Source organism: Salmonella sp. SAL04196 (assembly GCF_046550835.1).
In the GTDB taxonomy this organism is placed as follows: Bacteria; Pseudomonadota; Gammaproteobacteria; order Enterobacterales; family Enterobacteriaceae; genus Salmonella; species Salmonella enterica.
The window spans coordinates 381,078-438,278 of record NZ_JBGDXE010000002.1 but is presented as its reverse complement, the minus strand read 5'-3'; the positions used below and the strand labels follow the sequence as shown (position 1 = coordinate 438,278).

Below are 57,201 nucleotides of genomic sequence, written 5' to 3'. Positions count from 1 at the left end.
TAAACGAGGTGTTTTCATCTCATTAGCGACCGACTAAAAACTTCCAGATAGTTGTAAAACCCATTCAAGGCAGTAGAGAACTTTTCACCGTCAGATAAAAAATCCGGATGCACTAAGGCTTTAAGCGTTAGCTCCCCATTCTGCTCCCCCAGTAGTAATTGCCCGCCGCGGGCAAAATGGCATCCTTCCATTATGGTCATTAAGATTTCATAAGCCCGCTGTTGTAATACCACCATGCTGTCAGCACCCAATTGCGCCCAGATCCATACATCATCGTCCTTGACGCTGATACAGATACTTGGCAATGCAAATAAATCCAGAACAATTGTTGAATGGCTATCTATTCCTCCAATTAATGAAGGATCGCAACCACTTACTTCCAGTGCGGAACGAACTAATTCAGCGATATCCAAATGTTGCATAGATCTTTTCCTTAATTAAGCCCTTATATTGTTTTTATAACATTCACTGACTTGCTATCTGCTATCTCACCGAAAGATAAAACCTCCAGATCCGGAAAACGACCTTCAATCATTTTCTTAATAAATCGACGGACATCGACAGACGTAAGGAGGACAAGATCTTTATGTGCAATCAATAAATCATCCAACTTAAGTGTAATGAGATCCATCAAATTAGCGGAGGCTTCCGGGTCAAGGCTGAGGAAGGTACTGCCAGAGGTCTGACGGATCCCTTTGCGAATAACATCCTCAACTTCAGCAGATACCATTACTGCTCGTAATTCGCCGCCATTGGCGAATTTATGGCAAATATAACGCGCCATTGCCCCACGAATATGCTCCACAAGGTTAATGACATCTTTTTCTCTTGGCGCCCACAATGCGAGCGCTTCCATAATTAATTTCATATTACGCACGGAAACACGTTCGCTTAACAAACGCTGCAAAACTTCAGATATACGTTGTACCGTGGCATGTCTGAGCACTTCTTTAAGTAAATCAGGAAATTTCGCTTCCAGTTGGTCCAGCATATGTTTTGTTTCCTGAATACCGAAATATTCATTGACGTTGCGCGCCAGCGTCACCGCCAGACAGTGGTAAAGCTCATCAAGCGCGTTCCGCAACACATAGCCAAGCTCCCGCAGTTTCTCCCCCTCTTCATGCGTTACCCAGAAATACTGACTGCTACCTTGCTGATGGATTGTTGGATTAATGCCAAAGGAAACAACTTCATCGGAATAATTTACCACTCGCATCAAATCAAAATAGACCGTAAATTGTTCAACACGGATCTCATTAATCAACAATACGATGCTGTTATCGTCCAGACCCTCGCCATCGCGTAACAATACTTCCGGCAGGCGCACGCCATAATCAATAAAGAACTGACTACGTAGACGCTCCGCAAGTTGAGCTTTTTCCAGATCTTCACGCCGGCTCTTCGGCACAAGTAATATCAACGGTACGGTTTCTGTAGAGACTTTATCGAGATCGCCAATCAGTCCCAACGACGACCCTTCTTTTTCCTCAATACTGAGCGGCTGCTCGCCTTTGCTGGTTTTAGGTTTGGCGGCGCTACGTTTTGCTTCACGGAATTTAAAATAGAAGAGTACGCTTAAAACCACCGATAAAATAACAAATACCGGCAGCGGGAATCCCGGCAGAGTTCCCATTGAAATGGTCAAAATAGCCGTAACAACCAATACAAATGGGTTGTTCAACAGCTGCGTCATGATATTCCGCCCCATATTATCGCTATCGCCATTTACGCGAGTCACGATAAAACCGGCACTAATCGCAATCAACAATGCGGGGATCTGGGCGACAAGACCATCACCAATGGTCAGCATGGTATAAGTAGACAGGGCGGAGGACAAATCCATACCATGGCGGGTCATCCCCACCGAAATACCGCCAATAAAGTTCACAAAGATAATAATGATGCCGGCAATAGCGTCACCTTTGATAAACTTCATCGCACCGTCAAAGGAACCGTAAAGCTGGCTTTCCCTTTCCAGTACACTTCGCCGTTCGCGCGCGGCATCCGCATCAATAATACCGGCCTTCAAATCGGCATCAATACTCATCTGTTTACCGGGCATACCATCCAGAGAAAATCGGGCCGCGACTTCCGCGACGCGTTCTGAACCTTTGGTAATAACGATAAACTGGACCACGGTGACAATAGAGAAGACAACAAAACCCACCGCCAGGCTATCGCCAATAACGAATTGCCCGAACGTGGCGATAATTTCACCAGCATCGGCTTCAATCAAGATAAGACGGCTGGTACTGATCGATAATGCCAGACGAAAGAGCGTGGTAATTAACAGTACCGCAGGAAACGTTGAAAAACTGAGGATTCTGTCAATGTAGAACGACCCCATAAACACCAATATCGCCAGTACGATATTCAGTGCGATCAGGAAATCAACCAGATAGGTAGGTAATGGAATGACGAACATAGAAATGATCATCACCATTAGTACCAGAATCAGTAATTCAGGTCGTAAACGAGCACTGTTAAGTAGAGAAAGCAGCACTATAGGTATCCTGTTAATATTAAATTAAGACAGCTTTTCAATAGTACGACGCTGTTCTGCCATTTCATGCTTGTAGGCAATATCGGTCATACTACGTAACGCCATTAACAATTCTTCCTGCCAATATTCTTCATAAAAGAGTGAAGAGGGTATGGCTTTACATACTTGATAAAATATCTGCAAAAAGGATGCATGTTCTTTATGACTAAGCAATAACGCATTCAAACCTATAATATCGGCTAACAGCGAATCCACTTCATGTGGCTGTTGCAATAGTGAAAGCATCAGTAGTAGCCACGACGACTCCTCCGCATTAAACGCTTTGGTAAACGAATACGACAACAATGTACTCACAAACAGTAGGTCAGCGGAGCGCAACATTTTAAGTTGCGTCAGGCGTCGTAAAAGCTGGCCAAACTCCAGACGCGAACAGCTGGCGTCATTCGCGTCAATATCGGTTAATAGCGAACCCTCGATAAAATCCAGTACCACCAGTCGACGTTGATAGCCATAACTGGCTATCCAGTCAGAGTAAATCTCCACTTCATGTGATTCACTCTGGATAAATTGCCGATAGCTGGCGCGCAATAAGCCTGGTTTTAACGATAATGTTTTCCCAAAAAGCCGGGCCTTCAACGCACAATTAATCCCTGCCTTGAGGGTCTTCGGATCGGTTTGCTCTTCAACGTGCTTAAGTAACGACTCCAGCTTTTTCCGCACGATCTCTTCCAGATCTTTACGACGAAGCAATTCGCGTAACACAAGGACTAAATCACTGGGGTCAGGAAATAAGCTACGCGCCTGACGTAAAAAATCTTCTAACGCGCCGCCATGTACGCTAATTAGCTTTAATATTTGCTTCGCCTTCGGTAAAGCCTCATCCTCCAGCACGCGTTCAAAACTATTAGATAAATTACTGGATTTTTTTTCATAATCGCGACGGTTACGAAATTGCGCCAGCGCCGCTGACATTTCGTCCGTCGACTGGACAAATTTTTGTACTTCCGCCCCTGGAGACGAATCCTCTGCGGCCTGTTGTATTTCCGCCTGTTGCGCATCAGTATGCTGGGTCGCATCCTGATGAGATGTCTGCCGGGACAATATTCTGGAAAATGAAATACCGGAGGTTGAGCCAGGAATCATTTAATTGCCTCCTGACCTCTATCCAGATAAACACGAACCCATTTCTGTAACTTATCGTCCCCACTCCAGGCACCGCTTTGCTTCAGAATATTGTTTACCGATTCGCTGGCATCCGGCGTTAACGGGTCGACAATTTCTTTTGGTTCAATCATGAACACACGAACAACATTACTTTTATTCTTACTGGAATAACGGAACAGGCTACCAATAAGCGGTAATTTGCCTAAAAACGGAATACTTTGGACAGTATCGGTATTTGCATCCCGTGTATAACCACCGACCAGCAAACTTTTTCCGTGCGGAACTCTCGCAATAGTGCTAATTAACGTTCGCCCGACTTCGGGTAACGCATCTACGGAGGTGGTAGTATCAGATTGCGGCGTCTTATCGTTGCCATCTTCAATGTCCAGCGACATTTCTATCTGACCATCTGCGGAAAAACGGGGCAGCACTCGGATCATTGTTCCGTATGTTACATGCTCAAGCGCCACATTACGTTCCCCAATCAGCTTGGTGTAAAACGTTCTGTTGTTATCAAAAATAGCGGGAACATTTTCCTGAGTCAGTAATACCGGGCGCGAAACCACCGTCGCCTGTTTCTTCTCTTCTAACGCATTTACCGCGGCGATGAATCGACTGCCATCGAGGGTACTTATTGAAGACTGGTTTAATGACACGCCAAGTTTGTCCCCAATAGTTATGCTGCCGCTCCATGAAGTGCCCAAACGCTCCAGATCGCTTTTATTAAGATCGACAATCCACAGGGATAATTCTACGTGACGTTTGGCGACATCCAGCGCTTTAACCAGCATTTCGATAAAATGCACCTGCTCAGCCGTTCCCTTTACTAACAAACTGTTGGTATCCGGATAGGCCACGATTTTAATATTGCCCGCCGCGGCATTTTGCTTTAAAGCTTCCTGCAGACTCATGCCACCGGCATAATTTGCTGCTTTACCTTTTTCTCCATTCGCTGAAAACGCTGGCATCGCCGGGGGTTCGCTACTGACAATATTACCTAAGGGTTGCTCTTCTCCCTGCAATAACCTTTCAATGGCCGTGGCAATACCGGGGATAACCATTTTCTGATCGCGCAGATTGTAGGTACGATCGCCCACGAAGGTATTGTTCAGACGCATCACCCCTATTTTCTGGCGTCCCAGCTCAATACCATCGTTTTGCTTGTCCATCATGGTGGCAGCGTTGACCACCATATCAACATAGACGGGTGGCCCTGAAACATAGAATGTTCCTTTACGGTTATCGCCACGTAGCGGGTAATTTTTGTTATATAAACCTGAGCGTTTTAGAAAATTGTTGAACTCATTGAGTGAGACGTTGCGTAAAGAAACCACGGCATTGCGCATTTCACTGGCGTCATAAATATAGATAGCCTGCCCATCGAAATACCAAATCAGCCCCAGTTGTAGGGAAAGCTTCTCCAGTAATGCGTTAGGATCGTGAAACTCAAAGTTGCCCGTAATTTTTTTTCGTGCCGCCATTTTGCTAACAATGACAGGCTCCTTTAGCTGTAGCGCCATGGCATCGAAAAATGTCCGCAGGCTATCGTCTTTCGCAACAAACCCACTTCCCGTTACAGGTATTTTTTCACTAGAATAACCAGGTGCAACCAGAACAAGCGCGGCACATGCCAGCACTCTGGCCAAAAGAATATGTGTCTTCATTTGTCTGCCAATTGAATAATATTTGATAATTTCCGCGGCGAAACGCCGATCAGCTCTTTGATCTCACTAGAAAAATGTGAAGGCGATGAGTAACCATGATTAACGGCTAATTGGGTGATGTTCTCGTGGCCTTCTACACTATTCAGCAGCGATTGCGCCATACGCCAGTTTCGTAATTCACTCTTCGCTTTTCCGCCCAACGCTCTGCTGCACAAACGACGAAAATGGGTATAAGAAACGCCATAGTCTTCTCCCAGCATTCTCATCGTGTTGCCGCTGGTTGACTGAGCGAGTAAATAGCCAACCAACCAGTAACTCTCGCTTTTTCGTAACAGCGCCAGTACCTTATTGAAGGCCGGAGAAGGCGTAATAATTTGCTGCAAAAACCAGTACTCGCAGCGTTTACGATCTTGCCAAATAGCGCGAAACTCAGGACTCAGCAAAACCCATTTATCGGATTCAGCATATGTCGTGTCCACTAATCCTGCGCCATCGATAAATGCCAGTAATTTGCTGAGTACTTCAATTTTTAACGGTCGAAAAACCACGTCTCCTGATACTGGTGCGACAACAGCCTGCTCGCAAAAAAGCAGCGCGCCTTCCTGAATCAGGCAGTTTTCATTGTGTCGGCTTTCAGAAAATGACATATGCAGCTTTTGCGCGGAACACGTCTGTATAAACCATGCTTCCGGGCTGCGGATTTTCCGCTTCTCTCCTTCTTTAAGTACTTCCTGCGTATTTAGCATAGTTGTCAGCACCAGTTAAAAATCATTTTAATATGTAAACAATACCGGGAGCGAGTGGCAAAATCCTGATGCAATCATTATGAAACTGATGCCACCCGCTAATTAAATTAGCCCACTTGCACAGCGCTTGATAATTTAAAATAGAAAATCAGCTCATAGTGTATAAATTCTGGCTTATTATTCTGTAGCAGCAAAAAATCAAATATTGTCATCGGGATGAAGAATTAATTATTTATATCAGAAGTTTTTTTTGCTAGCATTCCTGAAACGCATTCGCCCCCTTATCACTATTGTCAGATAACGTTCTGACGGTTGTGTAAAAACATTGTGCCTCATTCTTCTGTAGTTGGAGTTAATATGAAAAAATTTTATAGCTGTCTTCCTGTCTTTTTACTGATTGGCTGTGCCCAGGTGCCCCTCCCTTCCTCCGTGAGCAAACCTGTACCGCAACCTGGCGCTCAGAAAGAGCAACTGGCCAACGCAAATAGTATTGATGAGTGTCAGTCTCTTCCGTATGTGCCGTCAGACCTTGCGAAGAATAAATCATTATCAAACCAGAACGCTGATAATTCCGCATCAAAAAATAGCGCAATCAGCTCAAGCATTTTTTGCGAAAAATATAAACAAACCAAAGAACAGGCGCTCACCTTCTTCCAGGAACATCCACAATACATGCGTTCGAAAGAAGATGAAGAGCAACTCATGACCGAATTTAAAAAAGTTTTGCTTGAACCCGGAAGTAAGAATTTAAGCATATATCAGACGTTACTTGCTGCCCATGAAAGACTGCAAGCCTTATAAGGCTATATCACCGTTGGCTGAACTCATCATGATATAATTAAGACCATATTTTGCATTGCCACTTAATATCAATATAATTATTATAGCTATGGTCACTTTTACGGTTGGCCATTTGTCTCTTACGTTGCATTTATCAATCTGCTTTTTGATACAGCAGCACCTCGCTGCTGTTTTTTTTATTTGCAATAAAGAACTGCCTCCCAGACTCGGGAAAATAGCCGAAACTTATACTGACAAACTATCGTCTCGTATATCGCGGTAAACTGACATCCCCTCTTGCCTCACATGTTGGCATTCTTGCGATACTCCATCCACTTTTCGCGGATAACGTTCTTTTTACCTGTGACAGCGTATTGACTACCAGGCTAGTATAGCGGCAGAAACGTCCCGATGTCTGGAATGAATGGCAAACAGTCTATAAGGTGATTGAATGGATACGACAGAAGAACTAAACGGAACCTACTTCTACCACGGACAATCGAACCTGTCAGCAGGTGAACTATTTGATGTAATTTTCCTTGAGCAATTTTGTGATGAACTTGGGATTGGCATTGAGTCAGGTGCTGCTATCCTCGCCGGGCAACCGTGGTTAAAAACCAGAACGAAACCGGGAGAGGCAATCAAAGGGACAAGTGTTATCTCCAGGTATGGGAGAATGCTTTTACGAAATGCACAAACTCCTTTCGGTATTAGAGTTCCTACACCCGTTGGTATAAGAATGCGAAAAACAAATAATCTTGCCGCAGTCATAGCACGATATGTTCCATGGTTAGGTTGGGTTGGTCTTGTGAATTCAATTTACCAGGTATCAAGGAGAACTCAGGCAAAATACAACCTAATAGCACGCCCTAAAGATCGTATACAATGGACATCCTTTTGATGGACACAATTCAGCAAGAGGTGTTAACACTCTTCCGTGAAGAGATTCCCGGATATTTAGACAGCAATTGGAAAGAAATCCCTTTAGAACTTGATTCTGATTTATTTGAAGTTCCAGGCGATGACCTGCATGAAGCTTTGGATAAATTTGAAAAAAAATTTAATGTAGATTTATCACAAGTTAAATGGTCGTGTTATTTTCCTTGGGAGAATACTCCACTGCTTACACGATGGTTTAAATTAAAACGGGAAGATGTAGAACGAACTCGTAAGCCTTTAACAATCAGAATGTTTTCTGAATCAGCGAAAGCTGGGAAATGGCTTTATGATTAATGAAAAATATGTCGAATTAATCAGGAGTTAATTACTATGAATTTTGTTATTTGGCGCAGTATCATTAAACGATCAACCCCTTTCCTTGTTGCTGTCGTTTAAAACGCTTTATGCTACTTTATCTGCATCTGGTAGGTTATGACAACATGAGGCTTGGTTGAATAATTCAGAATCGGCCAACGATAAGGATACAGGACTCCCACCGGAGCACTCGTTATACGAGCCTGACGCTGGTCGGCATTGCCAACAACGTCATCCAGTTCAGCGCCTTGAGCATCGCCATCGCTTCACCTACCTGCGCGTCATAGTTCCGCAGACTCAGATAGCCGCCCAGCAAGGTTTTAATACGAAACATCGCTGTTTCCACTACTGAACGACGGTGATAGCCCACTTTCTTTTCCAGACCTCATTGCTGCCGCTCCGATGTTGATTCGCCACCGCGTGGTTACGCTCATGGTACTACTTGTCCGGCCAGTATCGCGCACCGCTTCGTGGCGGGATTAGCGGCCTGATTTTTTTCCTCAATAACACATCATGGCAATAGCGCGTGTCATAAGCGCCGTCAGCCGAGGCTTCCCTGATTTTACAGTGAGTCTGGCTAATCAGCCCCGGCAGTGCCTGCGTATCCGTCGTGCCGCTGAGCGAGAAAGTATGCCTTTGCAATTAATCAGTAAAGTGTCGCGCGAGAAATCGTGCATCTTTCAAGCACATCGTCTACTTTAATTAACCGATTCATAAAATATATATTATCTGTTGATTTCTAGCTTGTAGGTTATTTTAATAACTGTGTATTTTAAAGAATAAAAATTAATATCACCCTACTTCTTTGTTATAATACCAGCCTCCAAAGTTGTGCTATAGGAACATCATGGAATTAATTCGTTATGCTGACATCAACAGCGATCTCTATCGCCACATTTGGGTCGTTGGTGATATTCATGGACGTTACTCCTTATTGTTAACCAGACTGGCTCAATTAAATTTCTCTCCTGATACCGATCTCTTGATCTCCACTGGAGATAACATTGATCGAGGAAAAGAAAACCTTGAAACACTGAGACTGTTAAATACCTCATGGTTTATTTCTGTAGTGGGTAATCATGAAGCTATGGCACTTGACGCTTTTGAAACACAGGATGGCAATTTCTGGTATGTAAACGGTGGTTACTGGTACGACTCGGTCACCGAAAAAGACAGGCAAGAAGCCACTGAGCTATTACTAACTTTTAAGCAGCGTCCTCACATCATAGAGGTTGAAACGTCCTCAAAGAAGTACGTGATTGCCCATGCCGATTATCCAGATGACAGCTACGATTATGGGAAGCAAGTTGATATTGATAGCGTTCTATGGTCACGCGATCGTCTGCTTGGTTCGTTACAGGGGAATATCCATCCAATACGCGGTGCGGATACTTTCATCTTCGGCCATATGATTGTTGACTACACAACAACATTCGCCAATCAAATCTACATTGACACCGGTTCTTTCTGTTCAGGCAATCTGTCTTTTTTTAAAATAAAGTAATCTGGAAATAGAATTATATAATATTAACCCTCCCTGCATTATGGGCAATGATATAGCCTTCAATAAGTACCATTGCCCATTCGTAATAGCGTCTAAATTTCGCGTTTTTCTGCCCATTTCATCATTAAGATCGCAGATCAAAAAACGAAGCCGTAATCCAACGCAGATAGTTACTCGATCGCCTGAGAAGAGTAAAGATCGCACAGCTCAAGATACCTATCGGAAGAAAGCGCAATAACCGTGGTGGTGAAATGGATCGGCTTACCTTCATGCAACACAATCTTGATAGCTGTGGCCGCCGGGATGAAGTTAATGCTCTGTGAATGCCAGGTGTTTTTCGTCCATAAAGCAACCAGCTTTTGATGTTGAATCGAACATATCAAAATCAGGCAATTACACAATTTTAATTACAGTCTCATTTTGAGTTCGGAAGCATCCGCTCCCCTCTTAATTTTGTTGGGATTTCTCTTTGTTGCGAGCATGGTCTGAACTAATTGCCTGGCTACTTGCCTTGTTTCGTCAATACTTGGAAAATCGAACACATTTCCAACTTTTACTTTCAAGACAGAACTTGGCTTCCTACCCTCACTGACATTACGATCTGACGAGGCTACTCTTCGCTGGATTACGTAGGTTTTTTTCGTCAAACTGGCTTTTACCCCGAAACCAGCAGGAGCTTCTCTGTGGTCATCGAAAACAATGTAGAGTTTTTGAGCTGGGTTAGCTTCGAAAACGATTTTTCCAGAGCGACTGAGCGCAGACTTAACATTGATACTTAACTTGTTGATAATGAAAGGCTGGCTGAGAGTTGTTTTCAAAGTATCCCCCCTGTTGTAGTCCAGGAATGATGAGAATGTAACCTGTCACATTTTAGGCTACAGGTGAGCTACAAATTTATGGGTTTATGTGAGTTTATAAGGGTTTTCCCCGGGGCCACATGAGCACTTGAAAGAATAAAAAAACGAGTAAAATCAATATGAATGAGTCATTTGATAAGGACTTCTCCAACCACACACCAATGATGCAGCAGTATCTCAAGCTGAAAGCCCAGCATCCGGAGATCCTGCTCTTTTATCGTATGGGAGACTTTTACGAGCTGTTTTATGACGACGCAAAGCGTGCGTCGAAGTTGCTCGATATTTCGCTGACCAAACGCGGCGCATCGGCTGGCGAACCTATCCCTATGGCGGGTATCCCGCACCACGCCGTAGAAAACTACCTCGCGAAACTGGTCAATCAGGGCGAATCCGTCGCTATTTGCGAACAGATTGGCGATCCGGCCACCAGCAAAGGTCCCGTTGAACGTAAGGTCGTGCGTATCGTTACGCCTGGCACCATCAGCGATGAAGCCCTGTTACAGGAGCGTCAGGATAACCTGCTGGCGGCTATCTGGCAGGATGGTAAAGGCTACGGTTACGCCACGCTGGATATCAGCTCCGGGCGCTTTCGTCTGAGCGAACCCGCCGACCGTGAAACGATGGCCGCAGAGTTGCAGCGCACCAATCCCGCCGAACTGTTGTATGCCGAAGATTTTGCTGAAATGGCGTTAATAGAGGGACGCCGGGGTTTGCGCCGTCGCCCGCTGTGGGAGTTTGAGATTGATACCGCCCGCCAGCAGCTAAATCTGCAATTCGGTACGCGGGATCTGGTCGGTTTCGGCGTCGAAAATGCCTCGCGTGGATTATGTGCGGCAGGCTGCCTGTTACAGTACGTAAAAGATACCCAGCGCACCTCCCTGCCGCATATTCGTTCCATTACGATGGAACGCCAGCAGGACAGCATCATTATGGATGCCGCCACCCGCCGCAATCTGGAAATTACCCAGAACCTGGCCGGCGGCGTCGAAAATACCCTCGCCGCGGTGCTTGACTGTACCGTGACGCCAATGGGTAGCCGAATGCTTAAACGCTGGCTGCATATGCCGGTACGAAATACCGACATATTGCGTGAACGCCAGCAGACCATCGGCGCCTTGCAGGACACCGTCAGCGAACTGCAACCGGTGCTGCGTCAGGTCGGCGATCTGGAGCGTATCCTTGCGCGTCTGGCGCTGCGCACCGCGCGTCCGCGCGATCTCGCCCGAATGCGTCACGCCTTCCAGCAGCTGCCGGAGTTGCACGCTCAGCTTGAAACCGTTGACAGCGCGCCGGTACAGGCGTTGCGTAAAAAAATGGGCGATTTTGCCGAGCTGCGCGACCTCCTGGAACGCGCCATTATTGACGCGCCGCCGGTACTGGTCCGCGACGGCGGCGTTATTGCGCCCGGCTACCATGAAGAGCTGGACGAATGGCGCGCGCTGGCGGACGGCGCCACCGATTATCTCGATCGTCTGGAAATTCGCGAGCGCGAGCGTACCGGGCTGGATACGCTGAAAGTCGGCTATAACGCGGTACATGGTTATTACATTCAGATTAGCCGTGGTCAAAGCCATCTGGCGCCCATCAATTATGTGCGTCGCCAGACGCTGAAAAATGCCGAACGCTACATTATTCCTGAGCTAAAAGAGTACGAAGATAAAGTTCTGACCTCGAAAGGCAAAGCGCTGGCGCTGGAAAAACAGCTATATGACGAATTGTTTGATCTGCTGTTGCCGCATCTGGCCGATTTACAGCAGAGCGCCAACGCGCTGGCGGAGCTGGATGTGCTGGTTAACCTGGCCGAACGCGCCTGGACGCTGAATTACACCTGCCCGACATTTACCGATAAACCCGGTATCCGTATTACCGAAGGTCGCCACCCGGTGGTTGAACAGGTACTGAATGAGCCGTTTATCGCTAACCCGCTCAACCTGTCGCCGCAGCGCCGGATGTTGATCATTACCGGCCCCAATATGGGCGGTAAAAGTACCTATATGCGGCAAACAGCATTGATCGCCCTGCTGGCCTATATCGGCAGTTACGTTCCGGCGCAAAACGTGGAAATCGGCCCCATCGACCGTATTTTTACCCGCGTCGGCGCAGCGGACGACCTGGCTTCCGGGCGTTCGACCTTTATGGTGGAGATGACCGAAACCGCGAACATTCTGCATAATGCCACGGAAAACAGTCTGGTATTGATGGATGAAATCGGGCGCGGTACCTCCACGTATGACGGGCTGTCGTTGGCCTGGGCCTGCGCGGAGAATCTCGCGAATAAGATTAAAGCGTTAACTCTGTTCGCTACCCACTACTTCGAGCTGACCCAATTACCGGAGAAAATGGAAGGCGTGGCGAACGTCCACCTGGATGCGCTGGAACACGGCGATACTATCGCGTTTATGCACAGCGTGCAGGACGGCGCGGCAAGTAAGAGCTATGGCCTGGCGGTCGCGGCGCTTGCGGGCGTCCCTAAAGAAGTCATCAAACGCGCGCGCCAAAAACTCCGCGAGCTGGAAAGCATCTCGCCCAATGCGGCGGCAACGCAGGTGGACGGCACGCAAATGTCGTTGCTTGCGGCCCCGGAGGAGACATCGCCTGCCGTTGAAGCGCTGGAGAATCTCGATCCGGACTCCCTGACGCCACGCCAGGCGCTGGAGTGGATCTATCGGCTGAAAAGTCTGGTGTAAACGTGTCGGGCCCGATAGCGGCGCGTTATCGGGCCCACGCGCCGGAACAGGCTTTTCAGGCTGTGACTGTCGTTTCGTGTAAATGACGCCAGACTATCCGTCCTCTTTCCCTTTTTAAAATAACCGTCGACCAGCGTACCGTCTCGGCCTGGCCCGGCAGTTGCTGGCGCTCACGATAACGCAGCGCGGCACCTTCCGGCCACTCCGCCACAAAGTCAATGTGCTCAACCACGATAACCAGCCCCGGGCGACACGCGCGCTGCGCCTGGAAAAAAGCGCCCAGCGCCGGATAATCCAGACAAATACCTCCTGGCGTTATCATCGTAAAATCAACAGCAAAACGCGCTATCAACGCCTCCAGGCTACCCACCCCCTTACTAAGCCAGTTCTCAATCGCCGCATGGGCATGAATAATTTCTTCTTTATATGGATTCATGATCTTTCCTTTTTCAGGCACAGAAGCGCCTGTCTATTGTTTAGACAGACAGCGTAAATAAGAGGCAGCAGGGTGATACCGGCGGCGGCAATAAAGGTCCAGCGATAAGCAACCTCAAGCGACATAACGCGCTGGAGCGCGTTTAACAGCAGCGTCAACAGCGTCGCGCCAAGGAAAAAGCTGAGCTGACGATTAAGATTCCATAGCGCGCTGGCGTCAGGCATGTCCCGGCGAGCAATAGTCAGGAAAGCGCCACTCTGCGCGGTACTGCTGCACAAACTGCCGCCAGCGCCCATTAAGGCGAATATCATCATCAGTACACGGTGCGATGTCGCAGGCGTAACGTTAGTTAAAAGCAGTATCCCTGCGGCCTGAAGAAGACAGCCGACGATAATCAGCGGACGCGGCCCAAGCCGATTGAAGTAACGTCCGTTAAACATAATGGCGACAAATGAAGCGATCGACCAGGGGAGCATCAGCGACCCCGCCGCCGTAGGCGATAGCTGCGCGACGTTCTGTAGATAAAACATCCCGACCACGCTGATACCAATGAACATACCCGGCACACACAGATAGACGATCATGGCAAAACGCAGCAGCCTGTCCGTCAACAACGGCAGATGGAGCAATCTTGCTGACGCCATTGTCGTCGAAGCGACATTCAGCCAACAATAAGCGAGCAATAAAGTGAGAACGGCCACCGGCAGCGTGGCAAAGAATATCCAGCGCCAGCCGCACGTTTCCACCAGCAGCCCGCCAATCGCAGGCGAACATGCCGGCGCCAGTAGCGCCACCATCATGACAACCGATGACACGCCAGCGCGTTCATGCGGTTTAAACTGTTGCCAGGTTAACGCCTGACCAACCGGGATCAATAAGCCACCGCTCACCCCCTGCACAATACGCCAGAAAACAAGGCTGTGTAAGGAATCGGCAAAACCTGCGGCAGCGGCGGCAACGCTAAACAGAATGAGCGAAAATATGATCAGCCGTCGTGCGCCGAGATAACGCGAAAGAAACGCGCTAAACGGAACGATCAGCGTTAATCCTGCGATATAACCATTACTCACCCATGCCAGCGCCGATATGGACGTATGCAGATCCACGGACATCGCAGGAAAAGCCACGCTGGCAATAAACAGATTAATCAGATCAAGAAAGAAGCCGAGCAGGTAAACCACTGCCACTTTACTGCGATACGTCATTATGCATCCTCCGTCAGAGGCGCTAATGTAGCCGTCCGGTGAAAGCCAGATAAGTCCGCGCTTCAACGATATACTGTCAAAATAATTTTGACAGTAAAGGAGCTCGCCATGCTCAATTTGCAGCGTATGTCGCTGTTTATCGCCGTGGTAGATAGCGGCAGCTTCACGGCCGCCGCCGCCGCATCGGGCCAAACAAAAGCGGTAGTGAGTTTTAATATTCGGCAGCTTGAAAAAGAGCTTGGCGTAACGTTACTGCTACGTTCCACCCGACGATTGACGCTCACAGACGCCGGCGTCCTCTTTTACCAAAAAGGCGTGAATTTACTCAATGCCGCGAAAAATTTGCAGGATGAAGTGCGTGCCAGCCATAGTGGGCTGGGCGGCGAGTTACGTATTACCACTACGCCCGAGTTTGGCGAACAGGTGGTCATTCCGGTACTGGCGCAGTTTAGTCAGCGCCATCCCGATCTCCGTATTCGGCATATGTCCTCATCACATCATGCCGATTTAATTGCCGAGCGCTTTGATGTGGCGATTCGGCTTGGCTCGCTGGCGGACTCCCGCTATCGCGCCGCGCTGATATCCCGCTTTACCATTCTGCCGGTCGCCGCGCCGCAGTGGCTCGCCCGCCACCCCGTGTCGTCGCTGGAGTCGTTGGCCCAGGCGGAATGGATTATTCATGAGCGATTACCTACGCCGCTACGGTGGACAGTAACGAATAATCATGGCCAACACTCACGCCTGGAGATAAGCAAAGCCGGCAAAATTTCTGTCGACAGCGCGCGCTCGCTGATGGCCTTCGCTCTCGCGGGAAGCGGCGTCGCATTACTGCCGCAATGGTTAGTCAACACCGCACTGGAGGATGGAACGTTAATTCACCTGTTACCCGACTATCATTTTCCCCGTCAGGGCATTTATGCCGTTTACCCCGACGCCCGCCATGTATCGACAAAAGTACGCGCATTTATTGATTTTTTACGTTCGCAATGGGATTGCGGGGAGCACGCCCCATCATCGTAGCCAGTCCGGGAGCATTGCGCTCCCGGACGGATAATACCGTCTTAATCCTTAACTACCAGCTTGTCTTTGATCCCCTGCGCCTGCCAACGCACCCACAGCATAATTGCCGCCAGAACGACGATCGGCAGTAACGGATCGAGCCAACTGCCGCCGGAACCAAACAGCAGGTTAATCAGCGCCACGCCGGTGCCGCCAATCGCCCAGGCAATGGTCGTCGGTACAGACCAAACCACCATCTGCTGTTTGACATCAGAGACGCCCATCATGCGGTTAACCACCCAGAACAGGCTATCGTTGAAGTAGCCGAAGAACAGCGACCCCATCGTTGCGGCCTGAGCGGCAAGCAACATATTGATGCCGGGGATCTGCGCCAGGATCGGCGCGGAAATCGAGGCGGCAGTGATCATCGCCACCGTCCCCGATCCCTGAATCAGGCGTACCAACGTCGCCACGATAAACGGGATCAGGATCGGCGAGATCGGCAGGTTGGCAACCTGCTCCGCCAGCTGTTGCCCCGCGCCGCTGTCGCGCAGGATCGCGCCCAACGCGCCGCCAGCGCCCGTGACCAGTAAGATAATCCCGGCGCTTTGCAAGCCCTCTTCCAGACGCTCTGCGGTGGTATGTTTATCCATACGCGGCACCAGCGTATACACCGCCAGCAGAACGCTGATGGCCAACGCGATCACTGGACTTCCCACAAAGTTGATTGCCTGTACCACCGGATGCGTCGCCAGGCCGGACCATCCTTCTATGGTGGCGAGGGTGGAACAGATAGCCTTCAGGAAGATCAGCACGATCGGCACCACAATAGGCAGCAGAGAGAGCGTCAGGCTCGGCAGATCCTTTTGCTCTTTCTCTTTATTGTACTGCTCCAGCGCGGCATTGACTTCATCGGCGTTCAGCGTGCGCGGCACGAAATCAGGGTAGCGTTTATCCAGCCACTGCGCATAGAACACAATGCCGATCACACAGGGCACCGCCAGCGCCATCCCGGTCAATAACATTGCGCCGATGTCGACGTTAAAAATCCCGGCTACCCCCAGCGGGCCTGGCGTGGGAGGTACCGTATGGTGAGTGACCACCAGCCCGCCCGCCAGCGCGACGCCCAGCGTCAGTAGCGAACGTTTACCGCTTTTCGCCAGCGCTTTCGCCACCGGATAAAGAATGACAAAAGCGGAATCGACGAAAATGGGAATGCTGACAATATAACCCGTGATCGCCAGCGCCCACTCTTCACGGCGTTTCCCCAGCCATTTGATAAAGCTCCAGGCGATACGCTCCGCCGCGCCGGAAACCTCCAGCAAGCGCCCCATCATTACGCCGAGACCAATCACCAGGCCAATGCTGCCCAGCGTCGTACCGAATCCGCTGGTGATGACAGAGAGCGTTTTATCAATGCCCATTCCCCCCAACAGACCGGCGATACAGGCCGCCGCCAGCATCGCGATCAGCGCATGAACACGGGTGCGTAACACCAGCCATACCAGAACGAAAACGGCAACGATCAGGCCGATAATTGGGGTCGGTAAACTTGTCATGACCTCCCCTCCATATCATCTTGTCGAAAGCGTTCGATAATGTCATCGAAGCGTTTATCGGCGACAAAACCTAACGCCAGCGCACGCTGGTTATCGATACGTCCCGGCCAGGAGGCGACAATTTTCTCGACGCCTTCGTCGCGCTGATGCGTAACCCGATCGCGCGCCGCCTGACCGCCCGCCTGACGCAACGTTTCCAGCATCTCGCCCACGGTTACGCTGATCCCCGGTAAGTTGATGCTGCTCGCCTCGCCAGGCGCGGGTAACGTTGCGGCCAGCGACAGGTTATGGATCACCGTCGCCGGGCTGGAAATCCACAGCCGCAAACTTTCCGACACCGGGCAGATGGTCGTCTCGCCCTGCAACGGTTCACGAATAATCGCACTGACAAAAGAAGAAGCGGCGCGGTTTGGTTTACCCGGGCGAACACAGATCGTCGGCAAACGCAGCGCCAGCCCATCCACATAGCCTTTGCGGGTATAATCGTTGACCAACAGTTCACAGGCGGCCTTCTGCGCGCCATAAGACGAGCGCGGCGTGAGCGCGGTGGTATCGGTGACGCATTCCGGCAGCTTACCGCCATAAACGGCAAGCGAGCTGGAGAAGACAAAACGAATTTTCTGCGGTTGCCGACGACACGCCTCAAGTAACTGGCGGGTAAGATCCAGGTTAACTTTCCATCCCAGATCGAAATCGTCTTCCGCATGGCTGCTGACAATCGCAGCGAGATGATAAACAACAGAGGTATTAGCGGTAATCACATTCTCCAGCACGCCCGGCTGGGTTAAGTCAGCCTCCAGACAGCGTAAACGAGGGGAATCTGATAACCGTGCAGGCATTTTTAAATCAACAAGAAGCAGTTCGTTAAACGCCAGCGATGAGTTTAATAAGGCGCTTGCGAGTTTCTGGCCTAAAAAGCCGCCCCCGCCGGTAATGATAATCTGCATCCGGATGTCCTCTTTATTGTTGTGTAGGGTAGTTCAGGGTTAGCGCCAGGCGTTAAACCAGCCAAGCCCGTCCTGAGTGGTATTCCGTGGTTGGTATTCGCAGCCTATCCAGCCGCGATAACCTACGTCCTCGAACAGCCGGAACAGCCACGGGTAGTTGATCTCGCCATCATCCGGTTCATGTCTGTCCGGTAGCGAGGCGATTTGTACATGGGCATAGCGGCCCGCGTACTCGCGAATCAGGTGACTCAAATTGCCATCCACTTTTTGCGCATGGAAAGTGTCGAGCTGGATGAACACATTCGGGCGGTCAACCTCTTCTGCGATGCCCAGCGCCTGATATTGGCTGGAAAAGAGGTAGCCGGGTTTAACGCCAGGACTCAGCGCTTCGATCAAAATACGTTTATCGTGGGCGGCAAACCGGTCGGCGGCATAACGCAAATTATCGATAAACGTGGCGCGATAACGTGCGCTATCAGCGCCATCCGGCACTACGCCCGCCATGATGTGAACCTGCTCGCATTCCAGCGCCAGAGCGTATTCCAGAGCCAGATCGATATCGGCGCGCGCGTCGTGTTCGCGCCCCGGTAGCGCGGCACGTCCCCACTCGCCCGCCGCGGTATCGCCCGCCGAAGTATTAAACAGCGCCAGCGTCAGATCATGACGCGATAGCTGGGCTTTAATCTCGCTGGCGGCAAAGCCGTAGGGGAACAGAAACTCAACAGCCTGAAAACCGGCTTCGGCAGCAGCGGCAAAACGCTCGATAAACGGCACTTCGGTAAACATCATCGACAAATTGGCGGCAAAACGCGGCATCGGGTTATCTCCTTAACTGCGCAATTTCTTCGGTGGTTAAATAACGAATCGGGCGTTCGCCAAGGATAAAAATCAGCTTTGCCGTCTCTTCCAGCTCCTCGGTATTATTAGCGGCTTCCTGCAAATTCTCCCCGCACACGACCGGCCCATGATTAGCCAGTAAAAAGGCCTGATGCCGGGCCGCCAGCGCTGCCAAATCGCGGGCAATTCGGTCATCCCCCGGGCGATAGTAGGGAACCAGCGGAATGTCTCCCATCCGCATCACCACATAGGGGGTAAACGGGCGAATCACATTTTGCGGGTCCAGCCCTTCGAGACAGGAAAGCGCCGTTGACCAGGTGCTGTGCAGATGTACCACGGCCTTGCAGCAAGGGTTATTGCGATACAATGCCAGATGAAAACGCACCTCTTTAGACGGTTTATCGCCGCTGAGCCATTCGCCCTGCGGGTCCACTTTGGATAGCCGCTGCGGGTCGAGATTACCCAGACACGAACCGGTGGGCGTCGCCAGAATATTGCCGTCCGGCAGTAACAGCGAGAGGTTGCCTGCCGAGCCGGTGGCATAGCCGCGCTGGAAAAACGAGGCGGCTATCCTGACCATCTCTTCTCGCAAAGCGTGCTCTTCTTTTGCCAGTATCGTCATACCTGAAACTCCCTTTGAGCGCGGATGAAAAAGGATTCATCGCCAAAATTACCTGACTTTAGCGCCAGCGAGACTGGCGCATGGAGCGCGTTGACCCACGGCACGCCGGGTGAAATGCACGGTCCGATGTGAAAACCGGTAATACCGAGGCTTTGCGTCACCACGCCCGAGGTTTCGCCGCCCGCCACGATAAACCGGGTGATACCGCCTTCCGCTAAGCGAGCGGCCAGCAGGGAAAAGAGCGCCTCTACCGCATGGCTGGCTTCAGTAGCGCCATATTGCTGCTGGATGGCGGCCAGCGCCTGCGTGGAGGCGGTGGCGCTAATCATTGGTGCCAGTTCGCTGTCCTGACTGAGCACCCACTGCGCCAGCGCTTCAGCGTAGGCCTCGCGCGTCTCGGATGACAGGCAGCGCGCCACATCAACGTCGCGTGTGGGAGCATGTTGTCGATAGAAGGCCACCTGCTGATTCGTCATTTGCGAACAGGAACCGGAAAGCACCACCGCGCGACCGCTCAGCGGATAGCCTGCGGAACGGGCCTGAGAAACGCCGTGCTTCGCCCACTGACGCGCCAGCCCCATTGCCAGCCCGGAACCGCCAGTCACCAGCGGGGCATCACGCAAAACCTCGCCCTGAATTTCCAGGTGCCGCTCATTGAGCGCGTCAAGTACCGCGTAGCGATATCCTTCCTGCTGTAAACGCGACAGCGCCGCACGGGTCGCGGCAACGCCTTCATCAAGCGTCTGAGCCGGAATAACGCCGCAGCGCCCTTGCGCCTGCGCTTCCATCAGACGCGGCAGGTAGCTGTCGGTCATCGGATTGATAGGGTGGTGGCGCATACCGGACTCCGCCAGCAAGTGGTTCATGACAAACAGATAGCCCTGATAAACCGTGCGTCCGTTAACCGGCAGCGCGGGAGAAATCACGGTAAATAAGGTATCCAGCGCCACCATCAGCGCATCGGTGACCGGGCCGATATTGCCTTCGGCGGTACTATCGAAAGTCGAGCAATATTTGAAATAGACTTGCTGGCAGCCCTGTTTTTTCAGCCATACCAGCGCCGCCAGCGATTGTTTTATCGCCTCTTGCGCCGGGCATGAGCGGGTTTTCAGGCTGATAACCACCGCGTCGCATCCTTCCGGTTGCGTCCCGGTTGGGACATCATTGATCTGCACTGTCGGCATCCCGTTTTCGACCAGAAAACTGGCGATGTCGGTCGCGCCGGTAAAATCATCGGCAATGACGCCAATTTTTAACATGACGGCTCCTCAGGCGTGACGCCAGGCAGAGTAATCCCCGAGAAAATTTTGATCACAGCGCTGTCATCCTCTTTGCCATAACCGGCGTTACTGGCGCTGGTGAACATATTTAACGCCGTAGAGGCCAGCGGTAAGGGGAAGCGCAGCGCTTTCGCCGTGTCGGCAACCAGCCCCAAATCTTTGACAAAAATGTCGACGGCCGAACGCGGGGTATAGTCGCCGTCAACGACATGCTGCATACGGTTTTCGAACATCCAGGAGTTGCCGGCGGCATGGGTCACGACGTCATACATCACGTCCAGAGGAATACCGGCCCGCGCGGCCAGCGCCATCGCTTCGGCCGCCGCCGCAATATGCACGCCAGCCAGCAGTTGATGAATGATTTTGACGGTTGAACCTGCGCCCGGCGTATCGCTGATGCGATAAACGTTGCTGGCAACGGCCTCCAGCACAGGCTTCAGGCGGGTAAACGCCGCCTCGCTCCCGGAGGCCATCACCGTCATTTCGCCCTGCGCCGCTTTTACCGCGCCGCCGGAAACCGGCGCATCCAGCATGTTAAGATTCAATGCCGTCAACGCCGCGGCGATCTCTTGCGCGTCGGCGCTTGAGATCGTGGACGAAACCATCACCGCGCTTCCGGGTTTCATCAGATGGGCGGCGCCATCCTCACCGAATAACACCTGTCTGACCTGGGCGGCATTGACGACCAGAATGACTAACGCATCCACGACGCCGGCGAACTCCCTGGCGCTGGCGGCAGCCCCACAAGCCCCTTCAGCAAGAAGATTCGCGCACGCTTGCGGGTTAAGATCGGCCCCCCATGTGGAAAGCCCGGCGCGCAGGCATGAACGCGCAGCGCCCATTCCCATTGAGCCAAGCCCCACAATGCCGACATGAAAATCAGTTCCTGTTGTCATTATCACTCCATGTTAATTTACGTGATATTATGTTTTGTTATGTGAATATAGGCGTTTTTGTAAACAATTGCGGTGAGTTGTTTCACAAAAAATAACAAAATGTGTTATTTTTTGTGAAGGCAATCCTCATAGAACTTCACACGCTGTGACGAGAAATCGCGTAAAATCGCGACAGGACTAAAGAAAGGAGCAGACGTTGATACCTACTGAGCGTCGACAAATCATTCTTGATATGGTGGCGGAGAAAGGCATCGTCAGTATCGCTGAGCTGACCGAGCGCATGCATGTATCCCACATGACTATCCGCCGTGATTTACAAAAACTGGAGCAGCAAGGCGCGGTAATCCAGGTCTCTGGCGGCGTGCAATCATCGACTCGCGTGGCGCACGAACCCTCGCATCAGATCAAAACCGAACTGGCGACGCCGCAGAAAGCGGCGATTGGCAAACTGGCCGCCAGCCTGGTACAGCCAGAAAGCTGTATCTACCTTGATGCAGGTACTACCACGCTGGCGATTGCCAGGCAGCTGGTTACGATGAATAAACTTACGGTGGTGACGAATGATTTCGTTATCGCCGATTACCTGATGGACAATAGCGATTGCACAATTATTCACACTGGCGGGGCGGTATGCCGGGAAAACCGGTCGTGCGTCGGTGAAGCCGCGGCGACGCTCTTGCGCGGGTTGATGATTGACCAGGCCTTTATTTCCGCCTCTTCCTGGAGCGTGCGCGGTATTTCAACGCCGGCAGAAGATAAAGTCACGGTGAAACGGGCCGTCGCCAGCGCCAGCCGCCAAAAAATTCTGGTGTGCGACGCGACCAAATACGGCCAGGTCGCTACATGGCTGGCGTTACCGCTGGCGGAATTCAACCAAATCGTCACCGATGACGGCCTGCCGGAAAGCGCAATTCGGGCGCTGGCCAAAGTGGATATCTCACTGCTGATGGCCAAACAATAGCGAAGCGGCGCAAGCCGCTTACGTCATCATCTTGCGTACCAGTTGCGTAAACTGTTCGCGTTCTTCAGCGCTCAGTCGCCCCAAAAATTCATCGTCAACGCGATCCCCCAGTGGTATCGCGGCGGCGAGCAACGTTTGGCCCTGAACGGTGAGATAGACAAAACGCCGACGTTTATCCAGCGGATCGTTTTCTCGCTTTACCAGCCCACGATTTTCCATCCGGCTTAACATCTCCGCCAGCGTCGCTTTAGTGCTAACCGCCGCTTCGGTCAGATCGACCTGTTCAATACCCGGATGTTCAGCAATAACGCGCATCACCGCATATTGAGGTTTGGTGAGTTCCGGTAGTTCATGCTGCCAGCGTGCGGTATGTTGCTGAAAAAGTTGGCGTAACAGATGAAACGCGGTGTTTCGTAGCTCCATGAGCGCTCCGGATAAATTAACTTTTTCTATCATAACGACTTATGCACGGTTTTTTAATGACGAATGCTTTAGCTAAACGTGCGCAGGCGTCGGGAGCGATCTTGTCGCAAAGGCCGTGTGGGCGTATTTTGATCAAAATGTTCGTATACGAACGATATTTGAGGTAAGAAATGAGATTGATTGTGGGGATGACCGGTGCGACCGGCGCGCCGCTTGGCGTCGAGCTACTCCAGGCATTGCGGGCGATACCTGATGTTGAAACGCATCTGGTGATGTCAAAGTGGGCGAAAACCACTATTGAACTGGAGACGCCCTACACGCCCGCTGAGGTAGCCGCCCTGGCAGATTATTGTCATAGCCCGGCCGATCAGGCGGCGACCATTTCCTCCGGCTCATTTCGTACCGACGGCATGATTATTATCCCCTGCAGTATGAAAACACTGGCGGGGGTTCGCGCCGGCTATGCCGAGGGGCTGGTGGGACGCGCTGCCGATGTCGTGTTGAAAGAGGGTCGCAAGCTGGTGCTTGTGCCGCGGGAAATGCCGCTCAGCACGATTCATCTGGAAAACATGCTTGCGCTTTCTCGTATGGGGGTGGCGATAGTGCCGCCCATGCCCGCGTTCTACAACCTGCCGCAAACCGTTGACGATATTATCCAGCACATCGTAGCGCGCGTTCTCGACCAGTTTGGTCTGGAGCATACGCGCACGCGCCGCTGGCAAGGACTGCGACAGGCAGCAAATTTTTCACAGGAGAATGGATAATGGCATTTGATGATTTGCGCAGTTTTTTACATGCGCTGGATCAGCAGGGACAACTGCTGAAAATCAGCGAGGAAGTGAATGCGGAGCCGGATCTCGCCGCCGCTGCCAACGCAACGGGACGAATCGGCGATGGCGCGCCCGCGCTGTGGTTTGACAATATTCGTGGTTTTACCGACGCCCGCGTGGCGATGAATACCATCGGTTCCTGGCAGAACCATGCCATCTCACTGGGTTTGCCGCCTAACACGCCGGTTAAAAAACAGATCGATGAATTTATTCGCCGCTGGGACAATTTTCCGGTAGCGCCGGAGCGCCGCGCCAATCCGGGCTGGGCGGAAAATACCGTCGACGGCGACGCGATCAACCTGTTTGATATTCTGCCGCTGTTTCGTCTGAACGACGGCGACGGCGGATTCTATCTGGATAAAGCCTGTGTGGTATCACGCGATCCGTTAGATCCCGATAACTTCGGCAAGCAGAATGTCGGTATCTACCGTATGGAAGTTAAAGGCAAGCGTAAGCTGGGTCTGCAACCAGTACCGATGCATGATATCGCATTGCACCTGCACAAAGCCGAAGAGCGCGGGGAAGATCTGCCGATTGCGATCACGCTGGGTAACGATCCGATCATTACCCTGATGGGCGCAACGCCGCTGAAATACGATCAGTCAGAGTATGAAATGGCAGGCGCGCTGCGTGAAAGCCCCTATCCTATCGCCACCGCGCCGCTGACCGGTTTTGATGTGCCGTGGGGATCTGAAGTCATTCTTGAAGGGGTCATCGAAAGCCGTAAACGTGAAATTGAAGGACCGTTCGGCGAATTTACCGGCCACTATTCCGGCGGTCGCAACATGACCGTGGTGCGTATCGATAAGGTCTCTTACCGCAGCAAACCCATTTTTGAATCGCTCTATTTGGGGATGCCGTGGACGGAAATCGACTACCTGATGGGGCCGGCGACCTGCGTGCCACTGTATCAACAGTTGAAAGCCGAATTTCCGGAAGTGCAGGCGGTAAACGCCATGTACACCCACGGCCTGCTGGCCATCATCTCAACCAAAAAACGCTACGGCGGCTTTGCCCGTGCGGTGGGCCTGCGAGCGATGACGACGCCGCACGGTCTGGGATATGTGAAGATGGTGATCATGGTCGATGAAGATGTCGATCCATTCAATCTGCCACAGGTGATGTGGGCGTTGTCGTCGAAAGTGAATCCGGCTGGCGATCTGGTACAGCTACCGAATATGTCCGTCCTGGAACTGGATCCGGGCTCAAGCCCGGCGGGGATTACCGACAAGCTGATCATTGACGCCACCACGCCGGTTGCGCCAGATAACCGTGGTCACTATAGCCAGCCGGTTGTTGATTTACCGGAAACTAAAGCCTGGGCTGAAAAGCTGACCGCCATGCTGGCCAACCGTAAATAAGGAGCAACCGATGATTTGTCCACGCTGTGCCGATGCACATATTGAACTCATGGCGACTTCGCCGGTAAAAGGAGTCTGGACGGTATATCAGTGTCAGCATTGTCTGTATACCTGGCGCGATACCGAACCGTTACGTCGTACCAGCCGCGAACACTATCCACAAGCGTTTCGCATGACGCAAAAAGATATTGATAACGCGCCAATGGTGCCGAGTATCCCGCCGCTGCTGGCAGAAGACAAACGGTAAAAAAAAGGCCAGTCTGTCGACTGGCCTTTTTTTGACAAGGGTACTTACTCGCGGAACAGCGCTTCGATATTCAGCCCCTGCGTCTGCAGAATTTCGCGCAGACGGCGCAGGCCTTCAACCTGAATCTGACGAACACGTTCACGCGTAAGACCGATTTCACGGCCTACATCTTCCAGTGTCGCAGCTTCATATCCCAGCAGACCGAAACGGCGCGCCAGCACTTCACGCTGTTTGGCGTTCAGTTCGAACAACCATTTGACGATGCTCTGTTTCATATCGTCATCTTGCGTGGTGTCTTCCGGACCGTTCTCTTTTTCATCGGCCAGGATGTCCAGCAACGCTTTTTCGGAATCACCGCCCAGCGGGGTGTCTACCGAGGTAATGCGCTCGTTGAGACGAAGCATACGGCTGACGTCATCAACCGGTTTATCCAGTTGCTCTGCAATTTCTTCCGCACTCGGTTCGTGGTCCAGTTTATGCGACAACTCACGTGCGGTGCGCAGGTATACGTTCAGCTCTTTAACAATGTGAATCGGCAAGCGAATCGTACGGGTTTGGTTCATAATCGCCCGTTCGATTGTCTGGCGAATCCACCAGGTTGCGTATGTTGAGAAGCGGAACCCGCGTTCCGGGTCAAACTTCTCGACTGCACGGATAAGCCCCAGGTTGCCCTCTTCAATCAGGTCCAGCAACGCCAGTCCACGATTGCCATAACGGCGGGCAATTTTTACCACCAAACGCAGGTTACTCTCAATCATGCGACGGCGAGAAGCGACATCTCCACGCAGTGCGCGACGCGCAAAATAGACTTCTTCTTCGGCTGTTAACAGTGGTGAATACCCAATCTCACCAAGGTAAAGCTGAGTCGCGTCCAACACACGCTGTGTGGCCCCTTGCGATAACAGCTCTTCTTCAGCCAGGTCGTTATCACTGGGTTCCTCTTCACTCAAGGCTTTTTCGTCAAAAGCCTCTACTCCGTTCTCATCAAATTCCGCGTCTTCATTTAAATCATGAACTTTCAGCGTATTCTGACTCATAAGGTGGCTCCTACCCGTGATCCCTTGACGGAACTAGCAAGTCAAAGCCTGGTTCCGCCGCTTTATCGCTGCGGTAAATAACGCAGCGGGTTTACGGATTTCCCCTTGTAACGAATTTCAAAATGCAAGCGTGTAGAGCTGGTGCCGGTGCTACCCATAGTAGCGATTTTTTGCCCCGCCTTAACTTCCTGTTGTTCCCGGACCAGCATCGTATCATTATGGGCGTAGGCACTCAGGTAATCATCGTTATGTTTGATGATAATAAGATTACCGTAACCACGCAGTGCGTTACCGGCATATACGACGCGCCCATCAGCGGTTGCGACGATAGCCTGTCCCTTACTGCCTGCAATGTCGATCCCTTTATTGCCCCCTTCGGAAGCGCCAAAGTTTTCGATCACTTTGCCATCCGTCGGCCAGCGCCATGCGGAAATCGGCGCGCTGGTTGACGTACTGCTTGCATTTGGTTCGGTCGTGCTTACCGTTGGTGCCGTTACAGGCGCTGTGACAACCGTCCCAGCAGGCTTGTTGTTTGGCAACATTTTGTTAGCACTTTGTTCACCTGAGCCCTCAGAATACGTAATTGTTGGTTGAGACGCAACTGCAACGGTGGAATTTTGTGCAGACCTGGTCACAACTCCTTGCTGTGCTGCATCCGCCTGGGTGATCGCATTTCCGCCAGTAATTGGCGTACCGGATGCGTTACCAACTTGCAAAGTTTGCCCTACATTCAGGCTATACGGGGCAGAAATACTGTTTCTCTGGGCCAGATCGCGGAAATCGTTCCCGGTAATCCAGGCGATGTAAAAAAGCGTATCACCCTTTTTCACGGTGTAAGTACTGCCACCCGTATAGCTACCTTTCGGAATATTCCCATACTGGCGATTGTATACGATTCGCCCATTTTCCATCTGCACGGGCTGTTCCGCGACCGGTTGAGTTTGCATGGGCTGCGTTACAGGACGCTGAACGGGTTGAATTTGCGGCGCTTGTTGCGGCGTTTGTTGCGTCGTCGCGCCCATTTTTGGCGGCGGTGTGATCAACATCCCGGAATTGGTATTTGATGACGAACCACTGTCCACAGACGTAACCGGCGCCGGAGGGTTTGACGAACTGGTACAACCTGCCAGCCATAGTGAAACCAGTGATAGTGCCGCAATGCGACTAACGGTGAATTTTGGGCTTCCCGCGCTCATTTATCCCCCAGGAAAAAATTTGGTTAACAACCAGTGACGTAAGAACCGTGCAACGCATTAAGTGAACACGGGAAAATGTGTTCACGATACGCTTAACCCACCGGGAATAACCAGGAAAACTCCAGGTATTCGTTTCGGCTTCATCAGGCGTAATAGTGGGTGTTTGCAGGGCAAACTAGGCCAGCTCTCCCTTGACTAACGGGACGAAGCGAACGGCCTCCACGGTATCGATAATAAATTCGCCGCCCCGGCGACGCACGCGTTTCAAAAACTGCTGCTCATCGCCCACGGGCAGAACAAGAATGCCGCCTTCATCCAACTGTGCCATGAGCGCGGTAGGAATTTCCGGCGGCGCGGCCGTCACAATGATAGCGTCAAACGGCGCACGCGCCTGCCAGCCTTGCCAGCCATCGCCATGACGGGTAGAAACATTATGTAAATCGAGCTGCTTCAGGCGGCGGCGCGCCTGCCATTGCAGCCCCTTAATCCGCTCAACGGAACAAACATGATGCACCAGATGCGCCAGAATCGCCGTCTGATAGCCGGAACCGGTGCCAATTTCCAGCACCCTGGACTGCGGCGTCAGTTCGAGCAGTTCCGTCATTCGCGCCACCATATAGGGCTGCGAAATCGTCTGACCCTGGCCTATCGGCAAAGCGATATTTTCCCAGGCCTTATGTTCAAACGCTTCATCAATAAATTTCTCGCGCGGCACTGCGGCAAGCGCATTAAGCACCAGCTCATCTCTGATGCCCTGTGCGCGCAATTGTTCAAGAAGAGCCTGTACACGTCCACTTACCATTGCGTGCCAACTCCCACGCTGTCTAACCAGTCTGAAACCACATCATGCGCGCTGTGCGCGGTTAAATCCACATGCAACGGCGTGACGGAGACGTAGCCTTCATCCACCGCCGCGAAATCGGTATCCGGCCCGGCATCGTATTTATCGCCCGGCGGGCCAATCCAGTACAATGTATTACCGCGCGGATCTTCCTGCGGGATTACTTTATCCGCTGGATGGCGGCTACCACAGCGAGTCACGCGGATGCCTTTAACCTGCGCTAACGGTAGATCCGGGACATTCACGTTGAGAATACGCCCGGTACGCAACGGCTCCCGGCTTAACCCTCGCAAAAGCGCGCAAGTCACGGCTGCAGCCGTATCATAATGCTGATAGCCGTTAAGGGAGACCGCTAATGCCGGAAAGCCGAGATGACGACCTTCCATCGCCGCGGCGACTGTACCGGAATAGATCACATCATCGCCCAGATTCGGACCCGCGTTAATACCGGAAACGACAATATCCGGACGCGGACGCATTAAGGCATTAACGCCCAGATAGACGCAATCGGTCGGCGTCCCCATCTGTACGGCGATATCGCCATTATCAAAGGTAAAAGTACGAAGCGAAGATTCCAGCGTGAGGGAATTAGACGCGCCGCTGCGGTTACGATCCGGGGCTACGACCTGTACATCAGCAAACTCACGCAGCGCTTTCGCCAGCGTTTGTATACCGGGCGCGTGAACCCCGTCATCGTTACTCAGCAATATGCGCATAATCACCCATTGTGTTGATCAGTTCCCTTACTACGCTGGTGGCAAAACTGCCTGCGGGCAGCCAGAAACGTAACTCGACGGTAACGTCATCCCACCAGTTCCAGCTTAATTGTTGCGGATAAAGCAGCATCGCTCTGCGCGACGCCTCTACTTTTTCGCGCAGCAACAGCGATTGCAACACCGTTTCCTGGGCAATGGCATCTTGCTCAAACGCCAGCGCCGCACGCTGTGTTCCCCACTCTCCGCTGCCCGGCAACGATGCTGTAATCATCAGCTCTTTTTCGTCTACCCGGCGCTGCAATTCAGGCAGTTCTTCAGATGTCGCGACGAACCAGCTTCCACGCCCCGCTAATTGTAGCGCATCGCCGTCAACAACTTGATTAAAGTCTGGTTTCTTCAGCCGCTGGTGAACAATTTGATTAAACAACGCGCTACGCGCCGCCGACAACCAAAAACTGCGTTTATTGCGATCGCGCACCGGCGCGTTACTTTGCGCCCAGCGCAGCGCGCCCTGCAAGTTGCTGCCACCAATGCCGAATCGCTGTGCGCCAAAATAGTTCGGCACGCCGCCATCGCGAATCGCCTGCAATCGCGTTTCGACATCGCGGCGATCGCTTATTTCACGCAACACCAGCGTAAAGGCATTGCCTTTCAGCGCGCCTAAACGCAGCTTACGCTTGTGACGCGCGTATTCCAGCACTTTACAACCTTCCAGCTGAAAGGCGCTGAAATCGGGCATCTCTTTCCCCGGCACGCGCGCGCACAGCCACTGCTCGGTAACGGCGTGTTTATCTTTTTGCCCGGCAAAGCTCACTTCGCGAGCGTGAATTTTCAGGAATTTCGCCAGCGCGTCAGCGACAAAACGGGTATTGCAAGCGTTTTTCAAAATACGCAGCAGAATGTGCTCGCCTTCACCATCCGGCGTAAAGCCTAAATCTTCAACCACCACAAAATCTTCCGGATTCGCTTTCAGCAATCCGCTACCTTGTGGTTTTCCGTGCAGCCAGGTGAGATTGTCAAACTCTGTCATTTCGCCGCCTTCATCAGCAACGCGACCGCTTCGCAGGCAATGCCTTCTCCGCGTCCGGTAAATCCGAGCTTTTCCGTCGTCGTCGCCTTCACGTTAACATCATCCATATGGCAGCCGAGATCTTCGGCGATAAAGACGCGCATTTGCGGAATATGCGGCAGCATTTTCGGCGCCTGCGCAATAATGGTGACATCTACGTTGCCGAGGGTGTACCCCTTCGCCTGAATACGACGCCAGGCTTCACGCAGTAGTTCGCGGCTATCCGCTCCCTTAAATGCCGGATCGGTATCCGGGAAGAGCTTGCCGATATCGCCAAGCGCCGCCGCGCCCAGCAGCGCATCGGTCAGCGCATGTAACGCCACATCGCCATCGGAATGCGCTAATAGCCCTTTTTCATAAGGGATACGCACGCCGCCAATGATAATCGGCCCTTCTCCGCCAAACGCGTGTACGTCAAAACCGTGTCCAATTCGCATTATGCTTTCTCCTGGTGGATGGTTCGGGTCAGATAAAATTCCGCCAGCGCCAGATCTTCCGGACGGGTGACCTTGATGTTATCCGCGCGACCTTCTACCAGCGCCGGATGAAAACCACAATACTCCAGCGCTGACGCTTCGTCGGTGATGGTCGCGCCTTCATTCAGCGCACGCGTCAGACAATCGTGCAAGAGTTCGCGGGGGAAAAACTGCGGGGTGAGCGCGTGCCATAAATCGGCGCGCTCTACGGTATGGGCAATAGCGTTTTTCCCTGGTTCGCCGCGTTTCATGGTGTCGCGCACCGGACTGGCGAGGATACCGCCGACCCGGCTGTTTTCGCTGATGGTCAGCAACCGCGCAAGGTCATCCTGATGCAAACAGGGTCTTGCCGCGTCGTGCACCAGCACCCACTGCGCCTTTGCAACGGCCTGTAACCCGGCCAAAACGGAATCAGCGCGTTCGTTGCCGCCATCCACAACGGTGATTTGCGGATGATTCGCCAGCGGAAGTTGGGCAAAGCGATGATCGCCAGGGCTGATAGCAATAACAACGCGTGTCACCCGAGGATGCGCCAGCAGCGCATGAACTGAGTGCTCCAGAATGGTTTTATTACCGATTGAGAGATACTGCTTAGGACATTCTGTTTGCATTCGGCGGCCAAATCCGGCAGCCGGCACCACGGCGCAAACGTCCAATAAAGTGGCTGCCATGTTAAATCCCTGGATGGTTTATCGATGAGTTTGCCCCGCCGTTGCCGCGCGTTTTGAGGCGTCAGGCACCAGACGATAGAAGGTTTCGCCCGGTTTGGTCATGCTAAGTTCGTTGCGCGCGCGCTCCTCAATCGCTTCCTGGCCGCCATTGAGATCGTCAATTTCGGCAAAAAGCTGATCGTTACGCGCTTTAAGTTTGGCGTTTGTCGCCTGCTGCGCGACCACATCATCGTTGACGCGGCTATAGTCATGTATGCCGTTCTTACCGAACCACAGCGAGTACTGTAGCCAGACCAGTAAAGCCAGCAACAGCAGCGTTAGTTTACCCATCCTGCCCCCTGAAAAACGGCATCATCATCCCATAACGTCCTCTGTGACTCCACATTCAGGACGGGATTGCCGCGACAACGCCGGCAAATGTACCACATTTGCCGGATGTTACGTATACCCGAGTAAGGAGAACATAATCTCATTGTTGGTTACGGTTTGAATTATGACCGGAGGCGCAGTGATAACCCGTCTACCCTAATAGCCATATAAATAACGCGCCGAACAGCGCGCCTACGGCCAGTAGAGTAAACATGATGCTAAAAAGTATTTTGCCCTTTACCAGCAAATGCAACGCAATGCCGATAATCACCGATACCGGCATTAACGCGAGGAAAAAGGGCCAGGTATAGAGGAAAAAAAACAGCGTGTTAGGGCCATAAAGCAGAAAAGGGATCCCCAACGCCAGCAGCCATGACACAAAGCCGACCACCGCCCCCGGAAATGCACTGGTGGCGTCATCGTCGACCATGAAGGCGTCTGACCTTGTGAAAGTAATGTTATGGCTATTACGCATATTAAATCCTGTAACCTTGACCATACCGGGCATACAAGCCCGGTGGTGTCTCAGGATCTGATAATATCGCGCCGTCTCAGCAGGTCTAATAATTGGGAAACCAAATTTGTTACTAATTGTTCACCATTAAGATGAACCTGGGGCGAGTCAGGCGCTTCGTAAATGGCGTCGATGCCGGTAAAGTTACGCAACTCGCCCGCGCGCGCTTTTTTATACAACCCTTTAGGATCGCGCTGTTCACAGATAGCCAGCGGCGTATTGACATAAATCTCGATAAAACGATCGTGGCCGACGCGCTCTTTTACCAGTTGCCGCTCGGCGCGGTGCGGAGAAATAAATGCCGTCAAAACAATCAGACCGGCGTCCGCCATCAGACTGGCCACTTCGCCTACCCGCCGGATATTCTCCTGGCGATCGGCATCGCTAAAGCCTAAATCACAGCACAAACCGTGGCGCACATTATCGCCATCCAACAGGTAGGTACTGACGCCACGCTGATGTAACGCCTCTTCCAGCGCGCCGGCCACCGTTGATTTTCCCGAACCGGAGAGCCCGGTAAACCACAGCACCACGCCACGGTGGCCGTGGAGCTGTTCACGGGCGGCGACAGTAACGGGATGAGAGTGCCAGACCACGTTCTCATCATGCAGCGCCATGTTTATCTCCCAGCAAATCGCGGGCGTCCCAGTGCGGAAAATGACGGCGTACCAGCGCATTCAGCTCCAGCTCAAACGCACTGTATTCCACGGGCGGCGTCGCTCCGCGTTCGTCCAGTTCCCGCACCATGCCAGCGCCCACGGTAACGTTAGAAAGTCGGTCGATAAAAATCAGCCCGCCCGTCACCGGATTTTGCTGATAAATATCCAGCGCGAGCGGCTCATCGAATGTCATCTCCACCAGACCAATACCGTTTAACGGCAGGCTCTCGACGTCTCGTTGAGTCAGATTGTTGATATCAATCTGATAGCGAATAGCCTCGATACGCGCGCGGGTTTTCTTACCCGCAAGTTTAACGTCGTAGCTTTGGCCCGGCGCCAGCGGCTGTTCCGCCATCCATACCACGTCGATCGCGGCATGACGCGCAGGTGCCAGCGTCTCGTTTGCCGCCAGCAGCAGATCGCCGCGGCTAATATCAATGTCGTCGTTGAGTACCAGGGTAATGGCTTCGCCCGCACAGGCTTCTTCTTTATCGCCATCAAAAGTGACGATACGCGCCACGCTGGATTCCACGCCGGACGGCAGCACTTTAATGCGCTCTCCGACTTTGACGCTACCAGACGCCAGAGTGCCGGCATACCCCCGAAAATCAAGATTCGGGCGATTGACGTATTGTACCGGAAAGCGCATCGGCTGACGGTCTACCGCACGCTGTATGTCTACCGTTTCCAGGACTTCCAGCAGCGTCGGACCGCTGTACCAGCGCATATTCGCGCTCTGCGCGGCGACATTATCCCCTTCCAGCGCCGAAAGCGGGACAAAGCGAATGTCCAGATCGCCTGGCAACTGTTCAGCAAAGGTCAGGTAATCTTCGCGAATACGGGCGAAGGTCTCTTCGCGGTAGTCAACGAGATCCATTTTGTTGATTGCCACCACCAGGTGTTTGATCCCCAACAGAGTGGAGATAAAGCTATGGCGACGCGTCTGATCCAGCACGCCTTTACGCGCGTCGATCAATAGGATCGCCAGATCGCAGGTGGACGCCCCGGTCGCCATATTACGGGTATATTGTTCATGGCCCGGCGTGTCGGCGATAATAAATTTTCGTTTTTCCGTGGAGAAATAGCGGTACGCGACGTCAATAGTAATGCCCTGCTCACGCTCAGCCTGCAGCCCATCTACCAGCAGCGCCAGATCGAGTTTTTCTCCCTGCGTGCCATGACGTTTACTGTCATTATGCAGAGAAGAGAGCTGATCTTCATAAATTTGCAGGGTATCGTGCAGCAAACGACCTATCAGCGTACTTTTACCGTCATCAACGCTGCCACAGGTTAAAAAACGCAACAGGCTTTTGTGCTGTTGGGCAATCATCCAGGCTTCGACGCCGCCTTCATTGGCGATTTGTTGGGCAAGTATGGTGTTCATGGCGGCTCCTTAGAAATACCCCTGACGTTTTTTAAGCTCCATCGACCCCGCCTGATCGCGGTCAATCATCCTTCCCTGGCGCTCGCTGGTGGTAGAAACCAGCATCTCTTCGATAATTTCCGGCAGCGTTTGCGCGTGGGATTCCACCGCCCCGGTGAGCGGCCAACAGCCAAGTGTACGGAAGCGCACCATCCTTTTTTTGATGACTTCGCCAGGCTGGAGGTCGATACGATCGTCATCCACCATCATCAACATGCCGTCACGTTCCAGAACCGGGCGTTCAGCAGCCAAATACAGCGGCACGATGTCGATGTTTTCCAGCCAGATGTATTGCCAGATATCCTGCTCTGTCCAGTTGGAGAGCGGGAAGACGCGTATACTTTCTCCTTTATTAATCTGACCGTTATAGTTACGCCACAACTCTGGCCGCTGATTTTTCGGGTCCCAGCGATGGAAACGGTCACGAAAGGAGTAAATACGTTCTTTCGCGCGGGATTTTTCCTCATCGCGCCGTGCGCCGCCGAACGCGGCATCAAAACCGTACTTATTCAGCGCCTGCTTTAACCCTTCGGTTTTCATAATGTCGGTGTGTTTAGCGCTACCGTGAACGAACGGATTGATGCCCATCGCCACGCCTTCCGGATTTTTATGTACCAGCAATTCGCAGCCGTATGCGTTGGCGGTACGATCGCGAAAGGCGTACATCTCACGGAATTTCCAACCGGTATCAACGTGCAATAGCGGGAACGGTAACGTACCCGGATAAAACGCCTTACGCGCCAAATGCAGCATGACGCTGGAGTCTTTACCAATGGAGTACAGCATGACCGGATTAGCGAATTCCGCTGCCACTTCACGGATAATGTGGATACTTTCCGCCTCCAGTTGCCGCAGGTGGGTGAGTCGTTTTTGATCCATAACCGTTCCTTTGCAATACCGTTTTTTGCTAAACATTTCGATTACACGACTATAGGGAGCGCAGGAGAGTGAATGAAATGACGAATTGGAATGAGTAGTTCCTCAAAGGAATAACGCGGCCCAAAAACCAATATCAAAAAATGCTTAACGTACCGGATTGCCAGCATTTAGGAGCAAATGAAATTGTATTAACACGATCGCGGTTTCATACTAGCCACGTAAAATTTTGTTCTGTATTTAAGGACTCATTATGTTTTCCGCAACGCGCCGCTTTGCCGTCATTCTGGCGCTCGGCGTAGGCTTTATCCTTCCTGCACAAGCAGCATCACCAGGGCCTGGTGAAATAGCGAATACTCAGGCACGACATATCGCCACCTTTTTTCCCGGGAGAATGACGGGCTCCCCCGCCGAGATGTTGTCTGCCGATTATTTACGCCAACAATTTACCCAGATGGGATACCAAAGCGATATTCGAACGTTTAATAGCCGATTTATTTATACCACGAAGGATAATCGCAAAAACTGGCATAACGTGACGGGCAGTACGGTCATCGCCGCCCATGAAGGGCGCGTGCCGCAGCAGATCATCATTATGGCGCATCTAGATACCTACGCTCCGCAGAGCGACGCTGATGTCGATGCCAATCTGGGCGGTTTAACGTTACAGGGAATGGATGATAATGCCGCGGGATTAGGCGTTATGCTGGAACTGGCGGCGCGTCTGAAAGATATACCGACCCATTATGGGATTCGTTTTATCGCCACCAGCGGGGAAGAAGAGGGAAAGCTAGGCGCGGAAAATTTACTCAAACGAATGAGTGACGCTGAGAAGAAAAATACGCTGCTGGTCATTAATCTCGATAACCTGATTGTTGGCGACAAGCTCTATTTTAATAGCGGGAAAAATACGCCGGAAGCGGTGCGTACACTGACCCGCGATCGGGCATTAGTGATTGCGCGCCGTTATGGTATCGCCGCCAACACCAATCCGGGACGCAATCCATCCTACCCCAAAGGAACGGGTTGCTGTAATGATGCGGAGGTTTTCGATAAAGCGGGAATATCGGTGCTTTCTGTTGAGGCGACGAACTGGAATCTGGGTAAAAAAGACGGATACCAGCAACGCGTGAAAAATGCCTCCTTCCCGAACGGTAATAGCTGGCACGACGTACGGCTTGATAATCAACAGCATATTGACAAGGCGCTGCCAGGGCGGATTGAGCGCCGTAGCCGCGATGTAGTGCGGATAATGCTGCCGTTGGTAAAAGAGCTGGCGAAGGCGGAAAAAACGTCCTGATATGCTGGTGAAACGTGTTTATCCCCGCTGGCGCGGGGAACACCCTGTTTCAGGTTACTACCTAATCCGTTAGGGCGGTTTATCCCCGCTGGCGCGGGGAACACGGTGGGCGAGAAATGTCGGACTCTTTCCGACAATCCATCTGGCAGCCAACAGAAAATATAGCTGAAGATTATGCCCGTGATGATGGCAACGCGACTACTGAGTGCCATACCTGGTTTGCAGATTCACGCAAAAAAGCGCTGCTGGCGGAAGTCGGCGTAGGTACGCTGGATCAACTCTTAATGGCGGTGATGCCTTTTCGCCATCAATCGCTCCGATTGCTAGGGATGCGCGACAAAATCCTGCTGCTGGATGAAGTGCACGCCTATGATGGTTATATGGTTAAATTGCTGGAAGGTTTATTGCGCTTCCATGCCGCCCAGGGCGGTAGCGCTATTATTCTGAGCGCCACTCTTCCCGCCGCTTTACGGGAAAAATTACTTAATGCGTTTAGCGATGGCGCGGGATTTATGAGCGCTGGTGGTAGCGATAACGCGGGTTATCCATGGTTAAGCCACCTCACTTCCTCCGGTCTGTTAGAGCAACCACTGGCCACACGTCCCGAAGTCCAAAGGACTGTAGCCGTTAATTGGATACAGCAGCGCCAGGAAGCACTGGACATTATTTATCGCGTTGTGGCAACCGGACAGTGCATTTGTTGGATCCGCAACACGGTTGATGATGCGCTGGACACTTACCAGCAGTTGCTACACGAGGGAATCGTTCCAGAGCAGGATCTTTTGCTTTTCCACAGCCGTTTTGCTTTTATCGATCGTATTGCTATTGAAAATAAAACGTTAAACTGGTTTGGTAACAATGCCCCCGTTTCTGAACGACGTGGTAAGGTATTAATCGCCACACAAGTCGTTGAACAAAGTCTCGATCTGGACTTTGACTGGATGATCACCGATCTGGCGCCGATTGATTTATTGATCCAGCGCGCCGGTCGCCTGCAACGCCATATCCGCGATGCCCATGGGCAACGAAAATCTACGCTTCCGGATGAACGCCAGCCACCAGTATTGCATATTCTGGCCCCTCACTGGCAGGAGCAGGCAGAAGAGGGCTGGTTGGGGCAAGAGCTAAAAGGTACCGGCTTTGTTTACGCCGATCATGCCTGCCTGTGGCGTACACAGGCGCTGCTGCGTCAACATGGTGAGATCCGTATGCCGGATAATGCCAGAGCACTCGTTGACGGCGTATACGAGCAGAAAATTGCTGCGCCAGCAGGCTTGCAGACGATCTCTAACGTTGCCTTTGGCAAAGTCCTTAGCCAACGTTCAGTGGCTGCGCAAAATTTATTACGTTACGATCTCGGTTACGATCGAGAAGCCAGCGACTTTTTATGGGATAAAGATAGAGAATTTTCTACCCGTCTGGGTGAAGAGAGTGTTGATGTTTATCTCGCCAGAAAAGACATTGATGGACAGCTACGCCCTTTAGTTGATGAAATAGATTTCTGCTGGGAAAAAAGTCGCTTATCCGTCCGAAAATCATGGTGGCAAAAAAATTCTGGTACATTCCAATGTCCAGATGAGGAAACATTAGCCTGTTTCAGAAAACGCCACCATCGCCCTTCCGGACAGGTTGTGCTGGTATCTGATGCCGGAGAAGCTAGCTATTATAGTAAACGTTTTGGATTGGTTGGATAACGGGTATTATTCTAACTCCGTTGTATAGAGAAGTTATTACATTAGATTCACCAAAATCTTTGTAGCTTCTCTATCTACATCCATTTCCATGAATACCCTTAATTAATTAAATTTAACTACTTCATTTCATCATACTTTATCTCTCAGCATCAACACCATTCATGACAAACCAAAATTTAAAAAAACGACCATTTGCGGCGAATCATCTACCTTTTGTCTGAATTATCGTCACCATAAAGGATTGCCAACACTAAATGTGCTGTATTTATAATGCCGTTCAAATTCTCTCCTGTAGTAAACCTTGTCTGTTTAATAAAAAAGAGAGAATTGAACGATATATTTTACTCCGGATATTGAATAATATAAATTTGAAGGAAAATATTATGCCAGTCACTTTAAGCTTCGGTAATCATCAAAATTATACGCTTAATGAAAGTCGGCTTGCTCATCTGTTAAGCGCAGATAAAGAAAAAGCAATCCATATGGGGGGCTGGGATAAAGTCCAGGATCATTTTAGAGCGGAAAAAAAGGACCATGCGCTGGAAGTGTTACACTCCATCATTCACGGTCAGGGCCGTGGTGAACCTGGAGAGATGGAAGTTAACGTAGAGGATATAAATAAAATTTACGCCTTTAAACGGCTACAACATCTGGCCTGCCCGGCTCATCAGGATCTGTTTACTATCAAGATGGATGCCTCTCAGACACAATTTTTACTTATGGTCGGCGACACGATGATCAGCCAAAGCAATATTAAGGACATCCTCAATATATCAGATGATACAGTGATAGAATCTATGAGTAGAGAGGAGAGACAGTTATTTTTACAAATATGTGAGGTGATTGGTTCGAAGATGACCTGGCACCCGGAATTACTTCAGGAGTCGATTTCTACTCTACGAAAAGAAGTGACGGGCAATGCACAAATCAAAGCGACGGTTTATGAGATGATGCGTCCCGCAGAGGCTCCAGACCACCCGCTTGTCGAATGGCAGGACTCACTTACTGCAGATGAAAAATCGATGCTGGCCTGTATTAATGCCGGTAACTTTGAGCCTACGACTCAGTTTTGCAAAATAGGTTATCAGGAGGTACAAGGTGAAGTCGCTTTTAGCATGATGCATCCGTGCATCTCCTATTTACTACATAGCTATTCACCGTTTGCAGAGTTTAAACCAACAAATTCTGGTTTTTTAAAAAAACTTAATCAGGATTATAACGACTATCATGCAAAAAAAATGTTTATTGATGTAATTCTTGAAAAGATATATCTAACGCATGAACGTTCTTTGCACATTGGTAAAGATGGGTGCAGTCGTAATATATTACTGACATAAAGATAGTCAGTAAAATAACTAATTTAAAATCCGGCTGCCTGCCGGATTTTTCATAGCAGCAAGTATAATTATACCGCGTAAGGACAATTACCCTTCATGCAGCCCGCACTCGCGCTTCAGTCCGAAGAAGCGTGTCTCTTCTTCCGCCATGCCCGGCTCCCACTTGCGGGTAGTATGTGTATCGCCCACCGACAGATAGCCCTGATCCCACAGCGGATGGTATTTCAGACCGTGCTTTTGCAGATACTGGTAAACCGTGCGGTTATCCCAGTCGATAATCGGCAGCACTTTAAACACGCCGCGCTGGATAGCGAGAACGGGTAAATGCGCGCGGCTACCGGACTGCTCGCGACGCAGACCGGCAAACCAGGTCTGCGCGTTTAACTCTTTGAGCGCCCGGTTCATCGGCTCGACTTTGTTGATGTCATTGTATTTCTCAATGCCCTCAACGCCCTGCTCCCACAGTTTGCCGTAGCGCGCTTCCTGCCAGGCCGGACTTTCGCCCGCGCGGTAAACTTTCAGGTTGAGTTTAAGTTTGTCCGTTAACTCATCAATAAACTGATAGGTTTCCGGGAACAAATAGCCGGTATCGGTGAGGATCACCGGGATATCCGGGCGAATCTGGTTCACCAGGTGCAGGCTCACCGCCGCCTGGATGCCAAAGCTTGAGGAGAGCACGTATTCGCCGGGCAGATTTTCCAGCGCCCAGACCACGCGTTCTTCGGCAGTTAGCGTTTCCAGTTGGGCGTTGGTTTCCGCCAACGCCAGTACGCGATCGACTTTTGGCAGTTCATTCAATGCGTTGAGATCGAGTTGGGACATAAGTTCCTCACTGTTTGCCTTGCCTGATGGCGCTGTGCTTATCAGGCCTACACAGACGCCATCCGGCAATTCAGGTTATTCCCAGAAATCACGCGCGGGATCGAGCACCGGGCGAATGATGCCCGCACGCACCGTAAAGTCGCCGAAGCCTTCACCCGCTTCGCGCTCTTTCGCCCAGCGCCCAACCAGTTCATCCAGCGAGGCCAGAATATCCGACTCGGTGATGTTTTCTTTATACATCCGTGGGATACGTGTCCCAATACGGTTGCCGCCAAGATGCAGGTTGTAGCGACCCGGCGCTTTCCCTACTAAGCCAATTTCCGCCAGCATCGCGCGGCCACAGCCGTTCGGGCAACCGGTCACGCGCATCACGATATGCTCATCAGGAATGCCATGTTTTTCCAGAATCGCTTCCACTTTGTCCGTGAACGACGGCAGGAAACGCTCGGCTTCCGCCATTGCCAGCGGGCAGGTCGGGAACGACACGCAGGCCATTGAGTTTTCACGCTGCGCGCTCACCGCATTCATCAACCCGTGGTCGCGCGCCAGCGTCTCGATCTTCGCTTTTTGGCTTTCCGGCACGCTGGCAATAATCAGGTTCTGGTTAGCGGTAATACGGAACTCGCCCTGATGAACCTTCGCGATCTCCAGCAGGCCGGTTTTCAGCGGACGCCCCGGATAGTCCAGAATGCGGCCACTTTCGATAAACAGCGTCAGGTGCCATTTATCATCAATGCCTTTCACCCAGCCAATCCTGTCGCCACGCCCGGTAAATTCATACGGACGAATGGGTTCAAATGTGATCCCCGCGCGACGCTCGACTTCCGCTTTAAACGTCTCCAGTCCCACGCGCTCAAGGGTGTATTTGGTTTTGGCGTTTTTACGGTCGGTACGGTTACCCCAGTCGCGCTGCGTAGTCACTACCGCTTCGGCCACCGCCAGGGTGTGCTCCAGCGGCAGGAAGCCAAACTCGCTCGCGGTACGGGCATACGTTTTCTTATTACCATGCTCAATAGACAGACCGCCGCCCACCAGCAGGTTAAAGCCGACCAGCTTGCCGTTCTCGGCAATCGCCACAAAGTTCATGTCGTTGGCGTGCAGATCGATATCGTTTTGCGGCGGGATCACTACCGTGGTTTTGAACTTACGCGGCAGATAGGTCTGACCGAGGATCGGCTCTTCATCGGTGGTCGCCACCTTCTCCTGATCGAGCCAGATCTCCGCATAGGCGCGAGTACGCGGCAGCAGATGTTCGGAGATCTTCTTCGCCCACTCGTAGGCTTCAGCATGCAGCTGAGACTCGTACGGGTTAGAGGTACACAGCACGTTACGGTTCATGTCGTTGGCGGTCGCCAGCGCGTCCAGCCCGACCGAATGCAGCATCTGGTGCACCGGCTTAACGTTCTTCTTCAGAATGCCGTGGAACTGGAAGGTCTGGCGGTTGGTCAGACGGATACTGCCATAAATCGTGTTATCCGCCGCGAATTTATCGATCGCCTGCCATTGCGTCGTAGTAATCACCCCGCCCGGCAGGCGGCAGCGCAGCAGCATCGCGTGGCGCGGCTCCAGCTTCTGCGCCGCACGCTCGGCGCGAATATCGCGGTCATCCTGCTGATACATGCCATGAAAGCGTATTAGCAGGAAGTTGTCGCCTTTAAAACCGCCGGTGAGACCGTCGTTCAGATCTTCCGCAATGGTACCGCGCAGGTAGTTGCTTTCCAGCTTCATGCGCTCGGCATCGGACAGTTTACCTTCGACCACCAGTGGGCCTGGATGTTTTTCGCTCATTAGTAGACATCTCGCTGATAACGGCGCTCGACGCGCAGCTCACTTAAAAATTCATCCGCCGCTTCGATGTCCATTGCACCGAATTCAGCAATCACTTCCAGCAATGCTTTTTCGACATCTGCGGCCATACGCCTGGCGTCGCCGCAGACATAAATGTGGGCACCGTCATTGATCCAGCGCCACAGCTCCGCGCCCTGTTCGCGCAGTTTGTCTTGTACGTAGATTTTTTCTTTTTGATCGCGGGACCAGGCCAGATCGATCCGGTTCAGCACGCCTTCTTTCACGTAACGCTGCCATTCAACCTGATAAAGGAAGTCTTCGGTGAAGTGCGGGTTACCGAAGAACAGCCAGTTCTTGCCTTCCGCACCGTCGGCGGCGCGTTGCTGCATAAAGGCGCGGAACGGCGCGATACCCGTACCTGGGCCAATCATAATCACCGGCGTTTCCGGGTTAGCTGGCAGGCGGAAATTATCGTTGTGTTCAATAAACACGCGCACTTCGCCCTCTTCTTCCACGCGGTCGGCGAGGAAGCTGGAAGCACCACCCGCGCGGGCGCGGCCTTCAATATCGTAGCGCACGACGCCGACGGTTACGTGTACTTCGCTTTCGACTTCCGCCTGCGCGGAGGCGATGGAGTACAGACGCGGCGTCAGCGGACGCAGCAGGCCGATTAATGCTTCAGCGTCGAGCTGCGCCGGAGAGAAACGCACCATATCAACAATGGGCGTGGTCGCGGCGTAGTGCTGGAGCTGCGCTTTGTCGCCCACTAATGGCAACAGCGACTCACTGCGCGTCAGGGTCGCGTAGTTCTCAACAATGTTGGCGGTATTCACCGTCAGCTCGAAGTGCCACTCCAGCGCTTCGGCGAGCGGCAGGGTTTTACCATCAACCGTCACCGGCTCATCGCCTTTCAGCCACAGCAATTCCACGATCTCTTTGACCAGCGCGGGATCGTTCTGATACCAGACACCCAGCGCATCTCCCGGCTGGTAACGCAGACCGGAGTCGCCTAAATCAATCTCAATATGGCGAACGTCTTTTTCCGAGTTGCGACCGGTGATTTTCTGATTCACGGCGAGGGTCGCGGTCAGCGGCGCGTCTTTGGTATAGGGGCTGGTGTGGATGTCGTTTACCGCGCCAGTAGCGACGGATTGCGAAGGTGCCGCGACAGGTACGCGGGACTTCAGAACATCAACCACGCGGGCGCGCCATTCGCTGGCAGCTGCCTGATATTCAACGTCAGCATCGACACGGTCGAGCAGACGTTCACCGCCCAGTTCCGCCAGTTTGCTGTCGAAATCTTTTCCGGACTGGCAGAAGAATTCATAGGATGTATCGCCAAGGCTAAATACGGCAAACGCGGTATCGGTCAGTTTCGGCGCTTTTTTGGAGAACAGGAATTTATGCAGCGCGACAGCCTCTTCCGGCGGCTCGCCTTCTCCCTGGGTGGACGTCACTATCACCAACAGTTTTTCACTGGCAATCTGTTTGAATTTGTAGTCGCCGGCGTTCACCAGTGTCACATTAAGGTTGGCCGCCAGCAGATCATCACGCAGCGCTTCCGCCACACGACGCGCATTGCCGGTTTGCGAAGCGGAGATAAGCGTAACCCCCGGCATCTTCCCCTCAGGAACAGGCGTGACGGCAACAGCGCCTGAGCGCGGGTTCAGTACGCCCCAAAAATAGCCGGAGACCCAGGCAAGCTGTTCGGGAGTAAGGTCGGTTGTCGCGGCCTGAAGGCGCGCCAGTTGCTCCGGATTAAGCGGAAGCAACCCAGTCAGTGGAGCCGGTGTCGTCATGCGTCGTTATGTTCCAGTAAGCAAAGCGGATCTATACACAAAATCATTCAAGTTCGCTGTAGCCCAGACTGTAAGCTGATCGCGCCCCAGGAGCGTACATAAATACGTGACTGGGGTGAGTAAACGCAGTCAACACAGATGCGGCTTGAAGGATGAAGTGTATAAGCGATAAATCCCAAACTGAGGATAAGGTTAACGGTGAGAGGAATAACAATTAAAGAAGGGTTGGAAATAACAAATAACCAAATGAACTAACCTGTTTTAGTTATCGTGATTAACGCCAAAATCGATTTTATAATTGATTGATAATTATTGAATTTTCTGGAAATTCTTAAATTAATTGCCCGTCACAAGGCGGAGAATGGTTTTAGTTAATGATAAAAAATGCGCTTTCCGGTACCCTACGGCGGTTTTTTTATTGCCTGAGAGTTCATCATGTCCACCACGTTGTATAAAGATTTCACCTTTGAAGCCGCTCACCGCCTGCCTCACGTGCCTGAAGGGCATAAGTGCGGCCGCCTGCACGGACACTCGTTTATGGTGCGTCTCGAAATTACCGGTGAAGTCGATCCGCATACCGGTTGGATTATGGATTTCGCGGATCTCAAAGCGGCGTTTAAACCTACTTACGATCGTCTTGATCACTACTATCTGAATGATATTCCAGGGCTGTCCAATCCCACCAGCGAAGTGCTGGCAAAATGGATTTGGGATCAGGTTAAACCTGTCGTGCCGCTACTGAGCGCCGTGATGGTGAAAGAGACCTGTACAGCCGGCTGCGTCTATCGCGGCGAATAAGGTTTATTAACGCGTGGGCTGGATGGCAGATTGATTCCAGCCTATCCACACGACGTTTTATCAGTGAAAACATTGTCCAGCGCGGTGTTAAAAGCGCAGCACATCACCGGTTGCAGGTGCGGTTATTTCCGGTAGCCACAACCGCCCCCAGGCCCCTGTACAGTGACAACCGCATAGTTTTTCAGGTTTTTGTTCTTGCAGAAAGCGCCTGACTCGCCACAGCGTGAACGGTGATGCGCAACGGAGATGAAATCCGCCGACAAGCGCGTAAATCCGCTTTATACCGGTAATGTTCTGACAGTGCCGGACAATATTTGCGATTCCCCGATGCCCGCATCCCGTAATGATGACTAATCCTTTTGCCGACTGGTAAATCAGTACGCCCTCATCCAAAATAGAGTCCGGCTCCGCATCGTGGCCGCCAAAAATGCCGTAGGCTTCAGGCGCGACCACTGGTATTTCCCCTGACCAGATAAAGTTTTCGCCAATCGGCAGGGGGTCACGCGTGTACATCATTCGGTAGCGTGAATAGTCCACCTCACATGACAATTTTTTTATTTTTCGGGTAATACCGAGAAAAGTCATTGCCGCATAACGTTCGCGCGCAATATCGGGATGGCAGATGATTCGACTGTTATCAGGAAGCCATGGCACGCCGCCGCAATGATCGTAATGACCATGCGAAAGCACCACAGCAGACACATCGGACAGGTCGATACCCATCGCCAACGCGTTTTGCATAAAACTGCCATCAGGGCCGGTATCGAACAAGATCGACGTAGACTCATCCTCGACCAACAGGCTTAATCCTGGTCGGGCCTTCAACGATTTATCCGCTCCAGCTCCCTTATGATTTTCGAGCAATACCCTGATCCTTAACGCCATGGCCTTCTCCTGTATAAAAGCCTCCCCGGAAAAACGCGGCCTTTTTACTTTACAGGTTTGTACCAGCCATTACTGGTACACAGATTATGATTATGCAACGGCTATCCCCGCTGGCGCGGGGAACACTACTAGCCTTTGCGCTTACGGAACGTTTAACGCGGTTTATCCCCGCTGGCGCGGGGAACACTGCTGGATAAAATAACTGACGACACCCAGCAGCGGTTTATCCCCGCTGGCGCGGGGAACACGTTTTATCCCACGGTATGATCCCGCGCCACGTCGGTTTATCCCCGCTGGCGCGGGGAACACTGCGCCAAGTACAGGTAAAGAACTTCGTAAGCCGGTTTATCCCCGCTGGCGCGGGGAACACTTAACCGGCTGTTAGGGATGGGAAATAAACTCCGGTTTATCCCCGCTGGCGCGGGGAACACCCGGGCGCGTCGGTGAGTCGGCGGAAAGGGCACGGTTTATCCCCGCTGGCACGGTTTATCCCCGCTGGCGCGGGGAACACAAAACGTCGCAGCGCCTCCGGGCGGACGTCGTCGGTTTATCCCCGCTGGCGCGGGGAACACACTAAACGTATATCGTTCTTTATAAAGCACTTTTTATCATCACCACATTCCACCAACATAATCGCAACAATTTAAATTATTAAAGAACAGCTAATTTGCTGATTTTGATGCAAAAAAGTTCATAGAATGATTTTTTCTTTAATGGATGACTCACAGACGGCATCGGCAGGCCGTCCGTAAAATTAGTAATGCATCAGGCAATATTTAAATATTTATGTGTTTGCATCGACAAACGCCAGTTACGCGCAATACAAGTTTCAATACACAGACGCGTCGCGTCTTCTTTCTGGCTAATGGGCTGCAAAGCAATCACGCGCGGTTTATCATCGCTCAACGTGGCTAACAGTTCATCCAGCGCCTCAATATCACGAACTCGCCCAACGGGATGCTTGATTTCATTGGCGCGCTCCAGCGCCTGGGAAAGCACGTCATATCCTCCGCGCATATTCACTTTTGGTGAAACCGTTACCCAGGTGTTAGGCGTACAGCGCACTTCGTGCGTCCCGCTGGTTTCAATCTGACAACTAAAACCACTCTTTTCAAGCAGATCGGTGAGCGGCATGAGGTCGTGAATACAGGGTTCGCCACCGGTGATGACAACGTGACGCGCGGTATAGTCCTGACGATTAATCACCGCCAGCAGATCTTCACTGCTCGCAGCACCCCATTTGTCGCTCTCTTTGGTTTTTGCCAGAATGCTGAACAGAGACACTTCCCGATCGCTCAGTTTATCCCAGGTATGCTTAGTATCACACCAGGCACAGCCGACCGGACATCCTTGTAAACGAATAAAAATAGCGGGGACGCCGGTAAAATAACCCTCGCCTTGTAGGGTCTGGAACATCTCGTTAATCGGGTACTGCATAGCGTTCTCTGTTAAGGGGATAATCGTTAATTATTGCAGATTTCGTCTGCCCGGTCATGCACAGCGGCTGCGCTATTGAACAGATACAAAAAAACCCGCCGAAGCGGGTTTATACGTTAAGAGGTAAAAGCAGGATTACGCCTGGCCTTTGATCTCTTTACGACCGTTGTACGGTGCTTTTTCGCCCAGCGCTTCTTCGATACGAATCAGCTGGTTGTATTTAGCAACGCGGTCAGAACGGCTCATAGAACCGGTTTTGATCTGGCCTGCAGCGGTACCAACAGCCAGATCAGCGATGGTAGCGTCTTCAGTTTCACCAGAACGGTGAGAGATGACAGCAGTGTAGCCAGCGTCTTTCGCCATCTTGATTGCAGCCAGAGTTTCGGTCAGAGAACCGATCTGGTTGAATTTGATCAGGATGGAGTTAGCGATGCCTTTCTCGATGCCTTCTTTCAGGATTTTGGTGTTGGTTACGAACAGGTCGTCACCAACCAGCTGGATTTTGTCGCCCAGTACTTTGGTCTGGTATGCAAAACCGTCCCAGTCAGACTCGTCCAGACCATCTTCGATGGAAACGATCGGGTACTGTTTGGTCAGTTCTTCCAGGAAGTGGGTGAATTCTTCGGAGGTGAACGCTTTGTTGCCTTCGCCAGCCAGAACGTATTTACCATCTTTGTAGAATTCAGATGCTGCGCAGTCCATCGCCAGGGTGATGTCTTTACCCAGCTCGTAACCAGCCGCTTTAACCGCTTCAGCGATAACAGCCAGTGCTTCCGCGTTGGAGCCCAGGTTCGGCGCATAGCCGCCTTCGTCACCCACAGCGGTGTTCATGCCTTTGCCTTTCAGCACTTTTGCCAGGTGATGGAAAACTTCAGAACCCATACGGATGGCTTCTTTAACCGTTTTCGCGCCAACCGGCTGGATCATGAATTCCTGGATGTCGACGTTGTTGTCAGCGTGCTCGCCACCGTTGATGATGTTCATCATCGGAACCGGCATGGAGTATTTGCCCGGAGTGCCGTTCAGTTCAGCAATGTGCTCGTACAGCGGCATACCTTTAGCGGCAGCAGCAGCTTTGGCGTTAGCCAGAGAGACAGCCAGAATGGCGTTTGCACCGAAGTTAGATTTGTTTTCAGTACCGTCCAGGTCGATCATGATTTTGTCGATGCCAGCCTGGTCTTTAGCGTCTTTGCCAAGAATAGCCTGAGCGATCGGGCCGTTAACCGCGCCAACAGCTTTGGTTACGCCTTTACCCAAGAAACGGGATTTGTCGCCATCGCGCAGCTCCAGCGCTTCGCGGGAACCAGTAGAAGCACCTGACGGAGCCGCCGCCATACCTACGAAACCACCTTCCAGGTGTACTTCAGCTTCAACAGTCGGGTTACCACGGGAGTCGATGATTTCACGACCGATGACTTTAACGATTTTGGACATTAGGTTTTCCTCAAGTCACTAGTTAAACTAAAACTTCAGACAAACGGTGCACCGCTTAGGGTGCACCGCTGTTCTAACTTTTTTACTTCGCCTGACGTTTCTGATGCTCGCTGGCGGCTTTAACAAAGCCGGCGAACAACGGATGTCCATCACGCGGCGTGGAAGTAAATTCCGGATGGAACTGACAGGCCACGAACCACGGATGATTCGGTACCTCAATGATCTCGACTAACTGATCATCACCGGAACGGCCTGCGACACGCAGACCCGCTGCTTCAATTTGTTTCAACAACATATTGTTGACTTCGTAACGATGGCGATGACGTTCAACAATCGTCGACGCGCCGTACAACTGACGTACCAGACTGTCATCGCTAAGCTGGCACTGCTGCGCACCCAGGCGCATGGTGCCACCCAGATCGCTCTTCTCGCTACGGACTTCAACGTTACCGTCTTCATCGCGCCACTCGGTAATTAACGCCACAACCGGGTACTTACAGTCTGGCACAAATTCCGTTGAGTTGGCGTTGTCCATGCCGGCCACGTTACGAGCGAACTCAATCAACGCAACCTGCATCCCCAGGCAAATGCCCAGATAAGGAATATTGTTTTCACGCGCATAGCGCGCAGTGGCGATTTTACCTTCAACGCCACGATAGCCGAAGCCGCCGGGGATCAGGATAGCGTCCAAATCTTTCAGAATTTCGACGCCGCGCGTTTCAACATCTTGCGAATCGATCAATTTGATGTTGACGGTAACGCGGTTTTTCAGACCACCGTGTTTCAGCGCTTCGATCACCGACTTATAGGCATCCGGCAGTTCAATATATTTGCCGACCATGCCGATAGTCACTTCGCCTGCCGGGTTCGCTTCTTCGTAAATGACCTGTTCCCATTCAGACAGGTTAGCTTCCGGACAGTTCAAGCTGAATCGTTTACAAATATAATCATCAAGCCCCTGAGATTTCAACAGGCCCGGAATTTTATAAATGGAATCGACATCTTTCATTGAAATAACGGCTTTTTCCGGCACATTACAGAACAATGCAATTTTTGCACGCTCGTTGGCAGGAACCGCACGGTCGGAACGACAAATCAGAATATCGGGCTGAATACCGATAGACAGCAGCTCTTTCACGGAGTGCTGAGTCGGTTTAGTTTTCACTTCGCCCGCAGCCGCCAGGTAAGGTACCAGCGTCAGGTGCATAAACAGCGCGTGTTCACGACCGATATCTACCGCCAATTGACGAATCGCCTCAAGAAACGGCAGCGATTCGATATCACCGACGGTACCGCCGATTTCCACCAGTACCACATCGTGGCCTTCGCCGCCTTCCAGCACGCGCTCTTTAATCGCGTTAGTGATGTGAGGGATTACCTGTACGGTTGCGCCCAGATAGTCGCCACGGCGTTCTTTACGCAGAACGTCGGAGTAGATACGGCCAGTCGTGAAGTTGTTGCGGCGAGACATCTTGGTGCGGATGAAACGCTCGTAGTGCCCCAGGTCCAGGTCGGTTTCAGCGCCGTCTTCAGTAACGAACACTTCCCCGTGTTGGATTGGGCTCATAGTACCCGGATCAACGTTGATGTACGGATCCAGTTTCATGATGGTCACGTTGAGACCACGGGCTTCCAGAATGGCTGCGAGGGAGGCTGCGGCAATGCCTTTACCCAGAGAGGATACGACCCCGCCGGTCACAAAAATATAGTTCGTTGTCATGCGGAACCTGAGAAGTTAGGTTTAAAAGACGATGGAATAACCAGGACGGGAAAGCAGTATACCCGAACATGACCTACGCCACAAACTTTCATTATTCCTCCTCTTCGTCAGGCTGACATTCACACAGGGAGGGAGAAAATAGCCCCTTTGAGGTAAATGTTTTTGACGTAAATCAAGCGCTTGTTATTTAAAAAATCACACAAATCGCTCTTGACCGCCTAAAACCTTTAGAGATCAATTTCCTGGCGTTTTACTTCCTGCCAAACTTCTTCCATTGTTTCCAGGTCCACCCCGGTCATTTCCAGGCCTCTGGCTGCGACAATACGTTCAACTTCGCGAAAACGACGTTCAAATTTATCGTTCGCTTTTTGCAAAGCGAGCTCCGCTTTCGTACCTAAATGACGCGCCATGTTGACCGTGGCAAAGAGCAAATCGCCCATTTCCTCTTCCAGTTTAGCCTGATCAACAACCGCCTGCCGCGCCTCGAACATCACCTCATCGATCTCTTCATAGACCTTACCGACGACAGGTCCCAGCGTCGTCCAGTCAAAGCCCACGTTTGAACACCGTTTCTGGATTTTTTGCGCGCGCATTAAGGCCGGTAAGCTGCGCGGAATATCGTCCAGCGCGGAATGCTGCGCTTTTTGCGCGCGCTCTTCCGTTTTGATTTGCTCCCAGCGAGCTAAGACTTCTTCGCTATTATCCGCGGAAAGCTCGCCAAAAACATGCGGATGGCGGCGCTCCAGCTTGTCGCTGATGGCAGCGCAGATATCATTAAAATCGAAGCGGCCTTCTTCCTGCGCCATCTGCGCGTAAAACACCACCTGGAACAACAGGTCGCCCAGTTCGCCGCGCAAATCGTCAAAATCCTCACGCGCAATCGCATCCAGTACTTCATAGGTTTCTTCCAGCGTATAAGGCGCGATGCTGGCGAAGGTCTGCTCTTTATCCCACGGGCAGCCGTTTTCCGGGTCACGCAGGCGCTGCATGAGGGTGAGAAGACGGTCAATTTGATAGTTAGTTGTCATGGTTTTTAATCGGTTGTAAATACTAGCGACAATTGTAACGTATTATTCTTAACCATTCACGCACAGAGACACTACGGCAACGCCTATATAATAAAATATATTGTTAACAGGTGTTGAACGCTACCTCTCCCGTATAATTTTAAAATTATTAATCGATACACAACAATATAATAATCATATAAATAACTTATTAAAAAAACAGATATTTGCACCAGGCATTATAAATAACATCAATTAAGCAAACGCTATAAGCACCCCACCCAAAGAGCCTTCCCTTTCAAAAAAATAAATTATTTCACTTTTACGGAAAAACGAGTAGCATGCACGCCAGTTTAATATTCAAAAAAGACGGCTTTTTTTATTTTTTTCTGGAACATACATGAAATAAATATATTGAAAGTATTACATATAATATTCTATGAGCCTGTACGATCATTCAGCTCATAAGAATAAACTCATAAAAATGTAGAAATATAATATATTTATTATGACCTATTTTTTACCCAAAGCCCGCAGCATGGCTCTATGCCGCATATCCCTTGGTATACGCGTACAAAATGTTGCCATAAAACACGTTAATTAAGGATAACACGATGAAGTCATCTCATTTTTGTAAACTGGCAGTAACTGCATCTTTAGTTATGGGAATTGTCTCCGGCGCTCAAGCCGCGGGTAGCAACACAGCAAAGGTCACTTTCCTTGGTAATATTGTTGATTCCCCCTGCTCAATCACACTTGTTTTTTAGATAAAAAGGCTATAACCAATTTACATGCTTACCAGCATCCTGATTCTGGCTCAGAATACGTATCACGATAACTTCCGTAACTGATTGTATAAAATAGATAATATGCCTTTCAAACGGTAAGGCATAAATGTATTCACCCAGTTCAGGTCGAGGCGTGCCAATGTTATTGGCACTCATGATGCTGAATATTTCTGATAGATGATTAATATATCGATCGGCCTGTATTTCGCCAAAATACAGCCAGCCGTAATGCCAGATATTTTCCAGATCTTCACTGGCCTTTGGCGTTAATTTTACCGTTCTCACCGGGTTTGATCATCCCTGTTTTGACCTTCCGTAAAAAGGCGTCCTTTTCCCAAGCCTGGGGCTCTCCGCTGTTCAGACCTTCAGCCAGAAGTTCACGTAACGCCTGAAGTCGTGACTCGGCCTGTTTTTCCCTCAGCAGACGAAGAGACTCTCTGATCACTTCACTTTGTGTTCTGTAATCACCTGATTCTATGAGCGATTCAATAAACTCGCGCAGTTCATCACCAAGATCAACGGTCATTGTTCTGGCCATAACAGCCTCCACTGTAAGTATAAATCTTACATAAGAGTACACCGGAAATGAAATGTACGTCAAAAACATACCCCATATCTCATGCTTATGGGGTTGGTTAATGCGGCTTTGCTGAACGAGTAGCAAAGCCGCTACATTATTACTGTCTGGGGTTTACCCCCCGTGCAGTCGCCGTGCATCAATCACATCCGGCACCTGGTTCAGCTTACCGAGCACGCGGCCCAGCACCTGCAGGTTGTAGATCTCGATGGTCATATCAATGGTGGCGATCTGCTGCTTAATGTCGCTGCGGCTGGCGACGCCCAGCACGTTGACTTTTTCGTTAGCCAGAATGGTGGTGATATCACGCAATAAACCGCTGCGATCGTTGGCCTGGACGCGCACCACCAGCGAATATCCCGCCGAGTAGCTTTCGCCCCATACCGCCTCTACGATCCGCTCCGGCGCATGTGAGCGCAGTTCCGCCAACTGTTCGCAATCGGCCCGGTGCACGGAAATCCCCCGCCCCTGAGTAATGAAGCCGACAATTTCATCCCCCGGAATCGGCTGGCAGCAGCGGGCAATGTGGTGCATCAAATTACCCACGCCTTCTACCACCACGCGCCCGTCGTCTTTACGACGATTTTGCGGCGCGTATGTTTTTTGCTGAAGCTGTTTCAGCGCTGCTGCATCCTGCTCCTCTGCACTCGGCTTATTGAACTGTGATTGCAGGAAATTCACCATCTGATTAAGACGGATATCGCCGCCGCCTATCGCCGCCAGCAACTCTTCCAGCTCATTAAAGTTGTAGCGCGGCAGCAGATGTTTCTCGGCCTCTTTCAGGCTAATCCCTAAATGCGCCAGCTCATCGTCGAGGATCTGCCGTCCAGCCAGGATATTTTTGTCACGGTCCTGTTTACGGAACCAGGCGTGAATTTTCGAGCGCCCGCGGCTGGTCGTCACATAGCCCAGGTTTGGATTCAGCCAGTCGCGGCTGGGATTCGGCTGCTTCTGCGTGATAATTTCAACCTGATCGCCCATCTGCAACTGATAGGTGAATGGCACAATACGGCCGCCGATTTTAGCGCCAATGCAGCGGTGCCCGACATCGCTGTGGATGTGGTAAGCAAAATCGAGCGGCGTAGAACCGGCAGGCAAGTCAACCACGTCGCCTTTTGGCGTAAAAACGTAGACCCGATCGTCAAACACCTGGCTGCGCACTTCATCCAGCATTTCGCCGGAATCGGCCATCTCTTCCTGCCAGGCGATCAGCTTACGCAGCCACGCAATTCTGTCTTCATGACCGGAACGCACGCCGCCGGACGCGGCGCCTTCTTTATACTTCCAGTGCGCCGCCACGCCCAGTTCGGCGTCTTCATGCATCTGTTTGGTACGAATCTGGATCTCAACGGTTTTACCGCCCGGCCCCAGGACCACGGTGTGGATAGACTGGTAACCGTTCGGTTTCGGGTTAGCAACATAATCATCGAATTCATCCGGCAGGTGGCGATAGTGCGTATGCACTATCCCCAACGCGGCGTAGCAGTCTTGCAGACGTTCAGCGACGATACGCACGGCGCGCACGTCAAAGAGTTCATCAAACGCCAGATGCTTTTTCTGCATTTTGCGCCAGATGCTATAAATATGTTTTGGTCGTCCGTAGACTTCCGCCTGCACGCCTTCGTTTTTCATTTCGGCGCGCAGATGTCCAACAAACTCTTCGATGTAATGTTCGCGATCGAGACGGCGCTCATGCAGCAGTTTGGCGATGCGTTTGTATTCCGCCGGATGCAGGTAGCGGAAACAGTAGTCTTCCAGTTCCCACTTCAGTTGCCCGATGCCCAGACGATTAGCGAGCGGCGCATAGATGTTGGTACATTCTTTCGCCGCCAGCACGCGCTCATCTTCCGGCGCCTCTTTCACTTCGCGCAAATGAGCGATTCGCTCGGCCAGTTTGATCACCACGCAGCGGAAATCATCCACCATCGCCAATAACATTCGACGGACGTTATCAACCTGCTCCGAAGAAACAGAGTCGTTATGAGTGGCGTTTAGCTGACGGATCGCCGCCATATCGCGCACGCCATGAATCAGGGTAACGATAGATTTGCCGACGCTTTCGCGCAGTACATCTTCGCTGACTACGTTGGCGTCGGCCAGAGGGAACAGTAGCGCCGCCCGCAGCGTGTCGATATCCATACTCAGCGTGGAAAGAATTTCTACCATCTCCACGCCACGCCACAGCAACAGATCCGCATCCGGATGTCCTTGTGTCTGTTGCAGGCAATACGCCCAGGTTTCGGCTAAGCGCTCACACGACTGCTGGCTGGAAATTCCCAGGCTTGCGATCCACTTCTTCGGATCAAATTCACCAGCTTTATTAATATGTGCACTTCTTACCGCGACCATCGTCCTCTCCTTAAGGGACCAGGCCTACCGAAGTCGGTAAGCCGGTAATCATTACATGCGCTCGAACAGAACCATTGATTCCAGATGTCCTGTGTGCGGGAACATGTCGAGCATCGCTAAACGCGTAACCTCATATCCCGCATTGACCAGCGCTTCACTATCGCGCGCCAGCGTCGCCGGGTTACAGGATACATAAACAATGCGAATAGGTTTTAATTTTATAATATGTCGCATCACTCCTGTAGCCCCCGCACGCGCAGGATCGAGTAAGACTTTGTCAAAGCCGTTTTTCGCCCACGGCTGCTTCGTGACATCTTCCTCCAGGTTCTCATGGAAGAATGTCACATTATGTAAACCATTGCGGATGGCGTTTTCACGGCCTTTTTCTACCAGCGCCGGAACGCCCTCAACCCCTACCACGCTTGCCGCGCACGTTGCCAGCGGCAGCGTAAAATTCCCCATTCCGCAGAACAGATCCAGGACACGATCCTCGGCGCGCACATCAAGCCACTCCAGCGCGCGTGCGACCATTTGCTGGTTTACCACCTCATTAACCTGAATAAAGTCTCGCGGACTGAAGGCTAAACGTAAGCCGTGCGAATCATACCAGGGCGCCTCGCCAGATACCGTTTCCAGTATCTCGCTAAACGGCGCCAGAAACAGAGACAATCCCTCAGAATGCGAAAAGCGTTCCAGTTTTTCTTTATCCGCCGCACTCAATGGCGCGGTATGGCGCAGAATCATCAGCGTACCGCTTCCCGCCTGTACCAGCTCAACATGCCCAAGATGTCGGGTGCCGTGTAAACTCGCCAGACACGCCCTGATTCGGGGCAGCAATGCTTCAAGCTGGGGCGCCAAAACAGGGCACTGTTCGACATTGACGATATCGCTGGAACCCGCTTTGCGAAATCCCATTTGCAGCGGTTTATCCGGCAGGCAATTCAGACTTAACCGCGCACGACGCCGATAACCCCAGGGCTCGCCGGCGATGATGTCATTCACCTCGTGTTTCATCAAACGCGCCAGCGCCGCGCTTTTGCTGCGTTGTTGCAGGGTGATGCTGACATGCTGTTGCTGACAACCGCCGCAGACGCCAAAATGCGGGCAGCGCGGCGTTTCTCGTTCCGGGCTATCATTCAAACGGCGCGAAACGCGTGCGCGGGCAAATTGCTTTTTATCTTCTGTAAGAATGACTTCTGCGCTTTCCTCAGGCAATAAACCGGGGATAAACAGCGCCTTTCCGTTATGACGGGCTACGCCCTGACCAAATGAATCGAGGTCATTGACTTTAACGGTTATGATCTGACGCGTCGTCACGCGCCGTTTTGCAGAGTAGAATTGCGCCATCGACCAGCTTTTTCTCAATTTAACAGTGTGACCCTAATTGTCCCATAACGGAACTCCATGACCAACTACAGCCTGCGCGCACGCATGATGATTCTGATCCTGGCCCCGACCGTCCTGATAGGTTTGCTGCTCAGTATCTTTTTTGTAGTGCACCGCTATAACGACCTGCAGCGTCAACTGGAAGATGCCGGCGCCAGTATTATTGAACCGCTCGCCGTCTCCAGCGAATATGGTATGAACTTACAAAACCGGGAGTCTATCGGCCAACTTATCAGCGTCCTGCACCGCAGACACTCTGATATTGTGCGGGCGATTTCCGTTTATGACGATCATAACCGTCTGTTTGTAACGTCTAATTTCCATCTGGACCCCTCACAGATGCAGCTTCCCGCCGGAGCGCCGTTTCCACGTCGTCTGAGCGTCGATCGCCACGGCGATATTATGATTCTGCGCACTCCGATTATCTCGGAGAGCTATTCGCCGGACGAGTCAGCCATTGCCGACGCGAAA

General features: G+C 51.6%; 54 protein-coding genes, 6 pseudogenes and 1 CRISPR repeat array (2 of these 61 running past the window's edge). Of the genes and pseudogenes, 18 read left to right on the top strand and 42 right to left on the bottom strand.

Annotated elements, in window-relative coordinates; translation table 11 throughout:
* The 6 genes in view from invC to invF are tightly spaced (at most 24 nt apart) and all read right to left on the bottom strand, a layout consistent with a single transcriptional unit that may run on beyond the window.
* Positions 1–18: the start of a SctN family type III secretion system ATPase InvC gene (gene invC, locus ACLJPE_RS11630; protein ID WP_000856766.1), read on the bottom strand. 1,278 nt of this gene lie to the left of the window's left edge; 18 of the gene's 1,296 nt are visible here — the first part of the coding sequence; it begins with the start codon at positions 16–18; its stop codon lies off the left edge, out of view.
* Positions 15–422 carry an SPI-1 type III secretion system chaperone SpaK gene (spaK, locus tag ACLJPE_RS11625; protein ID WP_001164066.1) on the bottom strand — a complete coding sequence of 136 codons (408 nt, stop codon included), beginning with the start codon at positions 420–422 and terminating at the stop codon, positions 15–17. Before spaK ends, invC begins: the two co-directional genes overlap by 4 nt.
* Before the next feature lie 23 nt (positions 423–445).
* Positions 446–2,503, bottom strand: a complete 2,058-nt coding sequence (gene invA / locus ACLJPE_RS11620) for a type III secretion system export apparatus protein InvA (protein WP_000927219.1) — start codon at positions 2,501–2,503, stop codon at positions 446–448.
* A gap of 24 nt (positions 2,504–2,527) precedes the next feature.
* Complete coding sequence (gene invE, locus ACLJPE_RS11615) at positions 2,528–3,646, bottom strand: type III secretion system gatekeeper InvE (protein ID WP_000612171.1); 1,119 nt, start codon at positions 3,644–3,646, stop codon at positions 2,528–2,530.
* Positions 3,643–5,331, bottom strand: a complete 1,689-nt coding sequence (gene invG, locus ACLJPE_RS11610; RefSeq protein ID WP_000848101.1) for a type III secretion system outer membrane ring protein InvG — start codon at positions 5,329–5,331, stop codon at positions 3,643–3,645. The genes invE and invG overlap by 4 nt, the downstream gene beginning before the upstream one ends.
* Positions 5,328–5,978, bottom strand: a complete 651-nt coding sequence (gene invF, locus ACLJPE_RS11605) for a type III secretion system transcriptional activator InvF (RefSeq protein WP_023166786.1) — start codon at positions 5,976–5,978, stop codon at positions 5,328–5,330. The genes invG and invF overlap by 4 nt, the downstream gene beginning before the upstream one ends.
* A gap of 456 nt (positions 5,979–6,434) precedes the next feature.
* Between invF and invH the strand changes: the two genes are divergently transcribed.
* From invH to ACLJPE_RS11585, 4 genes and pseudogenes are all read left to right on the top strand, one after another.
* Positions 6,435–6,878, top strand: a complete 444-nt coding sequence (invH, locus tag ACLJPE_RS11600) for an SPI-1 type III secretion system invasion lipoprotein InvH (protein WP_023136972.1) — start codon at positions 6,435–6,437, stop codon at positions 6,876–6,878.
* A gap of 430 nt (positions 6,879–7,308) precedes the next feature.
* A complete protein-coding gene (locus ACLJPE_RS11595) occupies positions 7,309–7,758 on the top strand; it encodes an STM2901 family protein (RefSeq protein WP_023233230.1) in 450 nt (149 codons plus the stop codon).
* A complete protein-coding gene (locus ACLJPE_RS11590; RefSeq protein WP_023212178.1) occupies positions 7,743–8,090 on the top strand; it encodes a DUF1493 family protein in 348 nt (115 codons plus the stop codon). The genes ACLJPE_RS11595 and ACLJPE_RS11590 overlap by 16 nt, the downstream gene beginning before the upstream one ends.
* 49 nt (positions 8,091–8,139) lie before the next feature.
* Positions 8,140–8,232 (top strand): annotated as a pseudogene (locus ACLJPE_RS11585) (GNAT family N-acetyltransferase); the annotation flags it as partial.
* A 72-nt stretch (positions 8,233–8,304) separates the two neighbouring features.
* Here the strand turns inward: ACLJPE_RS11585 and ACLJPE_RS11580 are convergent.
* Positions 8,305–8,735, bottom strand: a pseudogene (locus ACLJPE_RS11580) (transposase); the annotation flags it as partial.
* Between the two features lie 223 nt (positions 8,736–8,958).
* Here ACLJPE_RS11580 and pphB point away from each other — a divergent pair.
* Positions 8,959–9,615, top strand: a complete 657-nt coding sequence (gene pphB, locus ACLJPE_RS11575) for a protein-serine/threonine phosphatase (RefSeq protein ID WP_023233229.1) — start codon at positions 8,959–8,961, stop codon at positions 9,613–9,615.
* A gap of 170 nt (positions 9,616–9,785) precedes the next feature.
* On the opposite strand, the pseudogene ACLJPE_RS11570 reads toward pphB, so the two are convergent.
* A pseudogene (locus tag ACLJPE_RS11570) lies at positions 9,786–9,908 on the bottom strand (cytoplasmic protein); the annotation flags it as partial.
* A gap of 126 nt (positions 9,909–10,034) precedes the next feature.
* Positions 10,035–10,433 (bottom strand): annotated as a pseudogene (locus ACLJPE_RS11565) (cytoplasmic protein); the annotation flags it as partial.
* A gap of 158 nt (positions 10,434–10,591) precedes the next feature.
* On the opposite strand from ACLJPE_RS11565, the gene mutS reads away from it, so the two are divergent.
* Entirely contained in the window at positions 10,592–13,159 is a 2,568-nt protein-coding gene (gene mutS, locus ACLJPE_RS11560) for a DNA mismatch repair protein MutS (RefSeq protein ID WP_023197268.1), read from the top strand.
* 55 nt (positions 13,160–13,214) lie between these two features.
* On the opposite strand, the gene ACLJPE_RS11555 is transcribed toward mutS, so the two are convergent.
* Together ACLJPE_RS11555 and ACLJPE_RS11550 are read right to left on the bottom strand one after the other, a co-directional pair.
* Positions 13,215–13,595, bottom strand: coding sequence for a DUF4440 domain-containing protein (locus tag ACLJPE_RS11555; RefSeq protein WP_039512759.1), 381 nt, complete (start codon positions 13,593–13,595; stop codon positions 13,215–13,217).
* On the bottom strand, positions 13,592–14,800 hold the full coding sequence (locus ACLJPE_RS11550) for an MFS transporter (RefSeq protein ID WP_039512763.1): 1,209 nt from the start codon (positions 14,798–14,800) through the stop codon (positions 13,592–13,594). Before ACLJPE_RS11550 ends, ACLJPE_RS11555 begins: the two co-directional genes overlap by 4 nt.
* A gap of 87 nt (positions 14,801–14,887) precedes the next feature.
* Between ACLJPE_RS11550 and ACLJPE_RS11545 the strand changes: the two genes are divergently transcribed.
* On the top strand, positions 14,888–15,820 hold the full coding sequence (locus ACLJPE_RS11545) for a LysR family transcriptional regulator (protein ID WP_072102671.1): 933 nt from the start codon (positions 14,888–14,890) through the stop codon (positions 15,818–15,820).
* 41 nt (positions 15,821–15,861) lie between these two features.
* Here ACLJPE_RS11545 and ACLJPE_RS11540 read toward each other — a convergent pair whose 3' ends face one another.
* Genes ACLJPE_RS11540 through ltnD form a run of 6 tightly spaced genes read right to left on the bottom strand, consistent with a single transcriptional unit; the run spans position 15,862 to position 21,940 of the window.
* Complete coding sequence (locus ACLJPE_RS11540) at positions 15,862–17,358, bottom strand: GntP family permease (protein ID WP_000202719.1); 1,497 nt, start codon at positions 17,356–17,358, stop codon at positions 15,862–15,864.
* Positions 17,355–18,305, bottom strand: coding sequence for a D-erythronate dehydrogenase (gene denD, locus ACLJPE_RS11535; RefSeq protein WP_039512768.1), 951 nt, complete (start codon positions 18,303–18,305; stop codon positions 17,355–17,357). The genes ACLJPE_RS11540 and denD overlap by 4 nt, the downstream gene beginning before the upstream one ends.
* Positions 18,306–18,344: 39 nt before the next feature.
* Entirely contained in the window at positions 18,345–19,121 is a 777-nt protein-coding gene (locus ACLJPE_RS11530; RefSeq protein WP_039512772.1) for an HPr family phosphocarrier protein, read from the bottom strand.
* 4 nt (positions 19,122–19,125) lie between these two features.
* On the bottom strand, positions 19,126–19,764 hold the full coding sequence (locus ACLJPE_RS11525) for an aldolase (protein WP_000153636.1): 639 nt from the start codon (positions 19,762–19,764) through the stop codon (positions 19,126–19,128).
* A complete protein-coding gene (otnK, locus tag ACLJPE_RS11520; RefSeq protein ID WP_039512775.1) occupies positions 19,761–21,023 on the bottom strand; it encodes a 3-oxo-tetronate kinase in 1,263 nt (420 codons plus the stop codon). The genes ACLJPE_RS11525 and otnK overlap by 4 nt, the downstream gene beginning before the upstream one ends.
* Positions 21,017–21,940, bottom strand: coding sequence for an L-threonate dehydrogenase (gene ltnD, locus ACLJPE_RS11515; protein ID WP_031569601.1), 924 nt, complete (start codon positions 21,938–21,940; stop codon positions 21,017–21,019). The genes otnK and ltnD overlap by 7 nt, the downstream gene beginning before the upstream one ends.
* A gap of 196 nt (positions 21,941–22,136) precedes the next feature.
* Here ltnD and ygbI point away from each other — a divergent pair, with 196 nt between their 5' ends.
* Entirely contained in the window at positions 22,137–22,901 is a 765-nt protein-coding gene (gene ygbI, locus ACLJPE_RS11510; protein WP_000613179.1) for a DNA-binding transcriptional repressor YgbI, read from the top strand.
* A gap of 18 nt (positions 22,902–22,919) precedes the next feature.
* Here ygbI and ACLJPE_RS11505 read toward each other — a convergent pair whose 3' ends face one another.
* Positions 22,920–23,324, bottom strand: coding sequence for a MarR family winged helix-turn-helix transcriptional regulator (locus ACLJPE_RS11505; RefSeq protein WP_000423338.1), 405 nt, complete (start codon positions 23,322–23,324; stop codon positions 22,920–22,922).
* A gap of 170 nt (positions 23,325–23,494) precedes the next feature.
* Between ACLJPE_RS11505 and ACLJPE_RS11500 the strand changes: the two genes are divergently transcribed.
* Genes ACLJPE_RS11500 through ACLJPE_RS11490 form a run of 3 tightly spaced genes read left to right on the top strand, consistent with a single transcriptional unit; the run spans position 23,495 to position 25,762 of the window.
* Positions 23,495–24,088, top strand: a complete 594-nt coding sequence (locus tag ACLJPE_RS11500; protein ID WP_001237181.1) for a non-oxidative hydroxyarylic acid decarboxylases subunit B — start codon at positions 23,495–23,497, stop codon at positions 24,086–24,088.
* The gene (locus tag ACLJPE_RS11495) at positions 24,088–25,515 is read left to right on the top strand and encodes a non-oxidative hydroxyarylic acid decarboxylases subunit C (protein ID WP_000863168.1); all 1,428 of its coding nucleotides are present in this window, start codon (positions 24,088–24,090) and stop codon (positions 25,513–25,515) included. The genes ACLJPE_RS11500 and ACLJPE_RS11495 overlap by 1 nt, the downstream gene beginning before the upstream one ends.
* A 10-nt stretch (positions 25,516–25,525) precedes the next feature.
* On the top strand, positions 25,526–25,762 hold the full coding sequence (locus tag ACLJPE_RS11490; RefSeq protein WP_000562967.1) for a non-oxidative hydroxyarylic acid decarboxylases subunit D: 237 nt from the start codon (positions 25,526–25,528) through the stop codon (positions 25,760–25,762).
* 44 nt (positions 25,763–25,806) lie between these two features.
* Here the strand turns inward: ACLJPE_RS11490 and rpoS are convergent, their stop codons facing one another.
* Both rpoS and nlpD read right to left on the bottom strand, forming a co-directional pair.
* Positions 25,807–26,799: an RNA polymerase sigma factor RpoS gene (rpoS, locus tag ACLJPE_RS11485; RefSeq protein ID WP_000081498.1), complete on the bottom strand. Its 993-nt coding sequence runs from the start codon at positions 26,797–26,799 to the stop codon at positions 25,807–25,809.
* A 62-nt stretch (positions 26,800–26,861) separates the two neighbouring features.
* Entirely contained in the window at positions 26,862–27,944 is a 1,083-nt protein-coding gene (nlpD, locus tag ACLJPE_RS11480; protein ID WP_223151197.1) for a murein hydrolase activator NlpD, read from the bottom strand.
* Between nlpD and ACLJPE_RS11475 the strand changes: the two genes are divergently transcribed.
* Positions 27,874–28,032, top strand: a complete 159-nt coding sequence (locus ACLJPE_RS11475) for a peptidase (protein WP_223148970.1) — start codon at positions 27,874–27,876, stop codon at positions 28,030–28,032. The genes nlpD and ACLJPE_RS11475 overlap by 71 nt on opposite strands.
* A gap of 138 nt (positions 28,033–28,170) precedes the next feature.
* Here the strand turns inward: ACLJPE_RS11475 and ACLJPE_RS11470 are convergent, their stop codons facing one another.
* The 10 genes from ACLJPE_RS11470 to cysD form a co-directional block, all read right to left on the bottom strand.
* Positions 28,171–28,797, bottom strand: coding sequence for a protein-L-isoaspartate(D-aspartate) O-methyltransferase (locus ACLJPE_RS11470; protein ID WP_000253542.1), 627 nt, complete (start codon positions 28,795–28,797; stop codon positions 28,171–28,173).
* A complete protein-coding gene (gene surE, locus ACLJPE_RS11465; protein ID WP_001221538.1) occupies positions 28,791–29,552 on the bottom strand; it encodes a 5'/3'-nucleotidase SurE in 762 nt (253 codons plus the stop codon). The genes ACLJPE_RS11470 and surE overlap by 7 nt, the downstream gene beginning before the upstream one ends.
* On the bottom strand, positions 29,533–30,582 hold the full coding sequence (gene truD, locus ACLJPE_RS11460; protein WP_031601825.1) for a tRNA pseudouridine(13) synthase TruD: 1,050 nt from the start codon (positions 30,580–30,582) through the stop codon (positions 29,533–29,535). Before truD ends, surE begins: the two co-directional genes overlap by 20 nt.
* Positions 30,579–31,058: a 2-C-methyl-D-erythritol 2,4-cyclodiphosphate synthase gene (ispF, locus tag ACLJPE_RS11455; RefSeq protein WP_001219244.1), complete on the bottom strand. Its 480-nt coding sequence runs from the start codon at positions 31,056–31,058 to the stop codon at positions 30,579–30,581. The genes truD and ispF overlap by 4 nt, the downstream gene beginning before the upstream one ends.
* Positions 31,058–31,768 carry a 2-C-methyl-D-erythritol 4-phosphate cytidylyltransferase gene (gene ispD, locus ACLJPE_RS11450; RefSeq protein WP_000741653.1) on the bottom strand — a complete coding sequence of 237 codons (711 nt, stop codon included), beginning with the start codon at positions 31,766–31,768 and terminating at the stop codon, positions 31,058–31,060. Before ispD ends, ispF begins: the two co-directional genes overlap by 1 nt.
* A gap of 18 nt (positions 31,769–31,786) precedes the next feature.
* Positions 31,787–32,098 carry a cell division protein FtsB gene (gene ftsB / locus ACLJPE_RS11445; protein ID WP_000517480.1) on the bottom strand — a complete coding sequence of 104 codons (312 nt, stop codon included), beginning with the start codon at positions 32,096–32,098 and terminating at the stop codon, positions 31,787–31,789.
* Positions 32,099–32,288: 190 nt separating this feature from the next.
* The gene (locus tag ACLJPE_RS11440; protein ID WP_001537530.1) at positions 32,289–32,612 is read right to left on the bottom strand and encodes a DUF3561 family protein; all 324 of its coding nucleotides are present in this window, start codon (positions 32,610–32,612) and stop codon (positions 32,289–32,291) included.
* 50 nt (positions 32,613–32,662) lie between these two features.
* Entirely contained in the window at positions 32,663–33,268 is a 606-nt protein-coding gene (gene cysC / locus ACLJPE_RS11435) for an adenylyl-sulfate kinase (RefSeq protein WP_001173661.1), read from the bottom strand.
* Positions 33,255–34,694 carry a sulfate adenylyltransferase subunit CysN gene (gene cysN, locus ACLJPE_RS11430; RefSeq protein ID WP_001092256.1) on the bottom strand — a complete coding sequence of 480 codons (1,440 nt, stop codon included), beginning with the start codon at positions 34,692–34,694 and terminating at the stop codon, positions 33,255–33,257. Before cysN ends, cysC begins: the two co-directional genes overlap by 14 nt.
* 9 nt (positions 34,695–34,703) lie before the next feature.
* On the bottom strand, positions 34,704–35,612 hold the full coding sequence (cysD, locus tag ACLJPE_RS11425) for a sulfate adenylyltransferase subunit CysD (RefSeq protein WP_000372384.1): 909 nt from the start codon (positions 35,610–35,612) through the stop codon (positions 34,704–34,706).
* 250 nt (positions 35,613–35,862) lie between these two features.
* Here cysD and ACLJPE_RS11420 point away from each other — a divergent pair, with 250 nt between their 5' ends.
* The 3 genes and pseudogenes from ACLJPE_RS11420 (at position 35,863) to sopD (ending at position 39,940) form a co-directional block, all read left to right on the top strand.
* The gene (locus ACLJPE_RS11420; RefSeq protein ID WP_000490483.1) at positions 35,863–36,909 is read left to right on the top strand and encodes an aminopeptidase; all 1,047 of its coding nucleotides are present in this window, start codon (positions 35,863–35,865) and stop codon (positions 36,907–36,909) included.
* A 101-nt stretch (positions 36,910–37,010) separates the two neighbouring features.
* Positions 37,011–38,603: pseudogene (cas3, locus tag ACLJPE_RS11415) on the top strand (CRISPR-associated helicase Cas3'); the annotation flags it as partial.
* 383 nt (positions 38,604–38,986) lie between these two features.
* Entirely contained in the window at positions 38,987–39,940 is a 954-nt protein-coding gene (gene sopD / locus ACLJPE_RS11410) for an SPI-1 type III secretion system effector SopD (RefSeq protein WP_023207766.1), read from the top strand.
* 87 nt (positions 39,941–40,027) lie between these two features.
* Here sopD and cysH read toward each other — a convergent pair whose 3' ends face one another.
* The 3 genes from cysH to cysJ all read right to left on the bottom strand — a co-directional run bounded on the left by cysH (position 40,028) and on the right by cysJ (position 44,349).
* Complete coding sequence (cysH, locus tag ACLJPE_RS11405) at positions 40,028–40,762, bottom strand: phosphoadenosine phosphosulfate reductase (protein WP_000080397.1); 735 nt, start codon at positions 40,760–40,762, stop codon at positions 40,028–40,030.
* A gap of 75 nt (positions 40,763–40,837) precedes the next feature.
* A complete protein-coding gene (cysI, locus tag ACLJPE_RS11400) occupies positions 40,838–42,550 on the bottom strand; it encodes an assimilatory sulfite reductase (NADPH) hemoprotein subunit (RefSeq protein ID WP_023207767.1) in 1,713 nt (570 codons plus the stop codon).
* Entirely contained in the window at positions 42,550–44,349 is a 1,800-nt protein-coding gene (gene cysJ, locus ACLJPE_RS11395; RefSeq protein ID WP_023207768.1) for an NADPH-dependent assimilatory sulfite reductase flavoprotein subunit, read from the bottom strand. Before cysJ ends, cysI begins: the two co-directional genes overlap by 1 nt.
* Positions 44,350–44,784: 435 nt before the next feature.
* On the opposite strand from cysJ, the gene queD reads away from it, so the two are divergent.
* Positions 44,785–45,147, top strand: a complete 363-nt coding sequence (queD, locus tag ACLJPE_RS11390) for a 6-carboxytetrahydropterin synthase QueD (protein ID WP_000108313.1) — start codon at positions 44,785–44,787, stop codon at positions 45,145–45,147.
* An 87-nt stretch (positions 45,148–45,234) separates the two neighbouring features.
* Here queD and ACLJPE_RS11385 read toward each other — a convergent pair whose 3' ends face one another.
* The 5 genes from ACLJPE_RS11385 to mazG form a co-directional block, all read right to left on the bottom strand.
* Positions 45,235–46,032, bottom strand: a complete 798-nt coding sequence (locus ACLJPE_RS11385; RefSeq protein ID WP_001522969.1) for an MBL fold metallo-hydrolase — start codon at positions 46,030–46,032, stop codon at positions 45,235–45,237.
* A 97-nt stretch (positions 46,033–46,129) separates the two neighbouring features.
* Positions 46,130–46,604: a CRISPR direct-repeat array (repeat unit 29 nt; unit sequence CGGTTTATCCCCGCTGGCGCGGGGAACAC).
* Positions 46,605–46,797: 193 nt separating this feature from the next.
* Entirely contained in the window at positions 46,798–47,469 is a 672-nt protein-coding gene (gene queE, locus ACLJPE_RS11380; RefSeq protein WP_001199956.1) for a 7-carboxy-7-deazaguanine synthase QueE, read from the bottom strand.
* A gap of 135 nt (positions 47,470–47,604) precedes the next feature.
* A complete protein-coding gene (gene eno, locus ACLJPE_RS11375; protein WP_000036734.1) occupies positions 47,605–48,903 on the bottom strand; it encodes a phosphopyruvate hydratase in 1,299 nt (432 codons plus the stop codon).
* An 82-nt stretch (positions 48,904–48,985) separates the two neighbouring features.
* Entirely contained in the window at positions 48,986–50,623 is a 1,638-nt protein-coding gene (gene pyrG / locus ACLJPE_RS11370; protein WP_000210864.1) for a glutamine hydrolyzing CTP synthase, read from the bottom strand.
* 227 nt (positions 50,624–50,850) lie between these two features.
* Positions 50,851–51,651, bottom strand: a complete 801-nt coding sequence (mazG, locus tag ACLJPE_RS11365) for a nucleoside triphosphate pyrophosphohydrolase (protein ID WP_023233373.1) — start codon at positions 51,649–51,651, stop codon at positions 50,851–50,853.
* Positions 51,652–52,244: 593 nt separating this feature from the next.
* Here mazG and ACLJPE_RS11360 point away from each other — a divergent pair.
* Positions 52,245–52,388 (top strand): annotated as a pseudogene (locus ACLJPE_RS11360) (fimbrial protein SteA); the annotation flags it as partial.
* Positions 52,389–52,406: 18 nt separating this feature from the next.
* Here the strand turns inward: ACLJPE_RS11360 and ACLJPE_RS11355 are convergent.
* The 4 genes from ACLJPE_RS11355 to rlmD all read right to left on the bottom strand — a co-directional run bounded on the left by ACLJPE_RS11355 (position 52,407) and on the right by rlmD (position 56,691).
* Positions 52,407–52,703, bottom strand: a complete 297-nt coding sequence (locus ACLJPE_RS11355) for a type II toxin-antitoxin system RelE/ParE family toxin (protein WP_001261199.1) — start codon at positions 52,701–52,703, stop codon at positions 52,407–52,409.
* Positions 52,669–53,025, bottom strand: coding sequence for a type II toxin-antitoxin system ParD family antitoxin (locus ACLJPE_RS11350; protein ID WP_072102670.1), 357 nt, complete (start codon positions 53,023–53,025; stop codon positions 52,669–52,671). Before ACLJPE_RS11350 ends, ACLJPE_RS11355 begins: the two co-directional genes overlap by 35 nt.
* Before the next feature lie 84 nt (positions 53,026–53,109).
* Complete coding sequence (relA, locus tag ACLJPE_RS11345; RefSeq protein WP_000226841.1) at positions 53,110–55,344, bottom strand: GTP diphosphokinase; 2,235 nt, start codon at positions 55,342–55,344, stop codon at positions 53,110–53,112.
* Between the two features lie 51 nt (positions 55,345–55,395).
* Positions 55,396–56,691, bottom strand: coding sequence for a 23S rRNA (uracil(1939)-C(5))-methyltransferase RlmD (rlmD, locus tag ACLJPE_RS11340; protein ID WP_000046866.1), 1,296 nt, complete (start codon positions 56,689–56,691; stop codon positions 55,396–55,398).
* A 57-nt stretch (positions 56,692–56,748) separates the two neighbouring features.
* Here rlmD and barA point away from each other — a divergent pair, with 57 nt between their 5' ends.
* Positions 56,749–57,201, top strand: the 5' end (the start) of a protein-coding gene (gene barA / locus ACLJPE_RS11335; RefSeq protein WP_000186400.1) for a two-component sensor histidine kinase BarA. The gene runs 2,304 nt beyond the window's last position; only the first 453 of its 2,757 coding nucleotides appear in the window; it begins with the start codon at positions 56,749–56,751; its stop codon lies beyond the right edge, outside the window.

Coding starts and splice junctions, on each gene's coding strand:
- spaK (WP_001164066.1), bottom strand. CDS start 422: ATGCAACATTTGGATATCGCTGAATTAGTTCGTTCCGCACTGGAAGTA.
- invE (WP_000612171.1), bottom strand. CDS start 3,646: ATGATTCCTGGCTCAACCTCCGGTATTTCATTTTCCAGAATATTGTCC.
- invG (WP_000848101.1), bottom strand. CDS start 5,331: ATGAAGACACATATTCTTTTGGCCAGAGTGCTGGCATGTGCCGCGCTT.
- invF (WP_023166786.1), bottom strand. CDS start 5,978: ATGTCATTTTCTGAAAGCCGACACAATGAAAACTGCCTGATTCAGGAA.
- invH (WP_023136972.1), top strand. CDS start 6,435: ATGAAAAAATTTTATAGCTGTCTTCCTGTCTTTTTACTGATTGGCTGT.
- ACLJPE_RS11595 (WP_023233230.1), top strand. CDS start 7,309: ATGGATACGACAGAAGAACTAAACGGAACCTACTTCTACCACGGACAA.
- ACLJPE_RS11590 (WP_023212178.1), top strand. CDS start 7,743: ATGGACATCCTTTTGATGGACACAATTCAGCAAGAGGTGTTAACACTC.
- pphB (WP_023233229.1), top strand. CDS start 8,959: ATGGAATTAATTCGTTATGCTGACATCAACAGCGATCTCTATCGCCAC.
- mutS (WP_023197268.1), top strand. CDS start 10,592: ATGAATGAGTCATTTGATAAGGACTTCTCCAACCACACACCAATGATG.
- ACLJPE_RS11555 (WP_039512759.1), bottom strand. CDS start 13,595: ATGAATCCATATAAAGAAGAAATTATTCATGCCCATGCGGCGATTGAG.
- ACLJPE_RS11550 (WP_039512763.1), bottom strand. CDS start 14,800: ATGACGTATCGCAGTAAAGTGGCAGTGGTTTACCTGCTCGGCTTCTTT.
- ACLJPE_RS11540 (WP_000202719.1), bottom strand. CDS start 17,358: ATGACAAGTTTACCGACCCCAATTATCGGCCTGATCGTTGCCGTTTTC.
- denD (WP_039512768.1), bottom strand. CDS start 18,305: ATGCAGATTATCATTACCGGCGGGGGCGGCTTTTTAGGCCAGAAACTC.
- ACLJPE_RS11530 (WP_039512772.1), bottom strand. CDS start 19,121: ATGCCGCGTTTTGCCGCCAATTTGTCGATGATGTTTACCGAAGTGCCG.
- ACLJPE_RS11525 (WP_000153636.1), bottom strand. CDS start 19,764: ATGACGATACTGGCAAAAGAAGAGCACGCTTTGCGAGAAGAGATGGTC.
- otnK (WP_039512775.1), bottom strand. CDS start 21,023: ATGTTAAAAATTGGCGTCATTGCCGATGATTTTACCGGCGCGACCGAC.
- ltnD (WP_031569601.1), bottom strand. CDS start 21,940: ATGACAACAGGAACTGATTTTCATGTCGGCATTGTGGGGCTTGGCTCA.
- ACLJPE_RS11505 (WP_000423338.1), bottom strand. CDS start 23,324: ATGGAGCTACGAAACACCGCGTTTCATCTGTTACGCCAACTTTTTCAG.
- ACLJPE_RS11500 (WP_001237181.1), top strand. CDS start 23,495: ATGAGATTGATTGTGGGGATGACCGGTGCGACCGGCGCGCCGCTTGGC.
- ACLJPE_RS11495 (WP_000863168.1), top strand. CDS start 24,088: ATGGCATTTGATGATTTGCGCAGTTTTTTACATGCGCTGGATCAGCAG.
- ACLJPE_RS11490 (WP_000562967.1), top strand. CDS start 25,526: ATGATTTGTCCACGCTGTGCCGATGCACATATTGAACTCATGGCGACT.
- rpoS (WP_000081498.1), bottom strand. CDS start 26,799: ATGAGTCAGAATACGCTGAAAGTTCATGATTTAAATGAAGACGCGGAA.
- ACLJPE_RS11470 (WP_000253542.1), bottom strand. CDS start 28,797: ATGGTAAGTGGACGTGTACAGGCTCTTCTTGAACAATTGCGCGCACAG.
- surE (WP_001221538.1), bottom strand. CDS start 29,552: ATGCGCATATTGCTGAGTAACGATGACGGGGTTCACGCGCCCGGTATA.
- truD (WP_031601825.1), bottom strand. CDS start 30,582: ATGACAGAGTTTGACAATCTCACCTGGCTGCACGGAAAACCACAAGGT.
- ispF (WP_001219244.1), bottom strand. CDS start 31,058: ATGCGAATTGGACACGGTTTTGACGTACACGCGTTTGGCGGAGAAGGG.
- ispD (WP_000741653.1), bottom strand. CDS start 31,768: ATGGCAGCCACTTTATTGGACGTTTGCGCCGTGGTGCCGGCTGCCGGA.
- ftsB (WP_000517480.1), bottom strand. CDS start 32,098: ATGGGTAAACTAACGCTGCTGTTGCTGGCTTTACTGGTCTGGCTACAG.
- ACLJPE_RS11440 (WP_001537530.1), bottom strand. CDS start 32,612: ATGCGTAATAGCCATAACATTACTTTCACAAGGTCAGACGCCTTCATG.
- cysC (WP_001173661.1), bottom strand. CDS start 33,268: ATGGCGCTGCATGATGAGAACGTGGTCTGGCACTCTCATCCCGTTACT.
- cysN (WP_001092256.1), bottom strand. CDS start 34,694: ATGAACACCATACTTGCCCAACAAATCGCCAATGAAGGCGGCGTCGAA.
- cysD (WP_000372384.1), bottom strand. CDS start 35,612: ATGGATCAAAAACGACTCACCCACCTGCGGCAACTGGAGGCGGAAAGT.
- ACLJPE_RS11420 (WP_000490483.1), top strand. CDS start 35,863: ATGTTTTCCGCAACGCGCCGCTTTGCCGTCATTCTGGCGCTCGGCGTA.
- sopD (WP_023207766.1), top strand. CDS start 38,987: ATGCCAGTCACTTTAAGCTTCGGTAATCATCAAAATTATACGCTTAAT.
- cysH (WP_000080397.1), bottom strand. CDS start 40,762: ATGTCCCAACTCGATCTCAACGCATTGAATGAACTGCCAAAAGTCGAT.
- cysI (WP_023207767.1), bottom strand. CDS start 42,550: ATGAGCGAAAAACATCCAGGCCCACTGGTGGTCGAAGGTAAACTGTCC.
- cysJ (WP_023207768.1), bottom strand. CDS start 44,349: ATGACGACACCGGCTCCACTGACTGGGTTGCTTCCGCTTAATCCGGAG.
- queD (WP_000108313.1), top strand. CDS start 44,785: ATGTCCACCACGTTGTATAAAGATTTCACCTTTGAAGCCGCTCACCGC.
- ACLJPE_RS11385 (WP_001522969.1), bottom strand. CDS start 46,032: ATGGCGTTAAGGATCAGGGTATTGCTCGAAAATCATAAGGGAGCTGGA.
- queE (WP_001199956.1), bottom strand. CDS start 47,469: ATGCAGTACCCGATTAACGAGATGTTCCAGACCCTACAAGGCGAGGGT.
- eno (WP_000036734.1), bottom strand. CDS start 48,903: ATGTCCAAAATCGTTAAAGTCATCGGTCGTGAAATCATCGACTCCCGT.
- pyrG (WP_000210864.1), bottom strand. CDS start 50,623: ATGACAACGAACTATATTTTTGTGACCGGCGGGGTCGTATCCTCTCTG.
- mazG (WP_023233373.1), bottom strand. CDS start 51,651: ATGACAACTAACTATCAAATTGACCGTCTTCTCACCCTCATGCAGCGC.
- ACLJPE_RS11350 (WP_072102670.1), bottom strand. CDS start 53,025: ATGTTTTTGACGTACATTTCATTTCCGGTGTACTCTTATGTAAGATTT.
- relA (WP_000226841.1), bottom strand. CDS start 55,344: ATGGTCGCGGTAAGAAGTGCACATATTAATAAAGCTGGTGAATTTGAT.
- rlmD (WP_000046866.1), bottom strand. CDS start 56,691: ATGGCGCAATTCTACTCTGCAAAACGGCGCGTGACGACGCGTCAGATC.